45 protein-coding genes, 4 tRNA genes and 1 pseudogene (1 of these 50 running past the window's edge) are annotated in these 57,671 nt (G+C 62.9%); 35 read left to right on the top strand and 15 right to left on the bottom strand.

The window, feature by feature from the left end:
* The 4 genes from DDD64_RS03530 to DDD64_RS03515 form a co-directional block, all read right to left on the bottom strand.
* Positions 1 to 97, bottom strand: the 5' portion of a protein-coding gene (locus DDD64_RS03530; protein WP_126135048.1) for an acyltransferase family protein. Its footprint begins 983 nt before the window's first position; the window shows 97 of its 1,080 coding nt (coding positions 1–97); the start codon lies at positions 95 to 97; its stop codon lies beyond the left edge, outside the window.
* An 85-nt stretch (positions 98 to 182) separates the two neighbouring features.
* The gene (locus DDD64_RS03525; protein ID WP_126135047.1) at positions 183 to 1,250 is read right to left on the bottom strand and encodes an NAD-dependent epimerase/dehydratase family protein; all 1,068 of its coding nucleotides are present in this window, start codon (positions 1,248 to 1,250) and stop codon (positions 183 to 185) included.
* 33 nt (positions 1,251 to 1,283) lie between these two features.
* Positions 1,284 to 1,631 (bottom strand): DUF2304 domain-containing protein, encoded by a 348-nt coding sequence (locus DDD64_RS03520; RefSeq protein ID WP_126135046.1) that lies wholly within the window; start codon positions 1,629 to 1,631, stop codon positions 1,284 to 1,286.
* A 1-nt stretch (position 1,632) separates the two neighbouring features.
* Positions 1,633 to 2,388 carry a glycosyltransferase family 2 protein gene (locus tag DDD64_RS03515; RefSeq protein WP_126135045.1) on the bottom strand — a complete coding sequence of 252 codons (756 nt, stop codon included), beginning with the start codon at positions 2,386 to 2,388 and terminating at the stop codon, positions 1,633 to 1,635.
* Between the two features lie 267 nt (positions 2,389 to 2,655).
* Here DDD64_RS03515 and DDD64_RS03510 point away from each other — a divergent pair, with 267 nt between their 5' ends.
* Complete coding sequence (locus DDD64_RS03510) at positions 2,656 to 3,933, top strand: glycosyltransferase family protein (protein WP_164545899.1); 1,278 nt, start codon at positions 2,656 to 2,658, stop codon at positions 3,931 to 3,933.
* Between the two features lie 130 nt (positions 3,934 to 4,063).
* Here the strand turns inward: DDD64_RS03510 and DDD64_RS03505 are convergent, their stop codons facing one another.
* Together DDD64_RS03505 and DDD64_RS03500 are read right to left on the bottom strand one after the other, a co-directional pair.
* Positions 4,064 to 6,511, bottom strand: coding sequence for a glycosyltransferase (locus DDD64_RS03505; RefSeq protein ID WP_126135043.1), 2,448 nt, complete (start codon positions 6,509 to 6,511; stop codon positions 4,064 to 4,066).
* The gene (locus DDD64_RS03500; protein WP_126135042.1) at positions 6,508 to 8,031 is read right to left on the bottom strand and encodes a hypothetical protein; all 1,524 of its coding nucleotides are present in this window, start codon (positions 8,029 to 8,031) and stop codon (positions 6,508 to 6,510) included. The genes DDD64_RS03505 and DDD64_RS03500 overlap by 4 nt, the downstream gene beginning before the upstream one ends.
* 323 nt (positions 8,032 to 8,354) lie before the next feature.
* On the opposite strand from DDD64_RS03500, the gene DDD64_RS03495 reads away from it, so the two are divergent.
* From DDD64_RS03495 to DDD64_RS03485, 3 genes are read left to right on the top strand one after another with little or no spacing between them, the layout of a single operon-like run.
* The gene (locus DDD64_RS03495; protein WP_126135041.1) at positions 8,355 to 9,281 is read left to right on the top strand and encodes an ABC transporter permease; all 927 of its coding nucleotides are present in this window, start codon (positions 8,355 to 8,357) and stop codon (positions 9,279 to 9,281) included.
* 24 nt (positions 9,282 to 9,305) lie between these two features.
* Positions 9,306 to 10,553 (top strand): ABC transporter ATP-binding protein, encoded by a 1,248-nt coding sequence (locus DDD64_RS03490; RefSeq protein ID WP_126135040.1) that lies wholly within the window; start codon positions 9,306 to 9,308, stop codon positions 10,551 to 10,553.
* A gap of 44 nt (positions 10,554 to 10,597) precedes the next feature.
* Positions 10,598 to 12,436, top strand: a complete 1,839-nt coding sequence (locus DDD64_RS03485; protein ID WP_126135039.1) for a hypothetical protein — start codon at positions 10,598 to 10,600, stop codon at positions 12,434 to 12,436.
* Between the two features lie 110 nt (positions 12,437 to 12,546).
* On the opposite strand, the gene DDD64_RS03480 is transcribed toward DDD64_RS03485, so the two are convergent.
* Positions 12,547 to 14,598, bottom strand: a complete 2,052-nt coding sequence (locus tag DDD64_RS03480; protein ID WP_164545898.1) for a glycosyltransferase — start codon at positions 14,596 to 14,598, stop codon at positions 12,547 to 12,549.
* Positions 14,599 to 14,814: 216 nt separating this feature from the next.
* Here DDD64_RS03480 and DDD64_RS03475 point away from each other — a divergent pair, with 216 nt between their 5' ends.
* The 3 genes from DDD64_RS03475 to DDD64_RS03465 are packed head-to-tail and all read left to right on the top strand — an operon-like array spanning position 14,815 to position 17,971.
* On the top strand, positions 14,815 to 15,864 hold the full coding sequence (locus tag DDD64_RS03475) for a glycosyltransferase family 2 protein (RefSeq protein ID WP_126135037.1): 1,050 nt from the start codon (positions 14,815 to 14,817) through the stop codon (positions 15,862 to 15,864).
* Positions 15,861 to 17,051: a glycosyltransferase family 4 protein gene (locus DDD64_RS03470; protein WP_206435373.1), complete on the top strand. Its 1,191-nt coding sequence runs from the start codon at positions 15,861 to 15,863 to the stop codon at positions 17,049 to 17,051. Before DDD64_RS03475 ends, DDD64_RS03470 begins: the two co-directional genes overlap by 4 nt.
* Positions 17,048 to 17,971, top strand: a complete 924-nt coding sequence (locus DDD64_RS03465; RefSeq protein ID WP_126135036.1) for a lysylphosphatidylglycerol synthase domain-containing protein — start codon at positions 17,048 to 17,050, stop codon at positions 17,969 to 17,971. Before DDD64_RS03470 ends, DDD64_RS03465 begins: the two co-directional genes overlap by 4 nt.
* On the opposite strand, the gene DDD64_RS03460 is transcribed toward DDD64_RS03465, so the two are convergent.
* The 4 genes from DDD64_RS03460 to DDD64_RS03445 all read right to left on the bottom strand — a co-directional run bounded on the left by DDD64_RS03460 (position 17,885) and on the right by DDD64_RS03445 (position 22,646).
* Entirely contained in the window at positions 17,885 to 19,519 is a 1,635-nt protein-coding gene (locus DDD64_RS03460; RefSeq protein WP_126135035.1) for a glycosyltransferase family protein, read from the bottom strand. The two genes, DDD64_RS03465 and DDD64_RS03460, sit on opposite strands and share 87 nt — an antisense overlap.
* A gap of 57 nt (positions 19,520 to 19,576) precedes the next feature.
* Positions 19,577 to 20,965 carry a glycosyltransferase family protein gene (locus DDD64_RS03455; RefSeq protein WP_164545897.1) on the bottom strand — a complete coding sequence of 463 codons (1,389 nt, stop codon included), beginning with the start codon at positions 20,963 to 20,965 and terminating at the stop codon, positions 19,577 to 19,579.
* Positions 20,966 to 21,093: 128 nt separating this feature from the next.
* On the bottom strand, positions 21,094 to 22,026 hold the full coding sequence (locus DDD64_RS03450; protein WP_126135033.1) for a glycosyltransferase family 2 protein: 933 nt from the start codon (positions 22,024 to 22,026) through the stop codon (positions 21,094 to 21,096).
* A gap of 2 nt (positions 22,027 to 22,028) precedes the next feature.
* On the bottom strand, positions 22,029 to 22,646 hold the full coding sequence (locus tag DDD64_RS03445) for a dTDP-4-dehydrorhamnose 3,5-epimerase family protein (protein ID WP_126135032.1): 618 nt from the start codon (positions 22,644 to 22,646) through the stop codon (positions 22,029 to 22,031).
* A 170-nt stretch (positions 22,647 to 22,816) separates the two neighbouring features.
* Between DDD64_RS03445 and DDD64_RS03440 the strand changes: the two genes are divergently transcribed.
* Positions 22,817 to 24,511: a DUF2142 domain-containing protein gene (locus DDD64_RS03440; protein ID WP_126135031.1), complete on the top strand. Its 1,695-nt coding sequence runs from the start codon at positions 22,817 to 22,819 to the stop codon at positions 24,509 to 24,511.
* Between the two features lie 37 nt (positions 24,512 to 24,548).
* Positions 24,549 to 25,406: a dTDP-4-dehydrorhamnose reductase gene (rfbD, locus tag DDD64_RS03435; RefSeq protein WP_126135030.1), complete on the top strand. Its 858-nt coding sequence runs from the start codon at positions 24,549 to 24,551 to the stop codon at positions 25,404 to 25,406.
* A gap of 122 nt (positions 25,407 to 25,528) precedes the next feature.
* On the opposite strand, the gene rfbA is transcribed toward rfbD, so the two are convergent.
* Positions 25,529 to 26,419: a glucose-1-phosphate thymidylyltransferase RfbA gene (rfbA, locus tag DDD64_RS03430; protein WP_126135029.1), complete on the bottom strand. Its 891-nt coding sequence runs from the start codon at positions 26,417 to 26,419 to the stop codon at positions 25,529 to 25,531.
* 220 nt (positions 26,420 to 26,639) lie between these two features.
* Here rfbA and DDD64_RS03425 point away from each other — a divergent pair, with 220 nt between their 5' ends.
* The 3 genes from DDD64_RS03425 to DDD64_RS03415 are packed head-to-tail and all read left to right on the top strand — an operon-like array spanning position 26,640 to position 31,405.
* A complete protein-coding gene (locus DDD64_RS03425) occupies positions 26,640 to 26,990 on the top strand; it encodes a WhiB family transcriptional regulator (RefSeq protein ID WP_016443139.1) in 351 nt (116 codons plus the stop codon).
* A 36-nt stretch (positions 26,991 to 27,026) separates the two neighbouring features.
* On the top strand, positions 27,027 to 30,026 hold the full coding sequence (locus DDD64_RS03420; RefSeq protein ID WP_126135028.1) for a glycosyltransferase: 3,000 nt from the start codon (positions 27,027 to 27,029) through the stop codon (positions 30,024 to 30,026).
* A complete protein-coding gene (locus DDD64_RS03415; protein ID WP_126135027.1) occupies positions 30,026 to 31,405 on the top strand; it encodes a DUF5719 family protein in 1,380 nt (459 codons plus the stop codon). The genes DDD64_RS03420 and DDD64_RS03415 overlap by 1 nt, the downstream gene beginning before the upstream one ends.
* Here DDD64_RS03415 and DDD64_RS03410 read toward each other — a convergent pair.
* A complete protein-coding gene (locus tag DDD64_RS03410) occupies positions 31,402 to 31,839 on the bottom strand; it encodes a metallopeptidase family protein (protein ID WP_039898916.1) in 438 nt (145 codons plus the stop codon). The genes DDD64_RS03415 and DDD64_RS03410 overlap by 4 nt on opposite strands.
* 36 nt (positions 31,840 to 31,875) lie before the next feature.
* On the opposite strand from DDD64_RS03410, the gene DDD64_RS03405 reads away from it, so the two are divergent.
* The 13 genes and pseudogenes from DDD64_RS03405 to DDD64_RS03345 all read left to right on the top strand — a co-directional run bounded on the left by DDD64_RS03405 (position 31,876) and on the right by DDD64_RS03345 (position 43,756).
* Positions 31,876 to 32,265, top strand: a complete 390-nt coding sequence (locus DDD64_RS03405; protein ID WP_126135026.1) for a DUF3499 domain-containing protein — start codon at positions 31,876 to 31,878, stop codon at positions 32,263 to 32,265.
* 134 nt (positions 32,266 to 32,399) lie between these two features.
* Positions 32,400 to 33,083 (top strand): MtrAB system response regulator MtrA, encoded by a 684-nt coding sequence (gene mtrA / locus DDD64_RS03400; protein ID WP_126135025.1) that lies wholly within the window; start codon positions 32,400 to 32,402, stop codon positions 33,081 to 33,083.
* Positions 33,080 to 35,008 (top strand): MtrAB system histidine kinase MtrB, encoded by a 1,929-nt coding sequence (gene mtrB, locus DDD64_RS03395; protein ID WP_241227354.1) that lies wholly within the window; start codon positions 33,080 to 33,082, stop codon positions 35,006 to 35,008. The genes mtrA and mtrB overlap by 4 nt, the downstream gene beginning before the upstream one ends.
* Positions 35,005 to 36,726, top strand: a complete 1,722-nt coding sequence (locus DDD64_RS03390; protein WP_126135024.1) for an LpqB family beta-propeller domain-containing protein — start codon at positions 35,005 to 35,007, stop codon at positions 36,724 to 36,726. Before mtrB ends, DDD64_RS03390 begins: the two co-directional genes overlap by 4 nt.
* A gap of 168 nt (positions 36,727 to 36,894) precedes the next feature.
* Positions 36,895 to 37,767 (top strand): ComF family protein, encoded by an 873-nt coding sequence (locus tag DDD64_RS03385; RefSeq protein WP_206435372.1) that lies wholly within the window; start codon positions 36,895 to 36,897, stop codon positions 37,765 to 37,767.
* Between the two features lie 187 nt (positions 37,768 to 37,954).
* Positions 37,955 to 38,608, top strand: a pseudogene (gene hpf / locus DDD64_RS03380) (ribosome hibernation-promoting factor, HPF/YfiA family).
* Between the two features lie 640 nt (positions 38,609 to 39,248).
* Positions 39,249 to 40,610 (top strand): ferredoxin--NADP reductase domain-containing protein, encoded by a 1,362-nt coding sequence (locus DDD64_RS03375; protein WP_126135053.1) that lies wholly within the window; start codon positions 39,249 to 39,251, stop codon positions 40,608 to 40,610.
* Between the two features lie 45 nt (positions 40,611 to 40,655).
* On the top strand, positions 40,656 to 41,705 hold the full coding sequence (locus DDD64_RS03370) for a lipoate-protein ligase small subunit (protein WP_126135022.1): 1,050 nt from the start codon (positions 40,656 to 40,658) through the stop codon (positions 41,703 to 41,705).
* Positions 41,706 to 41,852: 147 nt separating this feature from the next.
* Positions 41,853 to 41,934 (top strand) — tRNA-Tyr (locus DDD64_RS03365).
* 97 nt (positions 41,935 to 42,031) lie between these two features.
* Positions 42,032 to 42,104, top strand: a tRNA-Thr gene (locus tag DDD64_RS03360).
* Between the two features lie 27 nt (positions 42,105 to 42,131).
* A tRNA-Met gene (locus tag DDD64_RS03355) sits at positions 42,132 to 42,205 on the top strand.
* A gap of 39 nt (positions 42,206 to 42,244) precedes the next feature.
* Positions 42,245 to 42,415, top strand: a complete 171-nt coding sequence (rpmG, locus tag DDD64_RS03350; RefSeq protein ID WP_016443127.1) for a 50S ribosomal protein L33 — start codon at positions 42,245 to 42,247, stop codon at positions 42,413 to 42,415.
* A gap of 174 nt (positions 42,416 to 42,589) precedes the next feature.
* Positions 42,590 to 43,756 (top strand): UDP-N-acetylmuramate dehydrogenase, encoded by a 1,167-nt coding sequence (locus DDD64_RS03345; protein ID WP_126135021.1) that lies wholly within the window; start codon positions 42,590 to 42,592, stop codon positions 43,754 to 43,756.
* On the opposite strand, the gene DDD64_RS03340 is transcribed toward DDD64_RS03345, so the two are convergent.
* A complete protein-coding gene (locus DDD64_RS03340) occupies positions 43,753 to 44,772 on the bottom strand; it encodes an adenosine deaminase (protein ID WP_126135020.1) in 1,020 nt (339 codons plus the stop codon). The genes DDD64_RS03345 and DDD64_RS03340 overlap by 4 nt on opposite strands.
* A 65-nt stretch (positions 44,773 to 44,837) precedes the next feature.
* Here DDD64_RS03340 and DDD64_RS08900 point away from each other — a divergent pair, with 65 nt between their 5' ends.
* Both DDD64_RS08900 and phoA read left to right on the top strand, forming a co-directional pair.
* Entirely contained in the window at positions 44,838 to 46,184 is a 1,347-nt protein-coding gene (locus DDD64_RS08900) for a phosphotransferase (RefSeq protein ID WP_206435371.1), read from the top strand.
* A 208-nt stretch (positions 46,185 to 46,392) separates the two neighbouring features.
* A complete protein-coding gene (phoA, locus tag DDD64_RS03330; protein WP_126135019.1) occupies positions 46,393 to 50,193 on the top strand; it encodes an alkaline phosphatase in 3,801 nt (1,266 codons plus the stop codon).
* Between the two features lie 91 nt (positions 50,194 to 50,284).
* Here the strand turns inward: phoA and DDD64_RS03325 are convergent, their stop codons facing one another.
* Positions 50,285 to 51,493 carry a pyridoxal phosphate-dependent aminotransferase gene (locus DDD64_RS03325; protein WP_407706484.1) on the bottom strand — a complete coding sequence of 403 codons (1,209 nt, stop codon included), beginning with the start codon at positions 51,491 to 51,493 and terminating at the stop codon, positions 50,285 to 50,287.
* Between the two features lie 201 nt (positions 51,494 to 51,694).
* Here DDD64_RS03325 and DDD64_RS03320 point away from each other — a divergent pair.
* The 8 genes from DDD64_RS03320 to rplL all read left to right on the top strand — a co-directional run bounded on the left by DDD64_RS03320 (position 51,695) and on the right by rplL (position 57,304).
* A tRNA-Trp gene (locus DDD64_RS03320) sits at positions 51,695 to 51,767 on the top strand.
* Positions 51,768 to 51,822: 55 nt separating this feature from the next.
* A complete protein-coding gene (secE, locus tag DDD64_RS03315) occupies positions 51,823 to 52,062 on the top strand; it encodes a preprotein translocase subunit SecE (RefSeq protein WP_016443121.1) in 240 nt (79 codons plus the stop codon).
* Between the two features lie 42 nt (positions 52,063 to 52,104).
* A complete protein-coding gene (gene nusG, locus DDD64_RS03310) occupies positions 52,105 to 52,980 on the top strand; it encodes a transcription termination/antitermination protein NusG (protein WP_126135017.1) in 876 nt (291 codons plus the stop codon).
* Between the two features lie 222 nt (positions 52,981 to 53,202).
* Positions 53,203 to 53,637: a 50S ribosomal protein L11 gene (gene rplK, locus DDD64_RS03305; protein WP_016443119.1), complete on the top strand. Its 435-nt coding sequence runs from the start codon at positions 53,203 to 53,205 to the stop codon at positions 53,635 to 53,637.
* Between the two features lie 179 nt (positions 53,638 to 53,816).
* Positions 53,817 to 54,518, top strand: coding sequence for a 50S ribosomal protein L1 (gene rplA, locus DDD64_RS03300; RefSeq protein WP_126135016.1), 702 nt, complete (start codon positions 53,817 to 53,819; stop codon positions 54,516 to 54,518).
* Between the two features lie 109 nt (positions 54,519 to 54,627).
* Complete coding sequence (locus DDD64_RS03295; RefSeq protein WP_126135015.1) at positions 54,628 to 55,959, top strand: glycosyltransferase family protein; 1,332 nt, start codon at positions 54,628 to 54,630, stop codon at positions 55,957 to 55,959.
* A 257-nt stretch (positions 55,960 to 56,216) separates the two neighbouring features.
* Positions 56,217 to 56,738 (top strand): 50S ribosomal protein L10, encoded by a 522-nt coding sequence (gene rplJ, locus DDD64_RS03290; protein ID WP_016443116.1) that lies wholly within the window; start codon positions 56,217 to 56,219, stop codon positions 56,736 to 56,738.
* Positions 56,739 to 56,914: 176 nt separating this feature from the next.
* On the top strand, positions 56,915 to 57,304 hold the full coding sequence (gene rplL / locus DDD64_RS03285; RefSeq protein ID WP_016443115.1) for a 50S ribosomal protein L7/L12: 390 nt from the start codon (positions 56,915 to 56,917) through the stop codon (positions 57,302 to 57,304).
* Positions 57,305 to 57,671: the final 367 nt, after the last annotated feature.

Raw genomic sequence — 57,671 nt, 5'->3', positions numbered from 1 at the left:
GAGTCACCGGCCCCACGTGGTGGAAAAGTACCATGAGCGCAAAAACCAGCCGAATCAAATTCAGCGAGTTATTGCGGGGGTCAAGCCAGGTGCGCATACGTTCCTTCGTGTGGTACCAGCACGGTGGGGGGCGACGACGCCGTTGCCGGGTCGTCGCCGCACACCGCGCTATCGTTTCAGGTTTAGAGATACTGGGTCTGGGTGTTAATCCAGGAGGCAAGGCGCGTGAAGCCTTCTTCCACGTCTACCTCGGCTTCGAAACCGAGGAGCTCGCGGGCCGGCTGCGGATCTGCCCAGGCGTGGCGCACATCCCCGTGGCGCCACTGACCGGTGATCTTCGGTTCGGGAGCCCCGTAAATCTTCGCGATAATTTGGGCGGCTTCGAGGATGGTGGTGTAGTGGCCCGCTCCGATATCCACGGAAACTCCCGGGCACTTCTCAATTTCGATCATTTTAATGAGGGCGCGGGCCACATCATCAATAATGATGAAATCGCGGCGGATGAGGCCGTCCTCATACACGGAAATCTGTTGCTTATTGTAGGCAACGCGGCAGAAGAGGGACATGATCCCGGTGTAGGGATTGGAGGGCGTTTGGCCGGGGCCGTACACGTTTTGCAGGCGTACAATCCCGATCTCGCAGCCGAAAGCATCGCCCCACATGCGCAGGAGCTGTTCCTGGGCGATCTTGGTCACCGCGTACACCGAAGAAGGATGGGGCTCCACCAGGCTGGCATTCATGGCCACCGGCTCCGCCTCCGGGAAATCCCATTCTTCTTTTTCAAACATGGCCACCGTGCGTGAACCGGGGTAGAACAGCTCACCGGCGTGTTCCCCGGAGGTGTGCCGCCAGGCACCCTCACCGTAGACCGCGCGCGAGGAGGCGAGGACGATGCGCTGCGGGATCACCTGGTGGCGCGCAAAAGCATCGAGCATCGTGGTGGTGCCCACCACGTTCACGGAGGCGTGCCGGGTGGATTCGGTCAGGGACTGCCCGGTTCCGGTTTCCGCCGCCAAATGGACAACGACATCCGGGGTGAAGCGCTCCAGCAGGGCATCCCAGGCGGCCGGATCGGTCACATCGGCTTCGTAGAGCTCCACGCGCTTATCGAAGCCGGCCGTGGGCTGATGATCCGGGTGGATCTGCGGATGCAGGTTATCGAAAGCGATAACCTGGTCGTGATGATCGGCAAGGTACGTTGACATCGCCGCTCCGATAAAACCGGCACCACCGGTGACAAGAATGCGCATGGAAGTCCTTCCTTTATTTGATGCACATGAAGTTTACGCCTCAGGTAGGGGCGCCGCGCGTTCCGCGCGTAGCAAAGCTATTTCTTCAGCCAAACGCCGCCGGTCTTCTTCTAACCGGGAGACTGCGGTAGAGAGCTGGATCGTCACCATGAGCAGCACCACGCACGCGATCACCAAAATCATATTGGAGGCGCGTTTGAAACCGAGGGCTTGGGAAACGAGGAAAACAACCTGGGGCCAGATTGAAATAACGAGCAGGCCGATACCGATAAGGAACCAGATATACACGTAGGTTTGTTTCATCCGCCGGGAGCGCAGCAAGATAAACAGATATATAAGGAAGAGGATGCTCGCGGCGATGGGCAAGAGGCGGTAGAGCACGTTATTGCCTTCCTTCGGTTCCGTCGAGATCTTTTTGGCCGGGGCGGGTGGAAGCTACCGCCATGGCGATAATACCGCGCAGCAGCAGACGTGCGGCTTTGAGCGGGTTATGGGAGGGAGTGCCACCCTGCCGTTCGCGCATCTCTACCCCTACCTGGGTGACGCGCAGCCCAGCTTTGCTGGCGATAATAAGCGCTTCGATGGTATCGCCCAGGTATTCAGCCGGGAGCTCATCAGCGAGTACCCCGATGGCCCTCCGGTTCGTTAGCTTGAAACCCGAGGTAGTATCCGTGAGCCGAGTGTGATGCACGCGGGAGAGTACCTTGGAAAGGAATCGCATGGCCCAGGCGCGCGGGCCGCGCACCCGATAGGAGCCCCGTTCGGCAAAACGCGCCCCGATCACAATATCGGCACCGGTCTCATCCATGCGGGCCGCCAGGCGAGCAATATCTTCGGGGCGGTGCTGGCCATCGGCATCTACCTGCACAGCGCGGTCAAATCCGTGCCGCCAGGCGTACAGGTAGCCGGTGCGCATAGCCCCGCCCACCCCGAGGTTAATGGGCAAATTGAGGACAGTAGCCCCGCCGGCCGCGGCCACCTGCGCGGTGGCATCCCGGGAGCAATCGTTAATGACCACGAGGGATGCGTGCGGAACTGCCTGGCGTAATTCGGTGAGAACCGCCGGCAGTGCCTCTTCTTCATTCCAGGCCGGAATGAGGACGACGAGACGTGGGTGTCTGTCTTGCTCAGAAGTCATTCTTTGATTTTAGGCCATTTAAGCCCGGGCTTGAACGAACGCTCGTGCTGTGTGCCCTATATGAGGGGCGGTCGTTCGCGATAAGATAACGCGGCAAGTGAAACGTTGTCCATCTCAAGGAAATCCATGGTTGCAGCCACACACGCGGATGCTCGGGCACCTCGGGCCGAGTCGTCTCCACAACACTCTCAGCATCGGGCGGCTCTCTTGTCGCGGTTCCGGAGAATCAGCGCCGGGCGCCCCTGGGTCGTGTGGTTAGCCGTCCTAGTGTTCTTCGGAATTCTGGGCGGGGCGCTCAACCTTCACTTCATCACGAGCAATCCGCACCTGTCTCCCTTCGATGAATACGTGTACCTCGACGCGGTAGATAAGGCCGGGCGCGGGATCGTGGTACGTGACGGGATGACCACGGACTCTTATGCCCGTGAGGTGCTGGCCTGCCTCGGTTTCGGTTCCAATCCGGTCAGCTCGGCAACCATCGGGGTGTGCGGGGGAGATTTCCCGGATGAGAAGCTTCCCTTCGCGGGTTATACCACCGCCGGGGTACATTCGCCGGTCTATTACTTCCTGACCGCCTGGCTAGCCAAGCCCTTCACCGTGCTGGGAATGGGCTTGCTGGGTAGCGCTCGCCTCACCAGCGTGCTCTGGTTGGTGGTGGGTATGACGGTGCTGGCGTGGGGGATGCGCCGTGTTGGTGCCACCTGGGCGATGGCGCTCACGGTGCCGCTCCTTATCACGTCCATGCCCACGTTCCGCACCACGAATTGCTATATCACCCCTGACGCGCTCAACCTCCTTGTTGGCACCCTTATTATCTTCGGGAGTATTTTCTACGCGCGCCGGCAGTGGTCAATCGGCTGGCTCATCCTCATCTCCGCGGTGGCCTGCGTGGTGAAAATGCAAAATATTTTCGCGGTGGTGGCAGCCCTTATTTTCCTGGTGTGGTACCGGATACGGCCCGGCCACGGCTGGGGTAAGAAAGCCGCTGCTGATCCCGCTAAGCTGCCGCGCTGGTGGGAAATTGGTGCCCTCGGGGTGGTCTCCGCGATAGCAGGCGGTGCCTGGCTGGTTATTCGCACGTTCATTCCGGTGGCACGCCCGGATATTGTGGTGGATCCTACCGGGGCGCTTGATCTTCGTCAGCTGCCCTATATGACCGATGATGCGCTTCAAATTATTTTCGCTGGCATTGGCGGGACTGCCGAGCAATATCCGAAATCACCCTTCGCGAGTGTGGTGCTCTGGCTGGGAATTACCGCCATTGTTAGCGTGGCCTGGATCCTGGAACGTCACTCCACTTTGGCGCAGCGTTTCTGCCAGGCAGCCGCGGTTTCTTTCCTCGGCATCGCTCCGGCGGTGGTGCTCGGGTTCAATATTCTTTCCGGCTCACTCACCTTTATGCAACACCGCTACGGGATGGTTCTTATCCCGCTCTTCTGCGCCGCTGCCGCCTGGATCAAGCTGCGACACTCCGTGACCTGGGGTTTGGCGCTCCTCACCGCCTGCGTATACGGATACGCCCTCATTATTCCCTCGGCAACGTAGCACATTGCCGCAACGCAGCAGCTGATCATGCCGGCGGCATGAGGGATGCCCGCGGAACGCACCGAGCGATCCGCGGGCATCTGTGTACCTTCCTCAGGCGCACGAGGGGCGACTAGGTGGACTAGGTGAACTAGATGTACTTGCGCAGCCGGGACTTCACCTTCGAGGCCAGCACCTTCGGGCCGCCGGTACGCAGGTAATCCACCACGAGTTTGAGATCACGCACCGGGTTGAAACCGGGGTCGATAAAGCCGAGCATGGTTCCCGGCACATCGTCCCCGGCGCGGAAAGCCACATCCGCAGCCCGGCGTGGATGCCGGCAGAACTCCAGCAGCGGAGCCAGCGCCCGATCCCAGTGGAACTGCTGGGCGAAACCGGCAATATTCGCACGCGCGCGAGCCGCTGCGGCGTCGTCGTATAGCAGTGTTTCGAGCGCGGCGGCGAGGGCCTCCACATCGCGCGGAGGTACCGAGATACCGATGCCTTCGCTATCGAGGGCATTTCCGAAAGAATCCCCGCTGGTCGCCACGATCGGCAGCCCGGCCCACAGGTAGTCGAGGATACGGGTACGGAAAGAGAATTGGGTTTCCACGTGCTCGAAATGGGTGGAGACTCCCACGTTCGCATCAAGCAGGTAGTTCTGGCGCTCGTGGTAGGGAACCCAATCGTGGTTGAAGAACACGTGCCGGTTCGTCAGGCCCAGCTCATCGGCCAGGGCCACCGCTTCGGAGGCGACCCGCATGGCCGGTACCCCCGGATTCGGGTGTTTCATCCCCAGGAAGTAGAGGCGCACATCGCTATGGGTGCGGGAAAGTTGCGCCACCGCGCGAATGAGGGAGAGTGGGTCGAACCAGTTATAGACCCCGCCGCCCCAGAGAATCACTTTGTCATCCATACCGATGCCGGGAACCTTCCCGCGGATGGCGTGCTCGGTTTGCCGGGGGGCTTCTTCGCCCAGCCCGAAAGGCGCAATATCGATAAGGCTGCGCACATCCGCGTTGTCGGGAAGGACATTGCGGTTGATGCGGCCCATACTCGCCAGCTGCCCCAGCCAGAAATTGCGTTGTTTATCCGAGGCGCACAGGAATTTATCGGCGCGAGCCAGCTGCCGGTTGAGCACGCCGGTCACCCCGGTGATGGAACGTTCGCGGCCCTCCGGACCCTGGTCGCGGGCCTGTTCGAGCTGCTCGAGGTGCATAGGATCGTAAATATCGGCCACGATGATCTTTTCCGAGCTCATGAGCCACGGGGCGCTTTCCAGCAGGAACCCCTGGAAAATAATGACGTCCGCCCAGTCGGTGCAGGCGCGCAGAGTATCGGTATCGCCATTGTGGATCTCGAAAGCCTGGGGTGCCACCTTCCCTACGCCCGCCGTGGAGCACAGCCGTACCGGGTGTTCGAGCGCCAGGCGAGTGCACATTTCCCAGGCGCGGATGGCCGGCCCGGCCATTTTCTCCCCGATGGGTTCGCCGGTTACCACCAGCACCTTCGCCTGCCCGGAGAAACGCTTGGCAATCCCGAAGAAACGCGCCAGCACCTCGTGGAGGTCCAGGTAACGCGGCAGCGGATAGGCCGGCTCCATGGCATTACGCATGAGGGTAATAATTTCCGCATCGGACTTCTGGCGCCCGGCCTGGATTTCCCGGCGCGATTCCACGAGGGAAGGCAAAATATCGCGGAAATACGACACCGCGTAGGGCGCGGTGGCCGCCATTTTCGTGACGGTTCCCTCTGCCGCGCGGTAAGAATCCGGGCCGCGGCGTTCCTCCACCTCGCTGCGTTCCGCGCTGCGCTCCAGGGCGAAAGCAAGGGCAGGAGCGAAAACAGTGCGGAGCAGATCATCCCCGAGATTCTTGTACAGACAAGCCAGCGCATTGCGTTCCAGGAAGTACGTTTCGCGGAAATTCCCGAACTTCTTCATGGTGACGTGGTGGCGGTGGTAGGCCACCGACTCGGGTACATAACGCACATCGTATCCGGCCAAATTGGCACGCCACCCGAAATCGGCATCCTCGTAGAACATGAAGTAGCGGTCATCGAAACCGCCCAGTTCCTCAAAAACGCGGCGCGGCACAAACATCGCGGCCCCGGTGGGGAAGAGCACATTCTTCGGGGTATCCCAGGCGCCGGTATCCTCGCGTTCTGCCTCGCGCTTGTAGCCCATCCCGAACCACGTCATCGAGGAATCGACGAAATCGATTCTGTCGCCCTCCCAGGTGAGTACCTTGGAGGCCACGCAGCCCACCTTCGGGTCCGCCGCAATCGCTTCCACCGCGGCGCGAATCCACTTTTTACCGGGCCGGGCATCATTATTGAGGAAAGCCACAATGTCCCCGCGCGAATGCTCCACTCCAAAATTACAGCCGCCGGTGAAGCCCAGGTTGGCACCCGATTGCAGGACCTGGCAGTCAGGTAGCTCGGCGCGCAGGCGCTCGAAAGAACCATCCCCGGAATTATTATCGACGACGACGATCTCCAGATCCTGCGCCGGCCAATCACATTCACGCAGGTAGTGCGCGGCGGCAATCGTATCCTCCGCCCCGCGGAAATTGACAAGAATAACGGAAACAGAGGTCACTTGCGTTCTCCCTTGAGAGTGCTGGCCAGGCCGCGCAACGCGCGGCGTAGGTGGGGGTGCTTGCGGGCACCGGGCTTGCCGGGCTCCTCGTACAATTGGGTGGTTTCCACCCGTTCATAGGCGTGAATCGGGGAGCGCAGCGCGGCGAGGGCCGCCGCAATATCGCCGTTTTCTTGGGCGACGAGGCTGGTGAGAGAGTGATCGTCGTCGTACGTATTTTGATCGAGGCGATAGTTCCCGGACAGAGCCCCGAGCACAAAATCACGCTGGGCGGTATCCGCGGTGATCACGCGGTCCGCAACACTGAGCGTTTCGTTGAGAACGCTGGCGTTCGCACCTAGACTCTCCGTGCCGGTCACCCCCACCCAATCGGTGCGGACCATCGCCGTGAGGTTCGCGGTGGTGACATCAGCGATGACCACCCCGTGGTTCCCGCTCCACGGGACGGCACGGGCCGGCAGGTTGAGAATATAGGTCACCGCAATTGTGGCGACGGCGCTGCCAATATCGCGGCGGGCCGGTTGGAAAGGTGCGGTGGGGTCGGCACTCCGCTCGCTCAGCTCTTTGCTTTCCGGATCCCACAGATAAAGCGGCTCGGGAATTTCAGCGGCGATCCGGGCGAAACGGGCACGGGCCGCGGTATCGGAACCGGCTACCGCGAAAGCGATGCTCGGCTCATGATCGCGGCGCACATCCGCGAAAGCCGTTTCCAGGAACTCCCGTTCGGAGGTGGGGATGCCGACGCTGGCCCACACCCGGTCAAGGAAATCAGAAAAATGGGGTAGACGGCGGTCCGGGATACGGGCGGCGCTAAGAGCCGCTTCATTGCGGCTTTCCAAGCCGGCTAGGGAGGCAGCCCAATCCCGCACCACCTGGGCCCCGCCGAAAGTGGTGGAGGGGATCTGGAGCGTTGGTACGTCGTCGTTCCCCGGACGGCGGGCAAGATCGAGGGCCGCGGTATCTACCCCGGAGCTGCGGATCGGGTGATCGATGAGGGCGAGGAAAAGCGGGGCAAGGAATTCCAGCTGGTAGGCCGGGGAAAGATTCTTCGTGAGGATACGCAGGTAGTCCACGGTATCCAGATCGGGGGTGCCGGCTTCGAGGAGCGGGGTAGCACGCTGCTCACCGGGCACCCCGGCGGCGCTCAGGCGCCACTGGGCATCCACGGCCAGGGCCGGAAGCGTAAAAGCGGTATCGAGGCCGCCGCACAGGTGCAGCGCCCGGGAGTCGAAGGTGTAGACCGGGGCGGGAACCGCGAGGACACCGCGGGACTCGGATGCGTTCGGATCTTCGGAACGCGGGGCACCCCACGCGGTATTGCGCCCCGGGGTGGCAAGGAGCTGCGCGAGAGCTGTTTTCGTCACAGCACCGGGAGCGGTAACCACCGCGGTCACCGTTTCCCCTGCTGTGAGATCCGCGCGCGGGGCGGGCTGGCCCGCAATGAGCTCCGCAACACGGTAGGGGAGGGCGCGCGCTAAAGCCGGCCCGGCTCCGGCGGGAACAAGAACACAAACACTCATGACTGCCTATCATCCTCCGCGGGGCGGCAAGCGCGGCTCACGTAGCCGCGGCGGCTCGCGGGTGAAACTTACTTTCTCTATCGTACAAGGCGACGCGAGCTAGCGCTGACATCACGCCGCAGGGCCTGCTACCGGAGGAGTGCTTGCTTCGGCGCGCGGCCCGGTGCGTGGCGCGGCCCGGTGCGTGGCGCGGCACGTGTGCTGGTACGCGGCCCGGCGCGCGGCGCGGCCCGCAGCTGGGTAATATGAGACAGATAGGTGCATGCGCGCGGCTAGCCTGGGTGGGTAGTGAGAAGCGCGAATGCCGGTAGGAAAGGTCGGGTATGGCAACAGGGCGCGAACGCGAGGTGGGTCCCGAGGCGCAGGCACGCTTCGAAAAACTCGCCGGCCAGGATCTCACGCGCGTGGCTATTGACACCGGGTTCTTTAGGGGGTGGCGGGCTTCCATCCGCGATATTCTCGCGCATCGCCACCTTCTCGGCCTGCTCACTCGGCGGGAGCTCAAGGCACGCTACAAGGATTCGGTGCTCGGCTACGTGTGGACCCTGGTACGCCCACTTATCAACCTGCTCATCTACTACTTCGCCATCGGCAAGGTATTGGGCGCCGAACGTGCCATCCCCGATTTCGCCATCTATGTTTTCGCCGGGCTCACCGCCTGGGGGCTTTTTTCCCAGATCGTGGCGGCCTCCACCGGTGCGATCGTGAGTAATTCCGGGATTGTCAAAAAGGTGTATCTCCCGCGTGAAATCTTCCCGCTCTCCGCGGCCGGTGCCGCCTTCGTGGACTTCCTCTCTCAGCTGGCCATTTTGGTGTGCGGGGCCCTTATTATCCGCGGGGTGCCGTGGGGGAGTACCCTCATCTACTTCCCGATCTCCCTGGCCGTGGTGGTGGTGTGGGCGGTGGCCTTCGGGCTTTTCCTCTCCGCCGCGAATGTTTACCTGCGGGATGTGCAATACCTCGTGGAAGTTATTCTCCTCATCGGTTTCTGGCTGACCCCTTCGGTGTACTCCTTCGCGATGATCGCCGGAGCAGCCCCCGCTTGGATGATCAACCTCTATCTCCTCAACCCCACCTCGGTGGCGGTTATGGGCTTCCAGCATTCCTTCTGGGCGGCCGGGCAGGGCGCTCTGCTGCCCTCCCATCTCCTCAGCCGTCTGGGAATCTTCCTTATTATTGGGCTGGTGCTGCTCTGGCTCGCGCAACGCTACTTCGCCCGCATGCAACGTAATTTCGCGCAGGAACTCTAAAAGAAAGGCGAGGCAAGGATTCTCATGTCACGTCCCGACGTCATTCAAGTTGATGGAGTTTCGAAGAAATTTATCGTCCACAAAGATAAATCCCTCAAGGAACGCCTGGTTAACGCTGCACGTTCACGCACCCACGCGGAAGAATACTGGGCGCTCAAGAATGTCTCCTTCAGCGTGGCCGCCGGAGAATCGGTGGGCCTGGTGGGTGCGAACGGTTCGGGTAAATCCACCCTTCTCAAAGTGATCGGCGGGATCCTCACCCCCGATGCAGGGCAGGTGCGCACCCGGGGGCGCATGGCGGCGCTCCTAGAACTGGGTGCCGGTTTCCACCCCGACCTCACCGGTATGGAAAATATTTATCTCAACGCTTCTATCCTGGGGCTTTCTGAAGCGGAGATCGATGCCCAGCTCGATTCGATTATTGAGTTTTCGGGGATCCGGGATTTCATCCACACCCAGGTGAAGTTCTATTCCTCCGGGATGTACGTGCGCTTGGCTTTTGCGGTGGCGGTGCATTCGGATCCCGATATTCTCCTCGTGGACGAAGTGCTCGCGGTGGGCGATGAGCCTTTCCAGAAGAAGTGCATGGAGAAGATTCGCCAATTCCAGCGCGAGGGGCGCTCCATTATTCTGGTCTCGCATTCCGCGGCGCAGGTCATCGAGGTGTGTGATCGCGCCGTCGTTCTGGATAAAGGCGCCATGGTCATGGTGGGGGACGTGCGCGACGCGATGTCTCGCCTCCACCAGGGCTACCAGGCCCAAATGCTGGCTGAACTGGCCGCGAAGAACGGCGGGGTGCTCACCGCGGTGGATACCCACCCGTGCAGTATTGAGAACGCCGCGATTGTGGACGGGGTGCGCACCTCCGATGATGGGCTCTTCGTGCATATTAGCGGTGACACCATGCGCATCGCCTTTGATCTGGTGGCCCATGAGCCCTTGCATGATTATGGCGTGGTGGTGGAAATCGCCACGATGAACGAGGGTACCCCGGTTTTCGGGATGTCGAGCCGCCGCCTTCAACTTCCTCTGCCACCCATCACGGACCGAGAAACTATCATGGTTGTTCTTCCCGACCTACCGATTGGGGAGGGCGATTACATCGTTAATCTTGCGATTCTCAACAGTGCGGATATTGAAATCGAGCGGCGTAATAGCGTTGCGCTCTTCACCACCAAATCCGATGGCATGACCACGGGATTCGTCAAAACCTTCCCCGAAGTCTATGTCCATAATGTTAAGATCGAGGCGGGGAGCGCAACGAGCCACTAACCGCGTTCGCGGCCACCACGCTCCCGCGAACAGAGGGGAACCACGTGCCAGTTATCGATGCCCAAGCGCGCAGCGCTCCGCTGCGGTGGCGCACCCGTGGCTTCGCGGGCCTGGGCGCTCTCCTCTATTCCCTCGCCCTGTCGTTTATCTACGGTGTGAACGCGTGGGCCATCGGCCCTGTGCACGCCTGGGTGGCCGACCTTGGGCGCCTGCAATGCGGAACTGAGTTTCCGCGCCTGTACCTGCAAGAAGGGCGCTGCCCCACCATCGGTTTTCCGGAAGGGACAGCCACGGTCAACGGTGGTATTTTTAGCCGCGCGGCCACCTTCTTTTCATTAATATTTCCCGGCGACGCCGCCGCAACGCTCTCTGCGTGGTACCTCATCTGGATCGTCCTGGCACTGGTGGGCGCCTACGGGCTGTTCTTCTGGCTCACGGCGCACCGCCTGATCGCGGCAGTGGCTGCCGCGGTATGGATGATCAACCCTTCCCTTATCGGAATGGGGAATTTTGGTACCACCTTCTGGGGCGCTCTCCTTCTACCCGCCACCATCTACGTGGGCACGGTGCTGCTGCGTTTGTGGCTGCAGCCGCCCTGGTGGCGCCGGCTTCTTGCCGGAGCCGGCTGGTGCGGGGTTCTTACCTGGGCTGTTTTCCTTGACGGTTATTCTTTCGTCATGCTCGGCTTCACCGCTGGGGTGGTGGTTATTGTGCTACCGCTGCTGCGCGGGCGTAGCGGTCTGCGGGATGCCGGTCTGGGCTTTATCTATATGTCGGTTGCCAGCGCAGTTGCGCTAGTGGTCTATTACCGCAGCTCCGGTGGCGCCCTGGCCGGCATGGGTACCAGCGAAGATTTCTTCCGCTCCATGGGAGTGGATGTCGCTACCACGATTATCCCCACCTCGAGCGTGTGGTGGGCCGACCTCCTCGGAATCGGGCTGGATGCGGATGTGCTGTGGGGAGACGGCACCAACGTCCGCTGGAATTACATCGGTATCGCGGCTTTGGTGCTGCTCGTTTGTGTGCTGGTCTGGGCGCGCGGGTCACGCCGCTACGTGCTGCTCTGGGCCTGCGTGGCGCTGGTGGCCTTTGTTATCGCCCTGGGGCCCTCGCTGAAATGGTGGGAGATCCGCGGTCCGCTCACCCCGCCGATCCAGGTGAGCGACTACCTGATGCCGCGCTCGGAAGCCGTGTGGACCTTCCCGTGGGCACCGCTGTATGAGGAGCTCCCGGGGCTCGATCTCATGCGGGCGATCTACCGCTGGATGCTGGTGGTCCGCCTGGCTCTTCTCGCGGCGCTCGCGAGCGGTATCAGCGCGTTGGTGCGCAGCGAAGCGCGAGGTAGCTGGAGGCGGGTAGCCTGCGGAGTTTTAGCCGCGCTAGCCGTGGTGGGCTCCGCCCCGAACTTCGCCGGCCTAGCGGTAGGGGCCAGCTATCGTGCCACCCATCTTGAGGCACTTATCGGTGAGATTCCGGAAAAACTTGATGCGGCTCTGCCGGACGATGCCGTGGTGGCTTTCAGTTCCCCGGTATCAGGCGGTAATGATTTCCTAGCCGGGGTGCTCGCGAGCGAGTCTGACCTGGTCCTCTACAACACCTTCGGAGATAAAGATGTGGCCCGGGCCCGCGAAAACTGGACGCCTGAAATGCAGGATGTCATCGGTTCGCACGCGAACTTTGGGCATTCGGTGTGGCAGGTGCTCTACACCGGGCAGGTGCAAGCGGTTATCATCCCGAATTTTGATTTACGGTGGGGAATTGAACAGGGGTCCACGGATACTTTTGCCGCGGAGGCGCAAGCGTTGCGTGAACAAATTGCGTCCGACCCGCGCCTGCGGGTGGAACTCCATAAGGATTTCACCATCGTGACGCTCGCGGAATAGCGCACTGGCGTACTAGCTGGCACGTGCGCCAATGCGCCAGCGCATGATCGGCGTGCGCGTTACCAGGATTAGCGGCAACGCGCACGCTTCGCCCCCGTTGCCCTCGGTGCTCAGACGCGCGTAATCCCCGCGAAGTCAAAGGCGGCCGCGAGATCCTGGTGGAGGCGCGGTACGCCCATAATCTCCTGAATATGGCGCTCACCCGCGGTAGCGAGGCGCTCCCACAACTCATCATCACGCATGCCGTCCACGATGGCCCGGGCGAATTCCTCCGGGCTATTGGCGATCAGCGCGGTGTGGCGGTCCTCCAAGCCCATACCCTCTGCACCGATATCGGTGGTCACAATAGGAACGCCCCAGGAGAGAGATTCTCCGACCTTCCCCTTCACGCCAGCGCCGTAGCGTAGCGGCGCGATGGAGAGCCGAGCCGGGTTATAAACATCGGCTAAATCAGCGGCGTAGCCGCGTAGCTTCACACCGTTCCCCTCAAAAACGCGCAGGGATTCCGGCGGGTTCTTCCCGTACACATTGACCTCGACATCACCGAGCTCTTGACGCACCAGCGGGTGCACCTCGGTGAAATACCATTTCAGGCCGTCCGCGTTCGGGGGATGGGCGAAGGAGCCAATAAAACTGATGCTGCGCCGGCCCGTCAAACCGGCGGGGTGCTCTACCGGGACGTGCACATTCCCCACCACAAAGACCGGAAGTTCGGGGTGGTCCGCATGCAGCATCTTGGCCTCTTCGGAGGACACAACCAGGGTGGCGGTGCTCGTTCGCATAACCCCGAGCTCCAATTCCTTAGTTTGATGCGCGGCGGTGATAAGAGCAGCGTCATCGGCAAGTTTCGCTTCACGTAATTCGCGGGTGCCGTGCAGATCCACCGTGTCAAAAATAACGGGGACACCCGGAAGTGCGTGGGTAACGGGGAAAAGGCTTGCGGCGGCTACCCCAACTCGGGAGAGTATCACCCCGCGCACATTCCCGCGCAGCAGGATGGTGAGGGCTTGCCCGCTAATATTCGCGCGGCCCATATCGTTATATGTATCGTAGACAACCTGGATCCCGTACGCGGTCAAATTGCCGACATAGGGTTCGTGGCGGGTTTTGTTTTGCGGAATGAAGATGGGTTGGTATCCGAGCCGGAGCAGTTCCAGCAAAATCTGTTCCATTCGCACCGAACCCGAGTCCAGATCCGGGGTGATAACAGCGCCGTCGCATACAATAACAACATTTTTCGTATGAACGGCTCGTTCGATCTCAAAATCGGGATCCTCTTCTGGACTTAACGGCTGCGCGGCCAACTCAGCCGCCCATTTTTGCCGGAACTTGTCCCGATTGATGACCTGGTAACGTTTCGTTCCAGACGAGGTTTCAGTCCCGTTCGATACGCCTTCGTGGTGAATAACGAGGGAGCGCGGTTCATAAACGGTGCGGTAGCCCAAGCGCCGTACTTCAAAAGCCAGATCGGTATCTTCGTAGTAGGCGGGAATATAGCGTTCATCAAAGCCGCCCAGTTCATCAAGAATGGACTTGCGTACCGCCAAGCACGCTCCGGAACAGTAATCAACATCCCGGAAATAGGTATAGGAGTGATTTTCGGGATTATCTCCCTTCCCGTAATTCCAGGCGCCACCGTCAGAAAATACCACGCCGCCAGCTTCCTGCAACGTGCCATCCGCGTACACCAAGCGCGCTCCCACCAGCCCGATGGCGGGATCCTTCAGGCGTTCCACAATGGGCAGGAGCCAGCCGGGATTCACTTCGGTGTCATTATTGAGATAGATAACAATCTCACCGCGCGCATACTGGAGTCCGGTATTGCAGGCCCGAATAAAACCGCCGTTTTTCGGCATATGAACAACGCGCAAGCCGATAATGCGATCCAGCTTCTTGCCGGTGGAATCCGGGGAGCAATCATCTACCGCGATGATTTCATAAGGAATATTCCCTGCCGTTTCCGCCACCGCTTTCAGGCAGGCAAAAGTTTCTTTCCAGTGCCCGTAGACAGGAATAATGATGGACACCAGCGGCCGCTCCGAGCAGGGCACCTGGTAGAGAAGCTTCTGGAGTACCTTGCGCCCGGCAGTTTCCGCTCCCGGAACGCGGCGCAGCGCGGAACGGAGGGCAGTCATGGCCGAGGAAGAAGAAACATTCGTCACGGCGGAATCCTTTGGTTGAAGAGGCGGCATCGGCTGTTCTGTTCTTTGAATTGTACTGTAGCGGCGCACCGCGGCGCGGGAAGCACGGACCTCGCGGCGCGGGATACTGTTGGGATGCCGGCGCCCTCCCAGCGTGCACCTGCGTATCTCCCCGTACGAGCCCGCGTAGCTTGTTAGGCTAGGTGCTGGATAATCGCTGATATGGCGGAGAGGGATATGAAACTATTTGTGCAGGTTCCGTGTTTGAACGAGGAAAAAACCTTGCCCCTGGTGCTGGAATCCATCCCTAAGGAAATTCCGGGCATCGATAGCATAGAGATCCTTATTATCGACGACGGTTCGACGGACGCGACCGTGGAGGTCGCTAAATCCTACGGGGTCACCCATTTTGTACGCCACGCCCGCAACCAGGGCCTGGCACGCTCCTTCCGGGACGGCGTGGAATACGCGCTCGCGAACGGCGCGGATATCGTGGTGAATACCGACGGCGATAACCAGTACCCCCAGGAAGCTATCCCGGAACTAGTGGCCCCGATTGTGGCCGGGCGGGCCGATATCGTTATCGCGGACCGGCAAACCTCCAAAATCGCGCACTTTTCCCGTTTCAAGAAGCTCATGCAGAATGTGGGTTCCCGGGTGGTCAATCGGGCGGCCGGCACCAAACTCCCGGACGCTGCCTCCGGTTTCCGCGCCTACTCCAAGGGCGCGCTCTACCGACTCAATGTGGTCACCCAATTCTCCTATTGCATGGAGACTATTATTCAGGCCGGTAATAAGCGCTTGCGTATCGACTCCGTACCCATTACCACCAACCCGAAAACTCGCGAATCGCGCCTGTTTTCCAATATTTTCCAGCACATGTTCAAATCGGGAACCGCGATTGTGCGTTCCTACCTCATGTTTAAACCCCATGTGCCCCTCGGCTGGACGGCGGCGATTACCGGGATCCTCGGTGCCATTCCTTTCATACGCTTCCTCATCTTCTACTTCATGGGCCAGGGCGCAGGCCATATCCAATCTCTTATTTTCGGCTCGGCCATGATCGTGGCTTCGATTATTTCCATCACTATCCTCATCATCGCGGACCTTTTGAAAACCAATCGCGTGCTCCTCGAACAGCAACTGGAGGGCATTAAAGCCCTGCGCTTCGGCCCGCCGCGCCCGCTGGCTGCCACCGCGAGCATCGAGCAAGCCCCCCATGCGCTCGAGGTGCCCGATGAGCTGGAATCCCGCCAGGTGGGCGAGGCGGGGGAGGCCCGCGCGTGAGAATCCTGGGCTTTGGCACCTACAACACCGCGAACCACCCCCGGGTAGGGGTGCTGCTGCGCGGATTGGCTGACCACGGGCATACCGTGCGTGAACTCAACTACCCCCTCGATACCGGCACCGCCGGGCGGGTAGCTGCGCTCGCCAGCGCCCGCGGGGCACTTTCTTTCGGTGCGGATATTGCCCGGCACTGGTGGCGCCTGGTGCGCGGAGCCCGGCGCTTCCGCGGCCCGCACGCCCCGGACGTTATCGTGGTGGGCTACCTCGGCCACTTTGATGTGCTCCTCGCCCGTCTCCTTTTCCCACGCACCCCCATCGTGCTCGACCACCTTATTTTCGCCTCCACCACCGCCACCGACCGCGGCCTGAACACCGGCATCAAAGACCGCCTGCTGCGTACCCTGGATAGCGCCGCTATTCGCGCCTCCACCATCACGGTCCTGGATACCCCCGCGCACCTGGCACATATGCCCGAAGCCCTGCGCGCTCGCGGCGTTGTTGTTCCCGTGGGCTCGCCGGAAAGCTTCTTCGCGGCCCGCAGCGCGCATCCGGTCCACACCCCACCCCGCGTGGTTTTTTACGGCCTCTTCACGCCGCTACAGGGCACTGTCACGATTGCGCGTGCCCTGCGCCTCGTCGAGGAACGCGGCGTGGACCTCGAGGTTACCCTCATCGGTACCGGTCAAGATTATGCTGAAGTGCGCGAGATTCTGGCGGGCGAGGGCGCGCACGTCCGGGTGACGTGGCGGGATTGGGTCGACGCCGCCGCGCTGCCGCGCGATATCGCCACTCATGACCTCTGCCTGGGAATCTTCGGAACTTCGGATAAGGCCCAGCGTGTGGTTCCGAATAAGGCCTATCAGGGCATGGCCGCCGGCCTGGCCCTCATCACCTCGGATACCGCCCCGCAACGCGAGATGCTCAAAGAAGCCGCCTGCTACGTTCCCGCGGGGGATGCCAGGGCGCTAGCCGATATGCTCGTCCGCCTTGCCGCGGATCCGGAAGTTGTTACCGCGGCACGCACCCGTGCCGCCGCGCGCGCGGATCTAGCTTTCCACCCCGCCCAGGTGGTGCGCCCCCTCCTCGCCGCCCTCGACCGAGTCCCGGGCCGGCGCGGCACGAGCCGCAGCAAAGTCCCAGATTTTGGTGCAGATATCCACCACAGCGGCGAAAAGAGCACCCGGTGAAGAAAATTCTGAGCGTCCTGCAAGCGCCTCCCGTGCGGGCCGGGTTTATGATCCTCGCGGTCATGGCCGCGATCTGGGCCATCGTGGCCAACCGGGAGGCCGTGGGAGAGGCGCTAGCCGCACTGCCCTGGTGGGTGAGTCTGGCCGGAATCGCGCTATCTCTCCTCTACGTGGCCTGCACGATGGTTTCCTGGCGCTACCTTCTCAATGATGTGGGCCAGCCCGTCCCCGCGCGGGTAGCCCGGCGTATTTTTTATAGCTCCCAAGTGGCGAAATACCTGCCCGGCGGAGTGTGGAATTTCGTGGCGGCCGCGGAAATGGGCGCGGCGCATTCCATCGCCCGGCGGCGCTCTTTCGTGGCGTTGCTCGTCTCCATGGTGGTTTCCATCGTTACCGGCCTGGTGCTGGCGGTCCTCGCGCTGCTCCTCGGCCCGGCCGGCCTCATGGCGGATTACGGCTGGTTTGCCCTGGCCATCCCGGTGGGCGTGGTGGCCCTGATTCCACCGGTTCTCAATAAAATCATTAGCCTGGGCCTAAAAATTCTGCGGCGCGGGCAACTGGAAGCACAGCTGAGTTGGCGCGGCACCGGCCTGGCAGCATTGTGGGCCGCGGCCGGATGGCTCCTCATGGGCGCCCAGCTTTGGCTCATGCTCATTTATCAGGGCATGGCCGCCTCCATCCCCACCTTCCTGCTCGCCACCGGCGGTTACGCGCTAGGCTGGACCGTCGGTTTTCTTGTTTTCTTCGTCCCGGCCGGGGTGGGGGTGCGGGAACTGGCTCTTGCCGCAGTACTGTCTACCGCGGTTGGGAGCGGGCCGGTTGTCGTCGTCGTACTACTCTCGCGTGTTTTCACGACTATCGCGGACGTGAGCCTCGGGCTCCTCGCCGGTTTCGCCGCGCGCCGTGCGGCCCGCCGCTAGAGTCTGCGGATGCAGATACTCGTGCCATGCGGCACGTAGCGCGCTCAGATGCGGGCGGTAGCGGCGCACAACAACGTACGCAACCGCGCAGGAAAGTCCCACGCACAACAGGAGACCCAGGAGCGCGCGGGGCGGCGTCGTCCAGGCGACCGCGAACACCGGGGTACGCAAGCCCACGTAAAAACGCCAGGCCATCCGCACCGTGAAATCAATGGTGGTGACGGCGAAGAGCAGTGCCCCGGCGAGGGAAAGAACCGGAAGGAGGCGGGAGGCGCGCGCGGGATCCGTCTGTTTACGCAGGTCGTGATGCTGGAGGAGGGCCGCCGCGCATGTCACCAAGAACGGGAAAACGAAGGGGAACCAATAGCGCCCCTGCCACATAACCAGCGGGATACGATCCGCCACCGCAGTATTGAGCAGCAGGGCGCTGAAGGGGAGGACCACCACCCCGAAAATAACGGCGCGGCGGTGGTGGCGCGCCCCGGCCCGGTAGACAGCGATAAGCAAGCAGGCGAAGAAAATGACGTAGCACAGGGAGACCGGGCTGCTCGGCTCCACGTTTCGCCAGCCCGCGGTACCTATTGTCTCGTGGATGTAATAGGGCATGGTCCCCAGAATCTGCAGACCCATGCGGAAAGCACCCTTATTCGCCACCGGATCGGGTGCTTTCCCGTAGGTGGAGGACAGGTAATTCCATCCGAACCAGGCGAGGCACCCCAGGGCACATAGCGCGAGGAAAATCCAGAATCCGGGGGTGCGCAGGTAGCGCTGTACCGCCACGCGCCCAAAAATAATTGCGAAAAGTAGACACAGCAGTATCGCCCAGTAGGGACCCACCGGGCGCGCGCAAATGAGGGGGATAGCGGCTAGACCTCCGCCGATCCAGCGCCACAGCTCTTCGCGGGCGGGAACTCGGTTGAGGAGGGGGAGGAGGAAACCGGTGAGGGCCAGGGCCGCCCCGATTTCCATCGATTGCGGATTAGAAAAACCGCTGAGGGAATAGAAACCCGGAGCGAGCAGGCCGATGGTGAGATAGGGGAGCGCCGCGCTGCGCAGCCCCGCGTAAAGAGAAGAGAAGCCGAGCGCGGCCAGCCCGGCGAAAAGCCCGGCGGAGAGCACCCGGATACCCCAGAGCACATATTTCCCGGAGGCCAGCAGCAGGGGCCAGTGGGTGAGGTAGTAGTAGAGCGGTGGATAGTTAACCGCCGAGGTGCCCTGGGAGATGAGTTCGTCGTTTGTGGTGAAAATACGGGAGCAGAAAGCGGTGGCGGCCGGGTCGTGGCGCCAGCAATCGGGGGCACCGCGCCGCAAAAAAGCGGGGGCATCCACGCGGATACTCTTTTGAGGGATTTGCCCGGTGACCACGGCATAGCCGTAAATTTCGTGCTGGGTTTCATCGGGGCCGCCGTTGAGCGGGGTGAGCAAACTGAGTCCCATCGCATAGATAAAGAAACCCACGAAGGCGAGGAGGAACATTTTCCCGTGCACTACCCGCCGGCGGTCCCGCGAAAAATCGATGGAACGCGCCTCAGCAGCATCGCCGCCCATGATCACCTCGATTAGTCATTGATTTACGTACATCTCATAACAAGTAAGCCCAAGGAATTATATGACGGGTACGGGAGAATCGGCACATCTGCGCGCGTAGCGCCACGTGAACACCAGGTACGTTCCCGCTACTGTGATGGCGAGCGCGGCGCCGATGATGGCGTGCGGCGGGGTATCGGTGAGGACCCGCCCCAGTGGCGCCGTGGTGATGCCCGCGTAAAAACGCCAGGCCATCCGCACCGTGATATCAACGGTGGCCAGGAAGAAAAGAGCGGAGGTCGCGCGAGCGAGTGCCCCGCTCACCGTGGAACGACGGCGCCCGGAGGTCGCTATGACCATCACGCACACCCAGAAGAGCGGGAAGAGGAAGGGGAAGCCGTAGCGGCCCTGCCAGATAGGGAAGGTGGTGCGGCTGAGCACCAGGGTATTCATGAGGACGGCGCTGAGCGGCAGCGATATAAAAGCCAGGGCGATAGACACCCGGTGCCGCGCCTTCCCCCCATGCCACGCGGCCGCCACAACGGCGAAGATGACCACCCAGTAGAGCACCGTGACCGGTACCGAGGTGGTGACCGAGCGCCAGCCGGCCGTTCCGATGGTTTCGTGCATGTAGTAGCGGAAGTTCCCGAGCAGGCGCAACGTGAGAGCACCCCAGCCGTCGTTGATAACTTCGGTGGGGGTGGGGCCGTAGATTGTAGAGATGCGGGTCCAGGCCAGCCAGCCCAGGCACCCGGCCGCGCAGAGTACCATAAATATCCCGAAAGCGCGGGTACGAATATAGGTGCGCACCCGCTCGCGCCCGAATACCCCGGCCAGCAGCAGGCACATGGCAATAGCCCAGTACGGACCTACCGGGCGTGCCAGAATGAGCAGGAGTGCCGCGCAGCCCCCCGTGATCCACCGCCCCGCAGTTTCCCGCGGGGGAAGGGACCGAACAAGCGGGATAAGGCACCCGGCCATGGCGAGGGCCGCCCCGATTTCCAGACTTTGGGGATTGGAAAAACCCGCGAAGGTGAAAAAAGCCGGGGTGAGGACGGTGAGGGCGATGCAGGCTTCGAGGCGGTGGGGCAGGCCGGCCACGAAGGCGGAAACCCCGAAAGCTGCCAGTAACGAAAAGAGCAGCGCGGAACATATCCGCACGGCCCAGAGCGCCGCCGCACCGCTGAGGAAACGCAGGGGCTGGTGGGTGAGGGCGTAGTAGAGGGGCGGATAATTGACCGCGCTTGTTCCCATTTCCCGCAGGGTGGCATCGGAGCTGAGCGGGGGTGAACACCACGCCGTTTGGGCACGGGTGGTGCGCCAGCAATCGGGGGCACCCGAACGCAGGTAGCGCGGGGCGAGCACCCGTTCCGATTCGAGCGGGATATTACCCGTGACCACCTGGTACCCGTATATTTCGTGCACGGGTTCATCCGGGGAGCCCTGCAGCGGGGTGAGCAGGCTCAAGCCTGTGGTGTAGCAGAGAAAAGCGAGAAAAGAAAAAAGGAAAATCCGAGGGGACCACAAGCCGCGGGAGGTGGGAGCGGGCGGGTCAGCCGGAGCAGCCGGAGGAGCGGGGCGGTGCGGACGAGGTGTCATACTGCCGCATCACCGATGCGTCCGCCGCGCCGCCGCCGCGCATCACGTAATCCCTGGCGCATGAGCTGGCGCCGCTCGGCCCCGCGGTCGAGGAGCAGCCCGTTAAAGGCCAGGTATTTCACCAGCCACCAGGCATAGCGTACCCGCCACTTGCCCGGGAATAGCGAACTGCCAATCACCCGGGCGGTATTGCGCACCAGATAGTAATTGCGGATCGGGGCATGGACGTGGACCGGTTGCGTGCGCCCGGGAAGAAGAACGACGGCGTCACCTAGGGAGTGGTAGAGCCGGGCGGCCGTCACGCACACCAGGCGCCACCCCTGGCTGCGGGCCCGCACGCCCCACTCCAGGTCCACGTGGTCGATAAAGAGGGCGGTGCCCATCCCGCCCACGTCATCGAGCGTCTCCATCCGAATGAGGCAGCCGGAGGCGATAAGGAAAGCAACGTCGAGGACCGGGCGTTCCAGTTCGGCCGCGGTGGCGCGCTTGGGGGCCCACTCGCGGGCAACATAGACCAATTGGTCCTCTCCTTCGCGTTCTTCGCTGGGGAGGGGGCCGGCGGCACCGATCTGAGGATCACCGGCCAGTACCTCGAGCAGGCGGGCCACCATATCCGAGCCGACCAGGGAATCCTGATCCATGAGCAGTACGAAACGAGCGCCGCGGGCGCGAGCCTGCTCAATGCCGATATTCGTGGCCGCCGCAATCCCGAGATTCTGGGTGAGTGAAATGAACTGGGCATCCACCGCGCGGGCGCTTTCCGCTACGGCTGTCCGGCGCGATTCTTCCGAACCGTTATCAATAACCACCACGTGCCCGACCTGCATGGCCAGCGCGGTGAGACGAGCAGCGCAATTCCCGTCCGGGTTATAGGTGATCACGACCGCGGTGACCTGGTTGGCGAGGGCAGATAGCTCAGCCCGCTTCATATTTAGCTCCGCAGAGTGCCAAGGAATGCCTGGACATCCTCGTAGCGGGGGAGGAGCCCGCTGCGTTCAGCCTCGTCAAGACCGGGGGCCTCGGTATCCTTCGGGGAGAGCAGCAGCTCGAGCTTTTTGCCCTGCCGATCAGTTTCCGGGAAGACCAACCCCACCTGCGAGCACAGCGGATTCACCCCGTGTTCCCTCCCGGGAGCGTATTGCGCCGAGCACAGGTAGACCACGGTGGAATCATCTTCCAAAGCTACGAAGCAGTGACCCAGGCCCTCCGAAATATAAATGGCTTTCCGAGTGTCATCATCGAGAAGAACGGAATCCCATTTTCCGTAGGTGGGGGATCCCACCCGGATATCGATAACAAAATCGAGAACCGCACCGCGCGGGCACATCACGTACTTTGCTTGGCTGGGCGGCACATCAGCGAAGTGGATACCGCGGACGGTGCCTGCCTTCGACACGGAGGTATTTACCTGGCGCACATCCAAACGATGACCGATTGTTTCTTCAAAAACGGAGGATTTGTAGGCTTCCAAGAAAATACCGCGTTCGTCGGGGAAATGTTTGGTGGTGATTTCCCATGCGCCCGCAATCGCTAATTCCCGAATCTCCATGACGTTATCCTTATGTCGGCTACTCGATGTACGGGAACTACGATACCGTCTCCGCGCCGGTGATGCGGAAGCTAGACTGGAAGAGCTAGCGCCTTTCCTTGGTCCCGGCCTCATTTAGCCGGTGAGGAGGGCAGGCCGCCAGGCGCCCTGTCAATTCCCCGAAGGACCGTATGAGAAGCACCGATACCACCATGAGCTCACGCCGTTTCATCACGTGCGCGGGCTTCCTCACGGTTCTCTTCCTTCTGTGGCAAATGCTCTGGGCCCTTGGCAGCCCGCCGCTGCGTACCCCGGATGAACCCCATCACCTCAATTCCATTATTCGACTCGAGCAGACGGGGCAGTGGCCCGATCCGGGAACAAGCTGGCTCTACCGCGATATTTTTGAGGCGTCGCGGGCTAGTGGTCTGCTCGTGGAGGGTGCCCCCAGCTACTCCTTGCATTACCGCACTCGCCTGGGGCGAGATGCCTGGATAGGTGCAGATCCGGATTCTTATCCCAGCCAGAAAATTCTCCCGCACGAGCAGCGCAGTTCCCTACGGGCCGAGGGGAGAGTTCCGATTTTGGATCAGATGACCCAGCATCCCCCGCTCTATTACGCCGGCGGGGCACTGGTGCTCCGCGCCACCGGGCTAACGGATGCCCCCTGGGATCGCCAGATCCTCACCCTGCGGCTCTATTCCATTGTGCTGACGTCGCCCCTGGTGCCCTGCCTTATTTTCGCGGCCCGCCGCGCCGGCCTCAGCCGACGTGGCGCTCTGCTGGCCTCCGGCACCGTGTACGCGATCCCCATGCTCGCCTTTATCTCCGCTTCGGTTACCAATGACGCGCTCTTCATCGGTGCCGGAGCCCTCACCATGGCAGCGGTGAGCGCGGCCATGTTCGGAGCCGGGCGGTGGCGTACCGTCCTGGGGGCGGGGCTTGCCCTGGGGCTCGGCTTGTGGAGCAAGGGGATTTTCATTCCCATGGGCTTGGTGGTCTTTCTCGCCTTCCTTGCCAATCCGCGCGTAGGAACATGGGGGCGGCGCCTGGCCCAGGGACTGAGTGCGGGACTCATCGGTGTCGTGACGGGCGGGTATTGGTGGCTGCGCAATATCCTGCGCTACGGCGTTATCCAACCGGATGGTTTCCAGGCCGAAGCCAAAGCGCCGGGCAGCGACATCGGCTTCTTTGCTGAGCGGGTGACCACGTCCTTTGTGGACTCCTTCTGGTCGGACTTCGGGTGGCTAGATGTCACTTTTGCCCCGCCCCTCCTCATTCTTCTTACTCTTCTCGCACTTATTCTTCTTGTTCGCGCCCTCCGCACCCACCCCGATAAGCTGTGGCGCTTCCTCATCTTCACCTCGAATATTGTGCTGGTCCTAGGGATGCTTATCGTGCAGGCGTATAGCCAGTACCGAGGATTGGGAATTATCGGCGGAGTGCAGGGCCGCTATCTTTTTGCCGGAGTTGTGGGCTTGCTCGTGGTCATCACGATGGGCGCGGCCGGGCACCACTGGGATCCGCCACTGCCCGAAACCGCGAGCCGGCCCCGCTACCGCGAAGAAGCAGGGTGGCGCAGTTTCCTCCTCCCCGCGCTGGTGGCCGGAAGCATGCTCCTCTCCGCGTACGCGATGCTGCTGTGGTTGCGCTCGTGCTACCCGGGGGCTTTCTTGGGCATAGGTGTAGAACGCTGGGCACGTGCGACTGGACTGCCGGCACCGTTGCTCGTGAGCGTCGCGGCCCTCGGGTATGCCGCGCTCCTGGCGGCCGGAGTAGTGTGTTATCGGCTTACCCGCGCCCAGCTGCTGCCCCAGTTTCACCCCGTGAGGCCGACGCACCAAAGCGCCAGCTCATCTCACCCTGCCGCGGCTTCGGTCCAATGAGTACAATAACGCGGGTATAGACAAGGAAAGGACACCCATGCGCTGGATGGTTACCGGAAGTCGGGGAATGCTCGGCCAGGATCTCGTTGCTTTGCTCGCACAGCGCGGGCAGAACGTGCTCGCCGTGGATAAGAGCGAGTTGGATATTACCGATCCGGCCGCGGTAGCGCACCTGGTCGATAAGGTCGACGTCGTCGTTAATGTTGCTGCGCACACAGCCGTAGATAAAGCCGAAAGCGAGGAGGCTGCGGCCTTCACCATCAACGCAACCGGCCCGCAGATCCTGGCCCGGCGCACCGCTCATATCGGCGCGAAACTGGTGCAGGTGTCCACCGATTATGTATTTTCCGGCGACGCCGTGGACCCTTACGAAGAAAATGACGTCATGAACCCCAAGGGTGCCTACGGACGCACCAAAGCCGCAGGCGAATGGGCGGTGCGTGCCGAAACGGACGACTACTACATCGTGCGGACCGCGTGGCTCTACGGCGCGCAGGGTAATTGTTTCCCGAAGACGATGGCACGCCTGGCCTCCGAACGCGATGCGCTGTCCGTCGTGACCGATGAAGTGGGCCAGCCCACCTGGACCGTGGACCTCGCGGATCTGATTTACCGCATGGTCGAGGCAAATATTCCCTCCGGGACCTACCACGGAACATCCTCGGGAAAGACGAACTGGTGGAATTTCACCCGCGAGATCGTTTCGACGCTGGGCAAAGACCCGGCGATGGTGGGGGAGACGACGGCTGCTGCTTTCAACCGCCCCGCCCCGCGCCCGCATTTCTCGGTGCTCTCGCACGGTGCCCTGCGCCGGGCCGGTATCGAGCCGATCGGGGATTGGAAGGACCGCTGGGAAGCCGCGGCACCGAGCGTGCTCGCGGAGTACCTGGGCTAGTCGAGTACTCGGGCTAGCGAGCTAGCTCGGTAGACGAACGGGGCGGCCGACACCATGTCAGCCGCCCCGCTTATTTGAGTAGACCCGAGTCGCGCGCCCGGTGGGCTCGCTCGAGTAGCGCTTTAGTAGCTTGCCGAAGGAATATCGTGCTGGGCTTCCAGGATCCCGAGCAGGTAGTCCCCGTAACCGGATTTACGCAGTTTCTCCCCGCGTTCTCGCAGTTCCGCATCGGTGAGGAATCCGCGCCGCCAGGCAACTTCCTCCGGGCAGCCCACCGAAAGACCCTGGCGGGCCTGGATGGTGCGCACGAAGCTGGTGGCATCCGCGAGGGAATCGAAGGTGCCGGTATCTAGCCACGCGGTACCGCGGTCGAGCACCTCAACCTTGAGTTTGCCCGCTTCCAGGTACTTGCGGTTGACATCGGTGATTTCGTATTCCCCGCGTGCGGACGGCTCGAGGTTGCGGGCGATCTCGATAACGTCATTGTCGTAGAAGTACAGACCCGGTACCGCGAAATTGGACTTCGGGTGGGCGGGCTTTTCCTCAATGGAGATTGCCTTGAAATTCTCGTCAAATTCGACGACGCCGTAGGCGCGCGCATCCGAGACATGGTAAGCAAAAATAGCGCCACCATCCGGATTGGTATTGCGTTCCAAGCGGCGGCCCATCGTGGGGCCGTAGAAAATATTATCTCCGAGCACCAGCCCGGCCGGTTCGTTACCGATGAAATCCGCGGCGATGGTGAAAGCGGTAGCCAGGCCGTTGGGCACTTCCTGCACCGCGAAAGAAATGCTGATGCCGAATTGGCTGCCGTCCCCGAGGAGCCGGTGGAAGGCCGGGGCATCTTCGGGTGTGGTAATGACCATGACGTCACGAATCCCGGCGAGCATCAGGGTGCTCAGCGGATAGTAGATCATCGGTTTGTCATACACGGGTACGAGCTGCTTGGAGGTGCCCAGCGTAACGGGATGAAGTCGAGTGCCGGAGCCTCCGGCCAGAATGATTCCACGCATAGGGTCATTTTTGCCTATTTGCAGGCCGGGCGCCACCGGCCGGGCCGGTTACGCCCGCGGTGATTGTGAGCAAATCGCCCAAGCGGCGCAAGGCGCGCCCGGACGCGGCAACACGCCGGACTCGAACGAAAGTTCGGGTGGGCAATATACCGCTTTCGCTTGACTTTTGGGGTATGACACGCTTGTAATTTATAAAGACACCTTGGTTAGAGGAGGACATGTGCGGAGGATTAATCCCGGCTTGCGCGTCGCGGGGAACGGCGGATTGACGCCGCAGGACGCCCAGGACGCCATGCTCGATATCTTCGACCTCGGTTACGAGAAGGCCGATTCGGCATCCCTGCACTGGCGTGAATCCGCGTTGTGTGCCCAAACCGATCCCGATATTTTCTTCCCGGAAAAAGGCGGCTCCACCGCCCCCGCCACCTCGATCTGCCACGAATGTCCGGTGCGGGAGGAATGCCTGGAATACGCCCTCCAACATGATATTCGTCACGGTATCTGGGGTGGCATGTCGGATAATGACCGCCGGCGCCTGAGTCGGCAACGCCGCCGCGTCGGCGAGGCATAACCGCCCAGCGCCCGCGCTGGCGTAGCATCAACAGCAATGCAGTTCAGAATTCGCGCTCTCGTTATTACCCGGCCGGGCTCCGCCTACCTGGAGGACACCCTCGCCGCGCTGGAATCCTCCACCCGGAAACCCGATGCCATCAGCGTGCTCACCGGAAAACTCGGGCTGGCTGTCAATGAGGCGCTTGCCGCGGATAGCCGTGACACAACGGGCGGTGAACCGCGCGATACCGAAGAATCCAGCAGAGCAGAATCTACCACCGGCTACGACGCCTACTGGATCCTCCACGACGATAGCGCCCCCGCCCCGGATGCCCTCGCGAATCTCGCCCGCACCCTGGAAAACGCCGCGAATATTGGCGCGGTGGGCTGCAAACAGGTGGACTGGTCCGATCCGGGTGCGCTTCTGGAAGTCGGAATCCGCGCCACCCGCAGCGCGCGGCGGGTTCCCGAAGTGGCCCTGGACGACCGCGACGGCGGGCAGCTGGATGGGCGTTCTGATGTTCTCGCGGTGGGAAGCGCCGGCATGCTCGTGCGCGCCAGCGCCCTGCGCGACGTAGGCGGTTTCGATACCTGGCTGGGGCCTTTCGGGGACGGACTCGAACTCTCGCGGCGTTTGCGCGGAGCGGGCTGGCGCGTCGTCGTCGAACCTGCCGCCACCGTGCGCCACGCGCGTGTGTCTCTCGGAAACGACGGCCGTGATTCTTTCGCGGCCCGCCGCGCCGCGCAACTCTATAACGCGCTGCTCGCCGCGCCCGCGCTGCTCGCGCCTTTCCTTTTCCTCGGTTACGTGCTGCTCGCCCCGGTGCGGGCGCTGGTGCGCCTCCTCGGTAAAGAGGCACGGCTTGCGGACGGTGAAGTGCGCGGGGCCGCCCGCCTGATCGCGAGCCTTCCCGCGCTGGTGCGGGCGCGCCGGCGGCGCCGTCGTACCGAAAAAAGCCGCGCCGGGCTCGCGGCCCTCGAAGCGCGCGGGCGCGATGTGCGTGCGGCCCGGCGCGAAATGACACGCAGCGAACGGGAGAAAATCCGTTTGGTGGCGCGTCCGAATCCGCTTGAAGAAGCAGAACGACGGCGCTGGCGCCGGTCCACCGCACACGCCCGGCGCACCGTCCTCCTCCTGACCGCCCTCGTGGCGGGTGTGGCTGCCTTCCCGCTGCTGCGCGGCGGGTACCTGATGGGCGGGGCGCTGCGCCCCGATGCCCTTAGCGGCACGGAACTGCTGCGCGCCAGCCTGCCCGGCTGGCTCGCGGTAGGGGATGGCACCCCGGGGCGCATCGACGCGCTGTGGACCCTCCTTTCCCCGCTAGCCCTGGTACTGCAGCCCTTCGGGGGCACCCTGGGGGACGCGGCGGTACTCCTGCTTCTCGGCGCGCCCGTGCTGGCCGGCATGACGGCTTTCTGGGCGGCCCGCACCCTCACCTTCTCCCCGCACGTGCGCGCGGTGGCCGGCCTGGTGTGGGCCGGGGCCGGGCCCCTGGTGGGGGCACTGAGCGCGGGCCATGTGGCCGGAGCGCTCGTCCATATTCTCTTGCCGGTGCTGGCCGCCTCGGTGCTATCCGTGTGGCGCCTGCCCCGCACCCGCGACCGTATCGAATCCACCGCGGGCCTGGGCACCGCGGCGCTGGCCGGTATCTACCTGGCCGCGGCGGCCCCGGTGATGCTCGCCGTTCTTCTTCTCATTGCGCTGGTGGGGGCGCTGCGCTGGCGGCGTGCCCGCTGGCTGTGGGTGGTGATCCCGGCAGCCGTTGTGGTCATTCCCGGGCTGGAAGCAAACTGGCGGCTGCTTTTCGCCACTCCGGGAGAGCCCTTCGCCGCCCGCCCGGTCCCGCTCGATCTCCTTTCCTTCTCCCCGCTCACCCAGCCGGAGTCCCTCCCGTGGCTCGGGGAGATTGCCATGATCTGCGCGGCTTGCCTGGTGGTTATCGCGGTGCTGGCCCTGGGGCGCGCCCGCAACTGGCAGCGCATCCGCGCCGGCTGGCTTATTGCCGCGGCCGGTTTCGCCTGGGCGGTTGCCTCCACTCACGTTTCCGTGGCCCGGGTGTACGACGGCGCCACCGCACTCAGCGCGCCGGCCTGGAGCGGTATCGGCTTGAGCGTGGCCTTCGGCGGGTTGTGGATTGCCCTGGTGAGTGCCGGGGACGGCCTGCGTACCGATATGAGCGGACGCTCCTTCGGGCTCTTCCAACTCCTAGGCCTTGGTTCGGTCGCGGTCCTCATCCTCAGTGCTCTGGCTGGGTCGGGCCTCTACCTCAGCCGCGCGCTCACCGGCACCACCGAGCTGCACCTGGAAACCGGCCGGCCGGTGCCGGCCGCCGCCACCCTCGAAGCATCCTCCCCGGACCGGGTGCGGGTCCTGGCGCTCTACCCGGCTGAGGATGGTATCCGTGCCGAAATCTGGCGCGGGCCGGGCCGCCAACTCACCGATAGCACCATGGTCGGCGCGCTCGCGGCCCTGGAAGGAAACTTCGCGAATGATGCCGCCGCAGCGGACTTAGCCAGCGCCGTCGCCGATATGAACGCCGGAAACCCGCGCGCCGCAGAGACTCTAGCCGAACACGCCATCTCCTACGTGGTCATTCCGGCCCAGGCCCCGCGCGCCGGAGAGCTGGCCCGCGCCCTGGGCGCAACCGGGCGTTTCGATATGATCAGCTCCAATGAGCAGCAGCTTTCCTGGCGGCTCACCCGCAGCGAGGCGAGTGCCGTGGACGCCGCGCGCCTCACCCTGGACGGCAGCGCACTACCCGCCGGGCGCTACCGTGCGGATACCGAACTCTCTGAGCGGGCGGGGCGCAGCGGCGGGATTGTGCGCCTGGCCGAACGGCATGACCGGCTCTGGGAGGCTCGCCTGGACGGCCAGCTCCTCCCCACCTATAACGCGGGATGGGCCCAGGCTTTTGAGATTCCACCCGGGAGCTCTGGGCGCCTGACAATCTCCTATAACCGCACCGGGGATGGGCTGGTGGCCGCAGCGCGGATCCTTGCCGTGGCCGCAGCGCTCGTGGTCGCCATCCCCGTGCGGCGGAAGGTGGTCGAGTAATGGATCAGATTCGTGATGCAGCCGAAGCGGGGCGCGCCAGCGGGCGCGGGGCGCGCTGGCGGCATCTAACGGTGCGGGCCGGTAGCGCACTCGGGGTGGTGGGAATCGGCGCCGCGGTAGCGGCGGCCGCCGTCGTTCTTCCTACCGCCGCACCCCGCGCGGTAGAAGCGGAGGTGGCCAGCGCGGGAGAAGCCCCCACCCAGCTGCTGTGCGGGGGTGGATTTGAACAAACCATTTCCGCGGGTATGACCGTGGAGGGCACGCCCGGGGCAAACGCGGACAACATCGCCACCCAGGTGCTGCTTTTCGGCACCGCGGATAAGGAGGCGCGCGCCGCGCTTCCCACCGGAACGATCCTGAGTGCCGATCCCGGTGAGGTCCTCTCCGGCGCGGTGGCCTACAGTGCCCAGGGCGGTAACGGGCGCGGCCTGGCCGCTAATCCCTGCGTGAGCGGGGCGGGGGACCTGTGGATCACCGCTTCGGCCACCAGCGTGGGGTACTCCAACCAGCTTCTGCTCACCAATCCGGGCGCCGCGCCTATCACCGTGCGGGTCGACGGCCTGGGCGGTGCCGGTCCGCTCGGCACGGTACGGGTGGCCGTTCCCGGGCGCTCCACCGTACGCCACACCCTGGACGGGCTGCTCGCTGAGGACTCCCGCCTCGCCCTCCACCTGAGCACCCCGGCCGGCACTTTCGGGGCGACCCTGCAAAATCAGCGCATTTCCGGCACCAGCGGTGCCGGGGTTGATTTCACCACCGGGGCCCCCGCCGCCACGGAGCTCACCATCCCGGGGATCCCGGAGGGTTCCACCCTGCGCATAGCCAACCCGGGCGAAGCCACGACGTTCACGGTGCAACTGACCGGAGAAAACGGCACCACCCGCACCCTTCCCGGTGGGGAGGACGTGGAGATTGCCGCAAATTCGGTTATGGACCTCACCCTGGCCGGTATCGACCCGGGCACTTACGCGGTGCAGGTGCGCGGGGCGCAGGCCCTCGCCGCGGGTGTGGCGCTGAGCGGCGGCGGAGATGTGGCCTGGGCCAGCCCGGTTGCCCCGGCCGCCCGCACCGCGGGAAGTTTCGGGCCCGGCCCGGCCCGCCTGGCCCTCGCCGGGCGCGGCCACGTGGAGATCACCCCGGTGGGAGCCGACGGCGTGGACCTCGACCCCGTAGATGCCCAAGTTTCGGGGTACACCGCGGTGGAACTACCCGAAGCTGCGCGCGGCTACCGCATCGAGGCGGAAAACCCGGTGAGTGCCGCCGTGCTTGTGCTTGCCCCGAACGGGGAAGCTGGCGGGGCGAGCGGAATTGATTGGGTGAGCGCGGTCGCAGACCAGCGCGAAGCGCTCTCCGCCCGCGTCGCGGTGCGCCAGAACTAAAAACCGCGCCGCAAAAAATCGATGTCCTCGGGGTGGCGAGAAATCGCCGCGGCAAGCTGTTCGGTGACGATATCGTGAATGACGATACGGGGGAAAGGGCTGGCCATCGCGGTGCGCATCATTGGCATCCGGTAAAACAGCAGGCGGGCCCGCACCGCGCCGCCGCGCTCGAAGGGAAGAAGGCGCGCGAGGGGCACCCCATCCTCCCAGGGGGAGGGATCGGAAGCCGGAACGTCCATGACCGCGAAATCAAGATCGCGCATTTCTTCACCGAAATGGGCGCGATACGTCGCTAATTCAGAGGCGATGATGTCATCGAATTTATCTGCGCGGGTGCGCCAGGCGGGCAGGGTATAGGGGAGCACCGGTCCTTGAATTCCCCGTCCGTGCCGATCACGGCGGCGGGGGCGAGGCGTGGAAGGAAAAGTGTCCATACCCCAAGGTTACACGGGCGTGCTAACGTCTAAGGCGTGAGTCCGTTGAGAAAGTGTTCGCGCACCACGTGCCAGCAGCCGGCTGTTGCCACGTTGACCTACCAGTACGCGGAAGCAACCGCCGTGATCGGGCCGCTCTCACCGGTGGCCGCCCCGGGCACCTTTGACCTGTGCGAAGCGCACGCGGAATCGGTAACGGTCCCGCGCGGCTGGCAGATGATCCGCTTGCGCACCGAATTTGAACCGGCCCCGCCCTCGGATACCGACCTCATGGCCCTCGCGGATGCCATCCGGGAAACCGCCACCCGCCAGCCACCCGAACCCACCCGCGCCACCCGGCGGGTGAGCCGCCCCTCCGATGTGGCGGTGCGCCCGCGCCTGAGCGTGGTACGCGGTGAGGAGCCGGAAACGCCGGCAGCCGACTAGCTGTGGTGCGCACGGGCGCCGGCTGCCAACTAGCAAGACTCGAGCACGACGGCGCATCTTCGGCCGCGCGCCCCTTCCGCACGCTATTCGCGCATTTTTCTGCACGATTGCCACGAACGTGAGAAAATGGCGCTATGACTATGCGCGTTCTTGTGGTCGATGACGATCCCGGTATCTCTGAAATGGTGGCGATCCTGCTGGAATCGGAAGGATACGCCGTGACGGTGTGTGCCACCGGCACCAATGCGCTGCCTATTTTCCGGGCAGAAACACCGGATATTGTACTTTTGGATGTCATGCTGCCCGGAATGAGCGGGGTGGAGGTGGCCCGCCAGCTGCGCGAAGAAAGCGATGTCCCCATCATTATGATGAGCGCGCTCACCGATTCGGTGGACGTGGTGGCCGGCCTGGAAGCCGGGGCGGATGATTACGTCACCAAGCCCTTTGAGAACTCGGTGCTCCTCGCGCGCATTAAGGCGCGCTTGCGGCGCACCGAACCGGAAGTGGAAACGCTGCGGGTTGCCGATCTGGTTATCGACCCGCGCGCCCACCAGGTCACGCGCAACGGGGAAGATCTCCACCTAACGCCCCTCGAATTTGAGCTGCTCACCACTCTGGCACGCAAGCCCTACCAGGTGTTCTCCCGCGAAGAGCTCCTGGAACAGGTGTGGGGCTACCGCCACGAGTCCACCGATACCCGCCTCGTGAACGTGCATATTCAGCGCCTGCGTTCCAAGGTGGAAAAGGATCCTGATAACCCCGAGGTGGTTATTACCGTGCGCGGGGTGGGGTACCGGGCGGGGGCAACCCAGGAGTGAGTCAATTTTCGCGGCGCGGCTATATTCATCGCAGCCTCGGGAGCATGGGGCGTGGCGCGCTCACCTCATTTTCACAATCCTGGCGCACCTCCCTCAACGCGCGGGTGGTTTCCGCGATTGTGGCTATCGGCGTGCTCACGAGCATCGTGACCGCGGTTATTGTTGCCAACCAAACGCGTTCGCAACTTTATGACCGTGCCGTCAGCGCTGCCACCGAGCAATTCTACGGTGCCCGCTCCCAAGCCCAATATGTTTTTGACTCAGCTAATGCCCAAACTTCCGGGGCGGTCCAAGAAATCGCGAACGCGCAGGTGCGCTCCCAATTCGAGCCGATCCGCGGGGTGGTGGGCACGGCCCTCATTCGCTCTCCGGGGCAGAATACCGGTAACTACCTGGTAGCTGATGTGGGAGCGCCCACTCCCGCAACCGTCATGGATGTGCTCACCCCGGAATTACGGGAGGCGGTGCAGGAATCTTCCAGCCCGCAATGGCAGGCGGTTGCTATTGCGAAGGGGGAGGAGGCCACCCTGCCCGGGATTCTTATCGGTGCGACCGTGCGCCTTCCCAATGCTGGAATGTATGAGTTTTACACGCTCTATTCTCTAGAAAACGAAGAGGTGACGGTGGCGCAGGTGTCTCGGGTGCTTATGCTCGCCACTGTTGCGCTTCTTACCATCGTGGCGGTGGCCACCGGTGTGCTCGTTACTGTGGTCTTGAAGCCGGTGCGGGCCGCGGCGGAAAATGCCCGCCAGCTGGCCGGGGGTGCTTTCGATGTGCGGATGGATGATCGCGGGGAAGATGAATTAGCGCAGCTCGGCTCCGCTTTCAACCAGATGGCAGAATCTCTCCAGGATCAATTCACGCGCCTCGAGCGGCTCTCCCAGGTGCAGCAGAATTTCGTATCCGCGGTGTCCCATGAATTGCGCACCCCGGTTACCACCATCCGGATGGCCGGCCAGCTCATCTACGATAAACGCTCCGAACTCCCCTCCAGCCTGCGCCGCTCGGCCGAGCTCCAGCATTCCCAACTTATTTCCCTGGACACCATGCTCTCCGACCTACTGGAGATTTCCCGTTTCGATGCGGGTTCGATGGTGTTGGAAACCAGCAAAATCGACGTCGTAGAAATTGTGCGGCGCGTGATTATTTCCCAGGCCCCCCTCATCGAAGCGAACGGGGTGCCCGTCACGCTGTCCGCACGCGGGGAAACGGTAGCGAGCGTGGATTCGCGCCGTATCGAACGTATCGTGCGCAACCTGGTGGTCAACGCGGTGGAACATGCCGAAGGAGGTCCCGTCAAAGTGCGGGTGGTGGGTTCGGATACCGCGGTGGCGGTGGAAGTATCCGACCGCGGTATCGGCCTGAGCCCCGAGCAGGCCTCTCATGTTTTTGATCGTTTCTGGCGTGCTGATACTTCCCGGGTGCGAAAATCCGGGGGAACTGGCCTGGGCCTGACCATCGCCCGCGAGGATGCTCTGCTCCACGAAGGTCGCCTGCAAGCCACCGGCGAACTGGGGGTGGGATCGACGTTCCTCCTCACCGTGCCCCGCACCCAGAAAGCAGCCTTCACCCCGCCGCTGCCTTTGCGGGTGGCGGCCGCGGAAGAGTGGGCCGATAGCGGGGATATTCCCATCGAAATCGTGCGTGCGGATACCACCGGGTCCCTGACCGCGGTGGGAACTACCGGCACGATTCCTGCGATCCGCGCCAGGGCGGTAGCGGCCGCGGACGCAAGCACCGGGGCCGCTGCGGCGTCGTCGCCTCAATCCGCTGCAACGGGTACGGGTATGTCCGGTACGACGGCGCCAAGCGCGAGCGCGCCCACCGGGCCAGCGGCGCCTACCGGAACAGCAGCGCCCACCGGGCCAGCGGCGCCTACCGGAACAGCAGCGCCCACCGGGCCAGCGGGAAAGGAGGAGGCATGAACGCGCACGTGCTGAAGAAACCCGGGGTGGGGCGTGCCCTCGCGGCGCTGCTCAGCGTGATGATCCTGGCGCTGGCCGGATGCGGGCGACTGCCGCGGTCCGGGCCGGTTAATGAGGCGAGCGTGCCTCCCACCGAAGAAGCTGTTTTCGGTCTCACCCCGGCCGGCCCGGCTACCGGCGCTTCACCCGAAGAAGTGATTCGCGGTTTCCTGCTGGCCGGGAGCAGCGGGGTGGGCGATGATTACGCCACCGCCCGCCAATTCCTCACCAAAGAAGCCGGCCGCACCTGGAACCCGCGCTCCCAGGTGCGCGTGTACCCGAATTCTCAAAACATTTCCCCCACCCAACGGGAGGACGGCACCTATGTTATTTCGGTGACCGCGCAGGGGACCGTGGATACCGGCGGGCGCTACACCGAGGCATCCACGGACGCTATCCACTCCACCACGTTCAAACTGGATCGTAATGCCAGCGGCGAATGGCGCATTGCCGAATTGGAAGACGGCATCATGATGACCGATAGCCTCTTCGCCTCGATGTACGTGCGTACCCCGCTCTACTTCATCGGGCCCGGCTCGGATACCATGGTTCCCGACCTGCGCTTTTACCCGCGTATGACCTTTATTTCCTCCACGATTGCCGGGCTGCTGGCCGGTCCTTCGCCCTGGCTTGCCGATGCGGTGCACTCGGAAATTCCGACAACCTTGCGCATGGCCTCCAGCCCGAAACTGGAAAGCGGCGTGCTGACTTTGGACGTCACGGCCGAAATCTCCACCCTCAGCAGGGAATCCCAGGCCCGCGCCGTGCAGCAAATCCAGCGTTCCTTTACCGGCCAGAGCGTGGTGCCGGTGCATTCGGTGAATATCACGGTTTCGGGTGAGCCGCTGGATACCATCGCCATCGCGGACCTGCCCACGTACCCTTACGGTGCGTATGACCTTACGGTGCTGGAGAATAACCGGCCCTACAAGGTGGAAGAAGGCAAAACCCGCCCGGTCTTTACCAGCGGTGTGTTCGACGATATTCACGTGGCTCGCATGGCCGGGAATTATTCCGATTCGGTGGCCTCCTACGCCCTGCTCACCGCCCAGCGCGACGCCCTAGTACGGGTGAGTACCGACGGTTTCCAGCCCTTTACGATGGTGCGCGGGGAAAACTTGGTGGAGCCCTCCTACGACTACTGGGGCTGGGTGTGGACTTCCGAGGTTGATAACAAGGGCGTGGTGCTGGCCGCGGCTGATGACGGCCGAGTGCGCGAATTGACCGCGCCTTTCCTCAAGGGGGCGCGGATTCGGGAAGTGCGGGCTTCCCGCGAAGGCGCGCGGCTGCTGATCGTGGCGCAGGTGGGGGACACCGTGCAGATGCTTATTGCTCCTATTCAGCGCGATGCCCGCCACGAGCCGACGGCGCTCGGAGATCCGCTAGAGGTGGGGCAGCGCCTGGCGGATGTGAGTTCGGTGGCCTGGATTTCCAGTACGGATATCGCGGTGCTCGGACGCGCCACGGCCGGTACCGATCCGCTGATTTTCGCAGTTCGGGTGGGCGGGCCCATGGAACGCCTCAACGTCACCCCCTATCCGGGGGCGGTGCGGCTGACCGCCGGGCGCGGGGAACAATCGATCGTGGTCCTCACCGACCAGCAGGTTGTTGCCACTCGCGACGGCGGGGCCTGGCGCCCGGTTGCCACCGGCGTCACGGATATCGTGCTGCCGGGGTAGCCGGGGTAGCCGGGGTAGCCGGGGTAGCCGGGGTAGCCGGGGTAGCCGGAGTAGCCGGGGTAGCCGGGTTTATCGGGTAGCTATCCACAATTTTCCCGAACGCTGCGTGTATCCACAGCTCGCGGGCCCGTGGCTGCGTTCGCGGAAAACATGCGGCACGCTGGAGCCATGTTTGTTGCTGCGCTGCGCTCCTGGGCCACTGCTCTCGGTGACCTTATCTTTCCGCGCTGGTGCGCCGGATGCGGGGCCTGGGATACCACCCTGTGCCCGGTCTGCACCCGGGAGGTAGCCGGCAGCTGGCGCGGCGGGGAAGGCCGCGCTCCGGCCCTCATGCAGATCCTCCCCAACGGTGATGAAGAAGCCCTTTTCCCGGTTTTCGCCCTGGGGGAGTATATCGGGGTACGCCGGCAGGCACTCCTCACTTGGAAACACGGGAACGACGCCGCACTCACCGCCCGCTTCGCCACTCTTTTCGCGCAGCGCTGCCGGCAACTCGCCCCGCTGTGGGAAGGCACGGCGCTCAGCGTTATTCCCGCGCCCTCCGGGCCGGCGCGCCACCGGTCCGGGCGTTTCATCGCCGGGCATTTAGCGCAAGCCGCAGTGCGGGGGCTGGGTGCCGGGGGAGTAGATGCGCGGGCGGCGCCGGTGCTCCTGAGCGGTGAAGCCCAGGGTGGTGTGCCACTTGGTGTTGGCAACGGTGTGCTTAGCATGCTGCCGGCGCAGTTGCGGGACCGGGTGGTACACGCGGCAAAAGAAAAGCGGGCCCGGGCCGGACAACGTCACCTTGCCGGGCAGCACGAGCGGGCCGCAAAAGGCCGCGGAATCCGGTTGCGCCCGGGTATCACTATCCCCGGGCGGGTTATCCTCGTTGATGATGTTCTGACCACCGGTTCTACCCTGGCTGGGTGTGCCCGTGCCATCGCGCAGGCGGGTGGGCAGGTGCTCGCGGCCTTGGTCCTAGCCCTGGCTCCGGATCCGCGTCCAGCGAACTCGCGCACAGCGTTATCGCTGCTCCAGCCCTTTCCGAATGTTGTGAACTGAACTACACTTAATGCCAAGAAATAACGGTGCCGGCTGCGTTAGCGGGTGAAACGAGCAATGGCGAACGTTGATCCAGGCGCGCACCGGGTGACCCAGGATAGGGGGTGGTGCCTCTCTTATCCGCGTGAGAAGCGGGCATTTTTTTCAGCGGGCCACGCGCCCGCCACTACATCCCAAGGAGGACACCGTGGAGATTATCGTCAAGGGTAGGAACACTGAAGTTTCGGACCGTTTCCGCAATCACATTGAAGAAAAAATCGCGAAGGTGGAACAGTTCGCTCCGCGCGCTCAGCGCGTTGAGGTAGAGGTGTCGAAGGAAAAGAACCCCGCCTAAGCGGATAACTCGAAAGTTATCGAAATCACGGTTATTGACAAGGGCCCGGTTATTCGGGCTGAGGCCTCAGCTGCTGATCAGTACAGCGCCCTCGATCTAGCATCCGGAAAGCTTTTTGAGCGGCTGCGCCGCTCGCGTGATCGCCGCAAGTCCCACCGGCGCGTGGTTGAGAAGGTGGGCGAACCGCTCACGCTTACCGCGGAGGATCTCGCGGCGGAAGCCCAGGCGGAGTCAACACCCGAAGTAGAAGTGGAAGCAGCACATCCCACCCGTCCCGAAACTGCCGGGGAAGCGGTAGAAACCCAGCTGGGGGATTCCCCGGTTGTGGTGCGCGATAAGCTCTACGAAGCCAATCCTATGTCCGTGGACCAGGCTCTCTATGAAATGGAAATGGTGGGGCATCCCTTCTACCTCTTCATTGACGAAGAAACGAAGCAACCGTGTGCGGTATACCTGCGCCACGGCTGGACCTACGGGATTATTCGTCTCGATACCACGGTGCACTAAGCACCGCACCCGGCGGCGGCTCGTGCCGCGCTTCCCGCACTGAAGAGCGGGATACTACTAGCGGAATACAAGCGGGCCGAAGCCGCGAATACACACCAAGGCGAGGGATCGAGCGTCATGCCCGGTCCCTCGCCATATGCCCGGCTCATACCCGACCATGCGCAGCCGCCTTCGACAACAGAGTGCAACGCTATCTACATAATTAATAGGATTTCATGTCGTGAGGTTGCATCCTGTGGGATTCGCTGTTCTCGGGTTGCATCCTGCGAGCCGCGATGTCGAGGCGTTGCTTTTTGAGAGCCTCGGCAGAACTGACTGCCTATCATCGGATCGGATCACAAAATGGTACTGGAGCTACAGTCACCACCCGGTTTTCTGTCGTGCAGTACCATTCTGTGCGGCTCGATGTTCCCCAGTACCACCCTGCCCGCAGTGAGCGCGGCTCGCTAAGATAGGGGAGGTGAACGCAGAAGGAGAGTTAGCCGTGACACATACATCCCCCGCCCCGGAGCACGCCACGTCGCATTCCGCATCGGAGCAGGATTCGCCGGCAGCAACCAAACAGGCCACACCCGAGCAAGCCACACCCGAGCAAGCCACACCCACGCAAGCCACACGGGAACGCCCCTATCGGGTAGCGGTGATCGGCGCGGGACCGGCCGGGATTTACGCCTCGGATATCCTCAGCAAATCCGATATCCCGGTCAGCATTGACCTTTTCGATAAGCTCCCCACCCCTTACGGTCTGGTTCGCTACGGGGTTGCCCCGGATCACCCGCGCATCGGCTCGATTATCAAAGCCCTCCATGCCATCCTCAAGCGTGGCGATATTCGCTTCCTCGGGAACGTAAAAATCGGGGAAGACGTCCACATGTCTGAAATTCACGAGTTTTACGATGCCGTCGTCGTCGCCACCGGCGCCGATCAATCCGTACCCCTCGATATTCCGGGCGCCGATCTTCCGGAAGTCTACGGGGCCGCAGATTTCGTTTCTTGGTATGACGGCCACCCGGATGTGCCGCGCACCTGGCCCCTCAACGCCCGCAACGTCGCGGTGATCGGAGTGGGGAATGTGGCCCTCGATATTTCCCGCATCCTCGTGCGGTCTGTGGATGACCTGCGCGCCCACACCGATATTCCCGAGAATGTGGAGTGCGGGCTACGCGCCAACCCTGTCGAACACGTGCATATCTTTGGGCGGCGCGGCCCGGCCCAGGTGAAGTTCACCCCGCTTGAGCTGCGCGAATTGAGCGAAGTGGCCGGGGTGGATATCCAGGTGTATCCCGAAGATTTCCAATACGATGCCGGGTCTCAAGAGGCTCTGGATTCCTCAAAGATGACCCGTCAAGTGGTGGACCTCCTCACCGACTGGGTTTTCAACGACCCGGAGGAGATGACCTCCCCGCGTCGAATTCATATTCACCTCATGCAGGCCCCGGTGGAAATCCTCGGCACGGATCACGTGACCGGGATCCGCATGGAACGCACCCAGCTGCGGGGGGACGGCACCGTGGCCGGCACCGGAGAAACCGTGGATTACCCGGTAGAAGCGGTCTACAGCGCTATCGGCTACGCTTCCGAGCCGCTGGACGGGCTGCCCTGGGATCCGATCCATCGGGTTATCCCGAATGTGGAGGGTCGCATCGTCACCGAAACGGGGGAGACCATGCCCGGCTACTACGTGACAGGGTGGATCAAACGCGGCCCCGTTGGCCTGATCGGCTCCACGAAATCCGATGCGCGCCAAACCATTCGCCACCTTATTGCCGACGCTCAAGCTGGGATCGCGCGCGCCACCGGGGATGGCTCGGGCGGGCGTGGGCTTCTCGACCTCCTCACCGAACGCGGTGTGAAATGGACCACCTGGGAAGGGTGGGAGCTCCTGGAAGCTTTCGAAGAAAACCTCGGAGCCCAGCAAGGGCGCGCCCGGGTCAAGGTGGTCAACCGTGACACGATGACCGCGATTTCTCGCGGGGAGTCGCACGACGGCGCACTTCTCTAACTATCCGCTTATCCCTCCCCATCCGTGACAGAAAGAAGAACGCTCATGCACGGCGAATACAAGGAACTCGGCCAGAAAATGGCGATTGTTGACCTCGATGTGGTCGATAACAAACTCGCGAATGTTCGCCTCTCCGGCGATTTCTTCATCGAACCGGATAGCGCGCTGTGGCGCATCACCGAAGCGATCCAAGGTCTGGACGCGGATTCTTCCGCGGAGGCCATCACCCAGGCGGTGGAGGCGGCGGTGCTGCCCACCGATAACCTTTTCGGGCTGAGCTCACGCGGAGTTGCGGTAGCGGTGCGGCGCGCGGTGGGCCACGCTCTGGCCTGGGAAGATATCGATTTTGAGGTTCTTCACACCCCGGTCATCCACCCCGTTCTCAATATGACCATGGATGAAACCCTCCCCGAAGCGGTGGCGCGCGGGGAACACAAGCCGTTCTTACGCATCTGGGAATGGGATCGCCCGCTCGTGGTTATGGGCTCCTACCAGTCCTATTCCAATGAAATTAATCAGGACGGGGTGGATCGCCACGGCATTACCGTGGGGCGGCGTATCACCGGCGGGGGCACCATGTTCATGGAGCCGGGCAACTGCATCACCTATTCGCTGGTGGTACCCACCGCGCTTGTTGATGGGATGTCTTTCCTGGAGTCCTATCCTTTCCTCGATTCCTGGGTGATCGAGGCCCTTGCGCGGGTGGGGGTAAAAGCACACTACGTCCCCCTCAACGACATCGCCTCCGACCGTGGCAAAATTGGCGGAGCGGCCCAGAAACACTTCGCGACAGGCTACATGGTGCACCACGTCACCCTCGCATATGACATCGACGCGGACAAGATGATGGACGTGCTCAATATGGGAAGTGTGGGCAAGAAGAACCGCGGGCACCGCTCCGCGAATAAGCGCGTGGATCCCATGAAGAGTCAGACCGGGATGGCGCGCGATGCCATTATCGAGGTGTTCAAGGAAGTTTTCACCCAGAAATACGGGGCGAGCCAGGGTGAGATCACCGCGGAGGATCTGCGCGTGGCCCAGGAGCGTTACGACAAGAAATTCTCCACCCCCGAATGGATTCACCGGCTGCCCTAAAGGCGAGGAGAGTGGTGGTGGCCACGTTCCCGCCTCAAAAGTTGACAGTAACTTTCCTCCCTGGGTAATCTCATCTGGTGCCTTACGGAAGGGCGGTGAGTTAGCCTTTCTTCCGCGGGTGATAAATACTTCTTCGGAAGTTATATTGGCGGGTTTCCCGAGCGGCCAAAGGGACCTGACTGTAAATCAGATGCGTTACGCTTCGTAGGTTCGAATCCTACACCCGCCACGAAATGTCGAAATGGTTGATCTGTTTCACATTTCTCTCACTGTTGGTTTTTCAGCGTGAATCGAGTAAGCTTGGTACTCGTTGCGAAATCGGCATCGCCCCGATAGCTCAGTCGGCAGAGCGTCTCCATGGTAAGGAGAAGGTCAAGAGTTCGATTCTCTTTCGGGGCTCCGTTGCCGCCTCATGCGGTGACATGAGGCGGGGTAGCTCAGATGGTCAGAGCGCACGACTCATAATCGTGAGGTCGCGGGTTCAATCCCCGCCCCCGCTACTGACTACCAGTAGGGCACAACCTTGAGGAGAAAAAGGAATGGCTAGCAAGTCTGCTGACGTGCGTCCCAAGATCACCCTCGCCTGCGAGGTGTGCAAGGAACGCAATTACATCACGAAGAAGAACCGCCGCAACGATCCGGATCGTCTGCAGCTCAAGAAGTACTGCTCGCGGTGCAATGCCTCCACGAACCATCGCGAAACCCGCTAAAAGCGCGGTGGTGTGATGGTCTCTCACCGGGCTTAGCCCGGTTGGGATGGCACAGCTCAAGGGAAGCCTCAATGGCTTCCCTTTTTGCTTTTCCGGTGGCCCGGGCTGCGCCGTCGTTCCGATAGTGCGCGGGCCACAGCTGCGCCGTCGCCGCTAAAGCCGTAGGCTAGAACAATGAGCTGTACTCTTCCCGAACCTCCCGAACCGCATCACGTGAGCGCGCCGGTCCTCTCCACCCGAGCCCGCCGCGGTGCAAGCACCCTCGCTGAACTCACCACTATCGGCGTGGGCGGTACGTTCACCGAACTCGTTGAAGCCACCACCGAAGCCGAGGTGGTGGATACCGTGCGCCGCGCGGACGCGAGCGGCATCCCGCTCCTCATGATCGGGGGCGGCTCGAATATCCTCCCGGCCGATAGCCATTTCGACGGGATTGTGCTGCGCGATATGCGCTCTGGAATTGTGCTGGACTCGCTGGGTAGCTGCGAAGGCGCGAATTTCTCCGTGCTGCCTGGAACTCCGTGGGATGACCTCGTGGTCCACGCGATCTCCCAGGACTGGGGCGGTTTTGAGGCGCTTTCCGGTATCCCCGGGAGTGTTGGAGCGGCGCCGGTGCAGAATATCGGGGCCTACGGGCAGGAAGTGGCGGCCACGCTCGCGCGTCTCAAGGTCTATGACCGGCGCGAAGAACGCATCCGCACCCTGTTTCTTGCGGATATGCGCCTGGGGTATCGCACCTCGATCCTCAAGGAAACCATTGGGGAATACGGGCCTAGCCCGCGCTATATCGTCCTCGAGGTAACCTTCCAAACGAAACTTTCGAATGTGTCCGATCCCATCGGCTACGCCCAGCTGGCTCGCCGCCTCGGGGTGGAGCTCGGGGCGCGGGTGCCTTCGGACCGGGTGCGCGAGGCGGTGCTGGACTTGCGCGCCGGCAAAGGTATGGTCCTCAATAACGCCGACCGCGATACCTACTCCTGCGGTTCCTTCTTTACCAATCCGGTGCTCACCACCGCGCACGCGCAGCGACTTCCGCACGATGCCCCGCGGTATGAGGTGCACGACGCCGCGCACGCAACCCTGAGCGGCGGTGTTCCGGTGGTCGATGGGCTGGTCAAAACGTCCGCCGCGTGGTTGATTGAGCACGCCGGGTTCACCCGCGGCTACGGGCACGGCCCGGCGCGGCTCTCCTCCAAGCACACCCTGGCGCTCACCAATGCCGGGGGAGCTACCGGTTCCCAGTTACGCGCCCTCGCCCGGGAAATCCAGGCGGGTGTGAAAGAAGCTTTCGGGGTGGTCCTCCACCCCGAACCGGTGGTGCTCGGCGGCCTCGAGGCTTAGTTATCTGCCTCCAGCCACGCATCAACCTCCGCGAGCCAGGTGCGCTTAGCGGAGGCCGAGGCGAAGGAGGCCCGGATGGAACGCCGGGCCAATTCGGCCAGTTCGGAATCGGAAAAACCCTGCCGGCGCGCAATATCGTACTGGTCGTTGAGGCGGGCCAGGAAGAGTAGCGGGTCATCGGCACCCAGGGCAATGAGCGCCCCGGCATCGAAGAGGGTGCGCAGGGGAACATCCTCATTTTCTCGGAACACTCCGAGCGACACATTCGAGGCGGGGCAGACTTCCAGCGCGATTCCGCGCTCCACAATTTCGGCAATGAGGCGGCGATCCTCGGCGGCCCGTACCCCGTGCCCGAGCCGGTCCGGATTCAGGTGCGTGATGACTTCGCGCAGATGCTCAGGGCCGAGCAATTCCCCGCCGTGGGGAACGGAACGCAGTCCGGCTCGCCTGGCGATGCGGAAAGCTGCCTCAAATTCCGCGGTGCGCCCCCGCCGCTCATCGTTGGAGAGCCCGAAACCCACGACCTCACCGGGGGCGTCCCCGGCGTAGCGGGCAGCCAGGCGGGCCAGGGTGCGGGCATCAAGGGGATGACGGGTACGTGAGGCCGCCACGATGATCCCCATATCAACACCGGTATCCCGGGTGGCCGCTTTCGCCTCGTCTAGGACAATTTCGAGGGCCGGGGTAATACCGCCGACGTAGGGTGCGTAGGAGGTCGGGTCGATTTGAATTTCCAGGCGGCGTGATCCTTCCGCCCGGTCGGCTCGGGCTGCTTCGCGTACGATACGCCGCATTGCTTCTTCGGATCGTACGACGGCGCGCGCAGCATCATACGCACGTTGGAATCGGAACCATCCCCGCTGGTCCGCGGGCACCTGCATCGCCACGTTATCGGTCAGGTTCTCGGGCAGGCGCACGCCGGCGCTCCGGGCCATATCCACGAGGCTGGGCACGCTGAGCGAGCCGGTGAAGTGCAGATGCACATGGGCTTTGGGGAGGGCTGCAAGGTCACGCACCCCTCCATCTTCCCACGCCGCGCGCCCGCATTGTGCCACCGGGGTGGATGCGGCACTATTGTTCTATGGCTGCATCTTCGGAAAGTGCTGATTTGGCGCTGCTCACCGGCCCGGACGCCGGGTCGATGCTCGCCACCGCTCTTCCCGCTTGGCAGCTCAGTTCTTGGGCGGTCCACCGCGTCAATCACCGCCCCGGGGCCGGAGTGACGGTCAGCTACACCGTGACCGCCCGCGCGCGTGGAGAAGGCGGGCGTCCCACCGGTAGCCCGCGGGAAAAATACCTCTGCGCCTCCACCGCGCAGCTCTCTCAAACCTTCACCCCGACCCTCGTTCGCCTCACCCACCGGGACACCGCCGTCTGGGTGTGGGAATACCCCAATGATCCAGAGCTTCCCGCCTTGCCGCTGGCCGTCACCCCGAGCCGGATATCGGCATTTTTGGGAGAAAAAGCTGCGGTCGAGCTCAAGAGCTACCGGCCTACCAGGCGCGCCGTCGTCAAAGTCACCACCCGCAGTGGCGGAAGTGTGTTCGCGAAGGTGCTGCGCCCGCCCGCCGCGCAATCCCTGGCCAAACGCCATCGCATGCTCGGGGAAGCCGGGGTGCTGGCCCCGCGGGTGGTGCGCGAAGACCCGAGCGGCCTCGTCCTTATCTCTACCCTCCCGGGCGAACCGCTGGCGAATTGGCTGGCGCGCGGGCTGGGGGAGCACAGCATCGCGCTTTTCGACACCCTCTGGAATCTCCAAGAAAGCCTGCCGGCCGCGGCCGTCCACCTCACCCACCGGCCGGCCTGGGCGGACCGGGTAGGTCACTACGCGCACGCTGCCGCGGTTGCGCTCCCCGGTATCGCAGCTCGTGCCCACGCGGTAGCCAGCGGGGTGACGCAGATGATGGCCAGCCTCGATCCCGGACCCATCGTGCCCGTGCACGGAGACTTCTACGAAGCCAATATTTTCGTGCAGCGCGGCCCGTCCGCTCCAGCATTCGTGCCCGCACCCGCACCCGCACCCGCGGCCGCTCCAGCATTCGCGCCCGCACCCGCATCCACCCCCGCGCCCACCGGGTGGATCGCCGGGGTTATTGATGTGGATTCCCTCGGCCCGGGGTACCGGGCCGATGACTGGGCCTGCTTGCTCGGGCATATGAGCGTGCTGCCTCACCTGGCTCCGACCGCCTATCCGCACCTGCGTTCCATCCTGGGGCAGTGGTGCGCCCTACTAGAACAGCGTTTACCTGCCGCCCCCGTATACGCGCGGGCTGCCGGAGTGACCCTCTCCCTTGTTGCCGGGGCCGCGCGCACCGACGGCACCCGCTGGGAACACGATGCCCTCGGGAGGCTGCGCGAAGCCGAACATTGGCTCTCACGGGCTCGTTACCTGGCCGGATACGGGGGGAATGCCTATTCGCGCGGATAGCATGCGCGCCCGATGCGCCCGCGGGCCGGCGGGCGGCGTCGTCGCCGTGACCGTGTGTAGTGCGTGCCTGAATATTCACGCGCGTACCGCGCACCCACCGCATATCCCACGCACTGTTAACCTCCGCGTTACATTCTGATTGCTTTCTGGTAAATGAATTAAGTGAATCTAGGAGGGCCCACGTTCTGTTAGAAGGGATAAAAGGACAATGGGATCCTCACATTTCACTGCCCGGCGCGCGGTGGCAGCAGCAGCTGTTGCCGCGGTCGGCTTCTCGGCGCTCGCGGGAGGTGCCGCTTCGGCGGAAAACACCACCTACCGCACCGCAAACGGGCCGGAAAACTGCGTAATTTTCGATTCGCAAGGAAACGTTATTCCGCCCAAACCCGGTGATTGCGCGCAATTCGGTAAGGCGGGCCAGGGGCGTTCCAACGCCAAGGCCCGCAACGTTATCCTCATTATTGGTGACGGCATGGGCCAGTCGGAAATTACCGCGGCCCGCAACTACCTCAAGGGCGCCTCGGGGCGTTTTGAAGGTATTGATGAGCTCACCTCTGAAGGCATGTACACGCACCATTCGGTCAATAAGGATGGTTCTTTCAATTACGTGACTGATTCGGCCGCCTCGGGTACCGCCTGGGCCACCGGTACGAAGACGTACAACGGAGCTATCGGCGTGGATCTGGCCGGCAAACCGGTGCAGAACCTCATTGAGCAGGCCAAGAATGCCGGAATGCGTACCGGCAACGTGACCACCTCCGATATTCAAGATGCCACCCCGGCCGTGATGGGTGCGCATTCCACCAGCCGCAGCTACTACGCTCCCTCCGGGAAGTCGAAGCCGGCCAAGGGCGCGGATCTGCGGGAAAACGGCGGGCTCGGCTCCATTTCGGAGCAAATTGTGGACACCCGCGCCGATGTCACCCTGGGTGGCGGTGCGAAGTACTTCGATGCCACGGTGACCACGGCCTCCGGAAACACCAACCCCTTCCTCGAGGGCGCGGCCAAGTACAACACCCAGTGGGAAGCCAATAAGTCGGTTGTTGATAACGCCCGCGCGAACGGTTTCCAGGTGGCAACCACCGCGGATGAACTCGCGGGAATCACCAAGGCAAACCAGGAGTCCCCGGTTCTCGGACTCTTCGCTCCCTCGAATATGACCACCGCGTACAAGTCCTCCACGGCGAAGGTGGGCGGGGCCAAGGCCAATCCGCTCACCTGCGAAAAGCAGGATATTGGCACCCAGCCCGAGCTGGTGGATATGACCCGCAAGGCCATCGAGCTGCTCGATGATCCGAGCGCGGAAAAGGGCTTCTTCCTCCAGGTCGAATCTGCCTCCATTGACAAGCGCGATCACGCTTCGGATGCCTGCGGGCAGATCGGGGAAACCGATCGCCTCGACCAGGCCACCAAGGTCGCCCTGGACTTCGCGAAGAAGGACGGCCAGACCCTCGTTATCGTGACCGCGGATCACTCGCATACCGCGCAGATTGTATCCGACGGCGACGACCACGTGGGCCCCGTGACCCGCCTGACCACCGCCGATGGTTCCCCGATGTCCATCCTCTACGGCACCACTCCGGTGCGTGAGGACGGCACCAATTCCGGTTCCCAGCAGCACACCGGTGCGCAGCTGCGCGTGGCGGCCTACGGCCCCGGCGAAGAAAACGTGCTGGGCCAAACCGACCAAACCGACCTTTTCTACACCATCGGTAATGCGTTGTCGCTCAACGCCGAAGCCTCCACCGATGCCAGCGATGCCAAGCTGGCCAAGCCGGTAGCTGGCGGGGCCAAGATGGCCATCGCCGTGGACGAAAACGGCAAGGTGACCGTGCCGGCCCCCGGTGACTTCGCCCAGTACGGGAAGAACGGCGAGCAGCGTTCGGATGCCAAGGCCAAGAACGTGGTGCTCTTCATCGGTGACGGGATGGGTGATTCGGAAATCACCTCTGCCCGCAACTACCTCTACGGTGCGAACGGGCGCCTGCCCGGTATCGATAACCTCGAGTACACCGGTTCCTACACCCACTTCTCCATTGACCGCGACGGCGCCATTAACTACGTGACCGATTCGGCCGCTTCGGGCACCGCCTGGGCTACCGGCACGAAGACGTACAACGGCGCTATCGGCGTGGACCTGGCGCAAAAGCCCCAGGAGAACCTCCTGGAGAAGGCGAAGCGGGCCGGGCTCAAGACCGGTAATATCACCACCTCCGAAGTGCAGGATGTGACCCCGGCGGTGATGGGTGCCCACGTGACCAGCCGCTCGCATTACGCTCCCTCCGGGAACGCGAAACCGGCCAAGGGCTCGGATCTGCGTGAAAATGGCGGAATGGGCTCGATTTCCGAACAGCTCGTGGATACCCGCGCGGACGTGACGATGGGCGGGGGCGCGAAGTACTTCGACGCCGAAGTCCAGGTGTCCGGTACCTGGGGTGAGACGACGCGGTGGACGGCCGGTAAGTCCGTGCTGGAAAACGCGCGTGATAACGATTTCCAGATTGTGACGACGGCGGAGCAGATGGCTGCCCTGACCGAAGCCAACCAGGATAAGCCGGTCCTCGGCCTCTTCACCCCCGGTAATATGCCGCGCATGTTCAACGAGTCGGTCCCGACTCCGGGTAAACCGGAAAACTACGAGACCTGCACGATCAACCCGAAGCGCACCGCCGATGTTCCCACCCTGGCGGCCATGACCCAAAAGTCCATGGATCTGCTCAAGAACGACACCGGATTCTTCCTCCAGGTGGAAGCCGCCTCGATTGATAAGGCTGATCACGGCGCGGATGCTTGCGGTCAGATTGGTGAGCTGGATGATTTGGATCAGGCCGTTGCGGTGGCGCAGCGCTGGGCCAAGGAGAATGGCGAGCCCACCCTTATCCTCGTGACTGCCGATCACGCCCACACCTCGCAGATCGTGGGGGTGGGAAGCACCACCTCGGGCGTGAACACCATCCTCAAGACGGTGGATGGCGATTATATGCAGATGTCCTACAACACCGCGGCCTCCAATGAGGTGGCGCGCGGCGGCCAGGGCCACACCGGCGCGCAGCTGCGTATCGCGGCCTCGGGTCCGGGCGCAGAAAACGTGATCGGGCGTACCGACCAGACCGACCTCCACTACACCGTGGCGAATGCGCTCGGCCTGGATAAGGAATCGCAGCCGGTTGTCAACCAGTTCGTTAAGGAAGGTGCGAATCCGGATCCGAGCGTGGAGCCGAGCGTTGACCCCAGTGTTGATCCGACCGTCAATCCGACGCCGGATCCGACCGTGGATCCCACCCCGGATCCCACCCCGGATCCCAGCGCTCCGGTAACGCCTTCCGATAACGGAAACACCTTCTACGTCTCCAACAACTGGACAGCCACCGTGGCTCAAGCTGTGTTCAGCTTCGGACGCGCGGGCGACGACGTATTCGTGGGTGACTGGAACGGGGATGGCAAGGATAGTTTCGCGGTGCGCCGCGGCAATACCTTCTACGTTTCCGATACTCTCCAGGGTGGCAAGGCACCCGTTGAATTCTCCTACGGTAAGGCCGAGGACACCGTGCTCGTGGGTGACTGGAATGGCGACGGTAAGGATACCTTCGCGGTCCAGCGCGGCAATACCTTCTACGTAGCGAACTCGCTCAAGAGCGGGGACGCGGATGAAGTCATCAGCTACGGCCGCTACGGGGACACCCCGCTGGTCGGTGACTGGAACGGGGATGGCAAGGATAGTTTCGCGGTGCGCCGCGGCAACGCCATCTTCGTCAAGAACACCATTGTCTCGGGGAACGCCGATACCCAGTTCTCCTACGGTAAAGCCGCCGATGAAGTCTTCACTGGAGATTTCGACGGTAATGGCACGGACACCTTCGCGGTGCGCCGCGGCAACGCGCTGCTCGTGAAGAACTCCCTCAGTGCGGGACCGGCCGATCTCACGCTCCATTACGGGCGCGTTGCTGACGAACTCTTCGTCGGTGACTGGGACGGTAACGGCACCGACACTCCGGCGGTGCGGCGCTAAATACCAGCGCTAAACTTGCCTGACTAACGGGTAACAACACTGTGGGCCGCGGCGGAAACGTCGCGGCCCACAGGCGTTGAAAAGAAGGCTGTTAGGCGAAGTACTCGCGCAGTCGCGCCATGCCTTCGGCCAGCTCGGCATCGGAGAGCGCGTAGGAGAAGCGCAGGAAGCCGCCCACCCCGAAAGCCTCCCCGGGCACCGCGGCCACATTAATATCGCTGAGAAGCTGATCGGCCAGTTCCAGGGAGCTCGTGGCGCGGCGGGGGCCCGTCCCGCCCAGCAGGCCTGCGACGTCGGCAAAAACATAGAAAGCACCATCCGGGGGCGCAACGTTCACCCCGTCGATACTGGCCAGTTCGCTGACGATGCGGCTGCGGCGCCGCGCGAAGCCCGCGCGCATCTCCTCAATGCGGTCGCGCGGGCCGGTGAGCGCGGCGATGGTGGCACGCTGCGCCACATTATTGATATTCCCGGTCAGATGCGAATGTACCCGTTTGACCGCGGCGATGACGTCCGAGGGGCCGTAAAGCCAGCCGACCCGCCACCCCGTCATGGCGAAAGACTTCGAGACCCCACCGATAACCAGGGTTTGCTGGGCCAGTTTGGGAACTTCGGCCAGCGGGTAGGCCGTGCGTACCCCGTCGTAAGTGAGGTGTTCGTAAATTTCATCGACCACCAGCCAAATCCCGTGCTCGAGGGCCCAGGCGCCGATGGCGCGCACTTCCGCGGCGCTATAGACCGCCCCGGTGGGGTTGGTGGGTGAGCACAGCAGCAGCGCCTTCGTTTTATCGGTGCGGGCCGCTTCGAGCTGCTCCACGCTCACTTTGAAGCCCTGCGCCGGGGGCGCGTACACCTCGGTGACGGTACCGCCGAAGAGCTTAATGACTTCCGGGTAGGTCACCCAGTAGGGGGAGGGGAGGAGCACGTTATCGCCCGGGTCGATAAGCGCCGCCCAGGCTTCAAAGTTCGCTTGCTTGGCGCCGTTAGTAACGACGACGTCGCCCGGGGAAATCCGCACCTTCGCATCGAAAGCGACTTTGGCGCAAATCGCCTCGCGCAGTTCCGGCAAGCCATTGGGATCGGAATACTTGTGATTCCGGATATCCCCGGTGGCGGCGGCCGCTGCGGCCACGATATGAGCCGGGGTGGGGAAGTCCGGTTCCCCGGCCCCGAAGGAAATAATGGGGCGGCCGGCCGCCCGCAGCTCACGCTGGCGGGCATCCACCGCGAGAGTGGCGGAGGGCGCAAGGGCTTCCAGGCGCGCAGAAACGCGGCGCGGGGTCTTCGACGTCGGTGTAATACTCACCCTCCCATTAAACACTGTTCTGGATGGAGCTGTGACCTTTCTCCAAGGACAGGGACGGAAGTGGACGTCCGGAGCGTTATCGACTATGCTATTCCGGGTATGACGGCCTTACGGTCGTGATGCACCAACGTCCACCTGGCGGCCGGCGCTCGCGGAGCATTCCGGTTTCAGGCATAATGGTGGAGTTGCCAACCTAGGGTAGTGGCGCAATTGGTAGCGCATCGGTCTCCAAAACCGGCGGTTGGGGGTTCGAGTCCCTCCTACCCTGCTCCTGCCCCGCCAATACTGACGGGGCATTGTTACGACGAGGAAAAGGACGCACTGTGAAGGAAGTTGCAGCATCCAAGTCCTCCAAGGGCGCTGCGGAGAAGAAGGGTTTCTTTGCCCGGCTCGCGCAGTTCTTCCACGAAATCTTCGGTGAATTGAAGCGCGTCCAGCGCCCCTCCCGGGAGGAACTGGGGCAGCTGTTCACCACGGTGGTGCTCTTCATTCTCGCCGTGATGGTCTTTATCGGAATCTTCGATCTTATTTTCGGTCGCGCCACCGTCTGGATCTTCGGGTAGGTCCAGAACCAGGGCCGGCCCCAAGAACAGTGAGGGAACAGCGTGTCTGAGAACGTTACCGAACACGGCGATCTTTTTATGGAACCGGGTGCCACCGCGCCTGCTGCGGAGGCTGCTCCCAGCGCGGATTCCCTCACCGATACCACCACCTCGGAAGCTGTAGCCGCGGAAGAAACCGCCGGTGCCACTCTTGAAGAAGCTCCCGGAGCCGCTGCGGAAACTGGCGAGTCCTCCGAAACTGAGGCCCCTGCACCCGCCGCGGATGCCGCTCCCCGTTCTTCCAAGAAGGACAAGAAGAAGGACGGCATCGTCACCGAAGAAGAGGTGCGAGCCAAGCTTAAGGGCCTGGAAGGCCGCTGGTACGTGCTCCATACGTACTCCGGTTACGAAAAGCGCGTCAAGCAGGACTTGGAAGTCCGTCTCGTCTCCATGAACATGGAGGACTACATCTTCCAGATCGAAGTCCCCATGGAAGAAGTCTTCGAAGTGCGCCGCGGGCAGCGCAAGCTCGTGTCCCGAGTGCGCATGCCCGGTTACGTGCTTATTCGCATGAATCTCACCGATGATTCCTGGCGCGTGGTGCAGTCCACCAACGGCGTCACCGGATTCGTGGGCAATGGTCGTACCCCGGTGGCCCTCACCTTTGATGAGGTTGTCACCATGCTGACTCCCGTGGTGGAAGCCGCCGCGGCGGACGAAGCACGCGCGGCGGGCCTGCCCACCGGCGCGGCCCCGGAAACCATCGCTCCCTTCGAGGTGGGCGATCCGGTTACCCTCACCGCCGAACCGTGGGCCGGGATGCCGGCTACCGTTTCGGAGATCGACGCCGAAAACCAGCGCCTCACCGTTATGATGACCCTCGTCGGCCAGGAAACTCCGGTGGAGCTCTCCTTCGCCCAGGTGCGCAAGGAAGACTAACGCCCTCGTGGCCGCTGCGCCGTCGTCGTACTTTTATACTCGTGAGTGCGTATAGGCGTGCCCGTTTTGAGAAAACCTGCACGTATCGCGCGTCATTTTGCATAAGCTCCGCGGTGTGTCTCACACGGGCGGGGCTTTGTGCATCGCTCACTTTCCCGTAATATAGATAGGCGTGCCGTCGCTAGCCATTGCGACGGCTGTTCAATGAGAAAAGGACCAGATATGGCACCGAAGAAGAAGGTTGCAGGCTTCATTAAGCTACAGATTCCTGCCGGCCAGGCCACCCCGGCCCCGCCGGTTGGTCCGGCTCTCGGTCAGCACGGCGTGAACATTGTTGAGTTCACGAAGGCGTACAACGCCGCGACCGAATCCCAGCGCGGAAACATCGTCCCGGTGGAAATCACCGTCTACGAGGACCGCACATTTGATTTCGTTCTCAAGACCCCGCCGGCGGCGCAGCTCATTAAGAAGGCTGCCGGGGTGCAGAAGGGTTCTCCCACTCCGCACACCCAGAAGGTTGGGCACCTCACGGCTGATCAGCTTCGCGAAATCGCGAAGATCAAGGAGCCGGATCTCAATGCGAATGACATTGATAACGCCGCCCGCATCATTGCCGGCACCGCCCGCTCCATGGGCATCACCTCGGACGCTATCTAAATAGATAGCTGAGTTGTTGGCGGGGCGGCGCCGTCGTTCCACCACGAACCGAGACCACAACTTAACCGGACCTGAGAGCATCGAGCAACCGCGCTCTCAGCGTCTGCAGGTTCCCGCGCGGAACCGTGGAAGGGCCACGCAGGCTCGTTGACCACACCTGCACTAAAGGAGAAGCAGAAATGGCAAAGCGCTCGAAGGCATACCGCGCCGCAGCAGAAAAGATTGCGGACGGCGTGCTCTACACCCCCGCGGAGGCAATGCGCCTCGCGAAGGAAACGTCGGTGACGAAGTTTGACGCAACCGTTGAGGTTGTGTTCCGTCTCGGCGTGGATCCGCGTAAGGCGGATCAGATGGTTCGCGGTACCGTGAGCCTGCCCAATGGCACCGGCAAGACCGCCCGGGTGATCGTCTTCGCCCAGGGCGAGCGGGCCCAGCAGGCGATCGAAGCTGGCGCGGACGAAGTTGGCAGCGACGAACTCATTGAACGCGTTGCCGGCGGCTGGACCGATTTCGATTCGGCTGTGGCCACCCCGGATATGATGGGCAAGGTCGGTCGCCTCGGTCGCGTGCTCGGCCCCCGTGGTCTCATGCCGAACCCCAAGACCGGCACCGTTACCATGGACGTGGCGAAGGCTGTCAGCGATATTAAGGGCGGCCGTATCGAATTCCGCGTGGACAAGAACTCCAACCTGCCCTTCATCATCGGCAACACCTCCTTCACCGAGCAGCAGCTCCTGGAGAACTACGCTGCCGCTTACGAAGAGATCATGCGTCTCAAGCCGTCCTCCTCGAAGGGCCGCTACATTCTCAAGGCCACCGTGTCCACCACGATGGGCCCGGGTATTCCGATTGACGCTGCCAAGACTCGCGCCGAAGCCTAAGGTAGAGCTGCGGGCTCGGCAGTAATGCTGTAGCGCGAAAGGCGGGGATCCTCAGGGGGCTCCGCCTTTCGCGTTTTTTCTTGTCGTAACCGTGCTTTAGGCTAGAGCCGTGACTTCCCATCCGCGTGTACGTGACACATTGCTCGCCTGCCTCCTCATGGCGCTCTGCCTGGGGTGGGCGGCCTGGGCCTTCGCGCACAACCCGTCCATCAATCCCGTGGGGGAGTGGACCTACCTGGACTACTCCCTCAAAGCCTCCCACGGCAGCATTCCCGCTCCCGGGGATGTGATGGCCGCGCAGGCACGTCAAGCTTGGGCCTGTCACGCCCCGGCGGGCACGGCCATCACCCCGCCTCCCTGCGCGGCATGGGATCAGGTGGCCCCCGCGGAGTGGCCCTATCGTGCGGAAAACTACAATGCTTTCCACCCGCCGCTGTATTTTTTGGTCGACGGCGCCATCGCACGCCTGGCCGGTATGGCGGGACTGAGCTTTCTCACGGGGGCGCGCCTGGGTTCGGCCGTGCTGGTGGCTGTCGGCGTGGGGCTCTTCTATGCCGCGCTGCGCGCGTGGCGGTTGAGCCCGGCGGTGTCCTTCGCCGCGGCGCTTTTCTTCCTGGCAGTGCCCTCGGTGGCGGCAAGTGCCACCATGGTGCATAACGATGCCGTTGGTCCGCTGGCCGGTGCGGCCGCGGTCTGGCTGAGCGCGCGCATCATGGTGGGTAAAAAGACCGGCTGGGTGCTGCCCGCGCTTATAACCGCAGCTATTTGCCTTTCCCGAGTCATTTCCGTTACCGGAATTCTGGCCGTGCTGGTACCTGTCGCGCTTGCTATCTGCTGGCCGCGAGTGGCCGGATTCGGGCGCGCGGAGCGGCGGCCCCTCGCGGTGTTGCTCGGTACTCAGATCCTCACGGTGGCGGCCTGCTACCTGGGCTGGGATGCAATCCAGGGCGCACGAACTCCGGAGGGGTATGTGCCCGCTATTAACGCGATTTCCACCTCCCCGGTCAGTGAGGCTAGCACCGGAACCTTGCTTCTCAGCCTCCTCAATCCCTATGGCCTGACTAATCCGGGAGCGAAGTATCACTTCTCCCCGGAGCTCATCTCCGCTCCCACCCAAATCTGGGGGACGGCTGCCTACCTGATATTGCTGGCTGGCCCGCTGCTTGCCCTGGTGCTGGGGTTGCGTTCGGTGCGCGGGCGGGTTCTCGGGCTTTTGGGCGCTACCGGGCCCCTCATCGTCGGAGTGGTGGTCCAGGTGCGGGAAATTATCAACGGTGGCCTGTATTTCCGTTCCATTCCGCGCCGCTACGGAATCGCCAATGTGGCTGGGGCTCTAGCCGCCATCGCCCACCTCGCTGACCGGCCTATCTGGCGCGGTGTGCTCATGGGTGCGGGGGCGCTGGGTTACCTGTGTATGCTCGCTGGGCCGGTATGGGCCTAGCTGCGCCGTCGTACCTCCCGGCTGCACCCGTGAGGCAAGCCACGCTACTCGGCCTTGGCGTGGCCGCGCGAAAAAGATAGACTAACCGATGCCAAAGACCGCAGGTTCCAACGGGATCAAACTCGCACCGCGAGGCCAGCGCAGGTAAGAACAGAGCTGAATGTTGCCGTGCTCACGGCAGGTCATCCAAGCCCCGTGCCTTACCGCGCGGGGCTTTTTCGTTGCCGATCCTGCGGGTAAGACCGGAAGGAGGCCCCATGGCACGGACCGATAAGTCTGCAGCGATTGCGGAACTCAAGGAGCTCTTCGAGAACTCCACCGCTGTGCTGTTTACTGAGTACCGTGGCCTGACGGTCGGCCAGATGAAAGATCTGCGCCGGTCGTTCCAGGGTGGAGCTGTCTACAAGGTCGCCAAGAACACTCTTCTTGATATCGCCGCGAAGCAGGCCGGAATCGAGGTAGCGGAGGGGACCTTCCAGGGTCCGACCGCCGTTGCTTTCGTTACCGGTGAAGCTCCGGAAGCAGCGAAGGCTCTCAAGACCTTCGCCAAGGAGAACGAAGCCCTTATCCTCAAGGGCGGCGTGATGGACGGCGCTCAGCTGTCCGCAGACGACGTCAAGCAGCTCGCGGAACTCGAATCCCGCGAAGTCCTGCTGGCCAAGTCCGCCGGTGTTCTCAAGGCGCTCATGTACCAGGCAGCGTACGTACTCAACGCGCCGGCCACCAAGGCCGTTCGCACCATCGACGCCTTGCGCGCCAAGCAGGAAGCGGCTGCGTAGCCACTTCCACCTCGAGATATTCCGGATATCGGATATCACGAATATCTCGGAGTTTTCGCGGCTCGGCATACGCGTCGCGGAGCGGCCCTCAGCCGCGCACCCAGTTAGATCTGCCGGCCAGGTAAGTTTGCCGGCCAGATAGAGATCTGCTCGCTAGAGCGGAAAGGAAGGCCATCATGGCTAAGCTCTCGACCGAAGAGCTCATTGCAGCTTTCAAGGAGCTCACCCTCGTTGAGCTCAACGATTTTGTCAAGGCGTTCGAAGAGGAATTCGACGTTGAAGCCGCGGCTCCCGTTGCCGCCGTTGCCGCTCCGGCCGCTGCCGGTGGCGACGCCGGTGCCGCCGCCGAAGAAAAGTCCGACTTCGATGTTGTCCTCGAAGCCGCTGGCGACAAGAAGGTTGCGGTCATCAAGGAAGTCCGCGCCCTCACCTCCCTCGGCCTCAAGGAAGCCAAGGACCTCGTGGACTCGGCCCCCAAGGCCGTCCTCGAAGGTGTGGACAAGGATACCGCCGACAAGGCCAAGGAAGCCCTCGAGGGCGCCGGCGCCACCGTTACCCTCAAGTAACACGGCACGCCGAGTCATTCGGCTTATCGGCTGAGCAATTAGCCGGCGGGGCGCGAGCTTTGTGCTCGCGCCCCCGTTTTACAAGCGGATACGCCCCGGCGTATCCGCTTGTTTGTGTATGCGCTTCCGCGTGAAGTTCTCGACATCGCCGAGAGCGCGGCCTGCCCACTCACAAAGTGCAACGGCAACTACTTTAAGAAAGGGGGTGCGGACGGTTTCCTAGAGATTTTTAAGGAGATAGTTCAATGAATAAGAAACCGGGAGTTGCAAACGGGATCAGGTACTCCGCCAAAGACAAGCAAAGAGCTCTCGCCATCCTGGAAAAGCTTGGCTCTCTAAGGCAAACAGTCCTAGAACTGGGTTATCC

The sequence above is a fragment of the Actinotignum sanguinis genome (genome assembly GCF_003957255.1).
Lineage (GTDB): Bacteria > Actinomycetota > Actinomycetes > Actinomycetales > Actinomycetaceae > Actinotignum > Actinotignum sanguinis.
The sequence above is the reverse complement of the archived record's forward strand: the minus strand, read 5'-3'. Positions and strand labels throughout refer to the sequence as shown.

Bases quoted from the DNA above. Each gene is read 5' to 3' on its own strand.
- DDD64_RS03525 (WP_126135047.1), bottom strand. From the start codon at position 1,250: ATGCGCATTCTTGTCACCGGTGGTGCCGGTTTTATCGGAGCGGCGATG.
- DDD64_RS03515 (WP_126135045.1), bottom strand. From the start codon at position 2,388: ATGACTTCTGAGCAAGACAGACACCCACGTCTCGTCGTCCTCATTCCG.
- DDD64_RS03500 (WP_126135042.1), bottom strand. From the start codon at position 8,031: ATGAGTGTTTGTGTTCTTGTTCCCGCCGGAGCCGGGCCGGCTTTAGCG.
- DDD64_RS03495 (WP_126135041.1), top strand. From the start codon at position 8,355: ATGGCAACAGGGCGCGAACGCGAGGTGGGTCCCGAGGCGCAGGCACGC.
- DDD64_RS03490 (WP_126135040.1), top strand. From the start codon at position 9,306: ATGTCACGTCCCGACGTCATTCAAGTTGATGGAGTTTCGAAGAAATTT.
- DDD64_RS03475 (WP_126135037.1), top strand. From the start codon at position 14,815: ATGAAACTATTTGTGCAGGTTCCGTGTTTGAACGAGGAAAAAACCTTG.
- DDD64_RS03460 (WP_126135035.1), bottom strand. From the start codon at position 19,519: ATGGGCGGCGATGCTGCTGAGGCGCGTTCCATCGATTTTTCGCGGGAC.
- DDD64_RS03450 (WP_126135033.1), bottom strand. From the start codon at position 22,026: ATGAAGCGGGCTGAGCTATCTGCCCTCGCCAACCAGGTCACCGCGGTC.
- DDD64_RS03445 (WP_126135032.1), bottom strand. From the start codon at position 22,646: ATGGAGATTCGGGAATTAGCGATTGCGGGCGCATGGGAAATCACCACC.
- DDD64_RS03440 (WP_126135031.1), top strand. From the start codon at position 22,817: ATGAGAAGCACCGATACCACCATGAGCTCACGCCGTTTCATCACGTGC.
- rfbD (WP_126135030.1), top strand. From the start codon at position 24,549: ATGCGCTGGATGGTTACCGGAAGTCGGGGAATGCTCGGCCAGGATCTC.
- rfbA (WP_126135029.1), bottom strand. From the start codon at position 26,419: ATGCGTGGAATCATTCTGGCCGGAGGCTCCGGCACTCGACTTCATCCC.
- DDD64_RS03420 (WP_126135028.1), top strand. From the start codon at position 27,027: ATGCAGTTCAGAATTCGCGCTCTCGTTATTACCCGGCCGGGCTCCGCC.
- DDD64_RS03415 (WP_126135027.1), top strand. From the start codon at position 30,026: ATGGATCAGATTCGTGATGCAGCCGAAGCGGGGCGCGCCAGCGGGCGC.
- DDD64_RS03410 (WP_039898916.1), bottom strand. From the start codon at position 31,839: ATGGACACTTTTCCTTCCACGCCTCGCCCCCGCCGCCGTGATCGGCAC.
- mtrA (WP_126135025.1), top strand. From the start codon at position 32,400: ATGACTATGCGCGTTCTTGTGGTCGATGACGATCCCGGTATCTCTGAA.
- DDD64_RS03390 (WP_126135024.1), top strand. From the start codon at position 35,005: ATGAACGCGCACGTGCTGAAGAAACCCGGGGTGGGGCGTGCCCTCGCG.
- DDD64_RS03385 (WP_206435372.1), top strand. From the start codon at position 36,895: ATGTTTGTTGCTGCGCTGCGCTCCTGGGCCACTGCTCTCGGTGACCTT.
- DDD64_RS03370 (WP_126135022.1), top strand. From the start codon at position 40,656: ATGCACGGCGAATACAAGGAACTCGGCCAGAAAATGGCGATTGTTGAC.
- rpmG (WP_016443127.1), top strand. From the start codon at position 42,245: ATGGCTAGCAAGTCTGCTGACGTGCGTCCCAAGATCACCCTCGCCTGC.
- DDD64_RS03345 (WP_126135021.1), top strand. From the start codon at position 42,590: ATGAGCTGTACTCTTCCCGAACCTCCCGAACCGCATCACGTGAGCGCG.
- DDD64_RS08900 (WP_206435371.1), top strand. From the start codon at position 44,838: ATGGCTGCATCTTCGGAAAGTGCTGATTTGGCGCTGCTCACCGGCCCG.
- phoA (WP_126135019.1), top strand. From the start codon at position 46,393: ATGGGATCCTCACATTTCACTGCCCGGCGCGCGGTGGCAGCAGCAGCT.
- rplK (WP_016443119.1), top strand. From the start codon at position 53,203: ATGGCACCGAAGAAGAAGGTTGCAGGCTTCATTAAGCTACAGATTCCT.
- rplA (WP_126135016.1), top strand. From the start codon at position 53,817: ATGGCAAAGCGCTCGAAGGCATACCGCGCCGCAGCAGAAAAGATTGCG.
- rplJ (WP_016443116.1), top strand. From the start codon at position 56,217: ATGGCACGGACCGATAAGTCTGCAGCGATTGCGGAACTCAAGGAGCTC.
- rplL (WP_016443115.1), top strand. From the start codon at position 56,915: ATGGCTAAGCTCTCGACCGAAGAGCTCATTGCAGCTTTCAAGGAGCTC.